The following is a 57,671-nucleotide window of genomic DNA, read 5'->3' as shown; positions in this document are numbered from 1 at the left end:
GGTATGTGGTTGAACCGTGGTATCTATGATTCTCCTTATGATGCTTTCACCAACTATATGAATATTTTGGGTGACTTTATCAAACGGGTAGATGCATTATATCCTGCCGATGTAGACAGTGAAGAACTAAATTCTTTGTTGACTACCATTAAGAATCAAGGGGATGAGATTACTGAATTGGAAAAGATATTGGCTAAATTACAGGCAAAAGTAGAAGCGGCAAAGAAAACGGCAGTCAAAAAGGCTACTAATGCTAAAGAGCCGGTAGTGAAAGAGGCCCCTGCTACTAAATCAAAACCTGCTGCAAAGAAAGCTGAAGTAAAGAAAGCAACAGCCGAGCCGAAGAAGGCTACGGGGAAAGCTAAGAAGGTTACAGCTAAATAAAAAGTATAAGGTTTATTATATGGAACCGTGAGTGAGATAAAATCAAACTCGCGGTTTTTTTATAGTAGGAATTGAGGATTGTAATGAATGTCTTTACAATATAAAGAGTGAAATTATCTTTGGAGGCTTCCTCTGAAGAATCTATAAAAAGAATGGCACAGATTACATTAGTAGAGTAATCTGTGCCATTCTTTTTATAGATTCTTTTATTTATCTTCTATTTCGATTTTGTTCCGAAGTTAGTAGAAACAACTTCAAGTTTTAGTAAATACTCTGGATATAAAGGGTTACCTTGAACATCTTGTATACTTCCTTTACTGCCTCCTTTTAAACGTGCATAACCAGGTTTTAAATCATGCTGTATACTAATAATATTATTGGAACCATAGTAACTATTATTTGAAGAGGAGTCTTTGGTCACAAGTACTGGGATAAGTACGAATTTATTCCATTCACTTAACTTTTCCCAATCTATAATATTATTAACAAGCTCATCTTTACTATTTCCTTCCGAGTCAGTTATTTTAATTGTTATAGATCCCTTTTCACGTATTTCCTTCTCTGCTTTTTCTCTATCTGATAAACAATCATTTATCATTTGAGTGATATTATTGAATGTATATTGAGTAAAGCTGGTTGTGGTAGGAGTAAATAGAGATGAAGTTATGCCATCACTTAGTTGGTTGTCTTTGAAGAAACTGTCTTTGTACTTTTTGCGTATCAATAAAACGTTACTAGGGGTAGACATTCCAACTTCTTATCATTGGTTTCGTTATAGATCGGTATTCCTAACTTTACAGCATTTAGTGTATCACCTTGGAGTTTTTCCGCTATTTGACTAACAGGAATGGTTACTTGAGTGAATATTCCTGCTGGACTCTTTAGATATGTCCAAGTATCTTCATCAATACATTTTTGAATAGCATCCTTGTCATTATCTAATTGATTGGCTTGGATAACTTCACGAGTAGTAGCAAAAGTCCGATAGCCATAATAAGTGGAGTCTTTATATTCTGTGTCTCCCTCTTCTAATACTTTCTTTTTCAATTTAACACCTGTAAGTGTGTCAACTGCATAGCATTTATACACTACATTCATTTGAGCTTGGTCTATGTAAAGTACTGTACCATCGCCGTAATCACTCTTTACATAAATTCCCTTAAAAATCTTTCTAAACTCCTTATTGTCAAAATTGACACCTAACTCGTTGGCTCTTTTAATAATTTCTTTTCCAATTTCTTTAGCAGCTTTATCTCTGAAAGAAACGTGTACGCTGGGAACATATGTACTAAGTTTACGAATGGAGTCTTTTACTGAAAGATCAACAGCTGTATAAGCTTTCGTTCCTAATAGACTGTTATCAGTATTTGCATCGTAATAATCCTCTGGAGTAATATCTGTATAATAGGCGTTCTTTGTATCTAAATTTTCATTTAATGCATAGACACTTAAACGGCAAGCTGTTAATGAGTCTCCAAAGTAACTGCTATACCATAGGTAAAGTTCAATTGTATGGATGTTACCAATGATTTTATCTTTATCATCACGTATGAAAGTGACATCTTTATTATCTTCATTATCGTCCCCTACCATTATTTGAGTAGCTTTCCCTTTGCTGTCTAAAGCTGTCCCATTGTATACTCCAGGGAATGTCATTCCTGACGGACAGTTGAGTTCTGCTAAGAAACCTGCCTGATAAGTTCCGAATGTTTCATCAGTGAACTTACCTACATACCCCACATTAGTCATTGCATATATCTTACCGGCATGAACGGATTCTGTAGTCACATCAAAGGTAGATAGCTTTCCATTGATATTCTGGTCGCTTCCCGGAAACATTCCCAATCCCAGTCCGGCAGTGTTATCATCACAACCCCAAAAAGTGATTGCCAGTAAAGCTATTAAGGCGTATTTTGCTTTCATGATCGTCGTATCTTGATTTTTTTTATTCTTCTTCGTTTGCAGTAGCATCCCATACCTGATCGTAGAACTCGTTGCAGGCATCTGCATAGTTTTCCGGGTTCTGGTAGTCAAGTACCAATTTGCCAGATTGGCGGGCATATTCAATAATAGACTCGTCTACTTTTTCGCTGTTTTGTATGACTCCATCCGAATAATCAACAGCGAGTTTGCACAGAGCAGCATAGTCTACCGGCTCTTTCAAATCACCTAAATCTTTTTTGGAAATACCTTTCAGCATCAATTTGGCTGCGAAATCATCGCTAAGTGTATTCTTGAAGTCATCTTCATAAACAGAGAATACCACTTTGGCATCGCGGAAAGAAGGTTCGTCTTTATAGGCTTTCTTTATATAAAGAGGAGCTAGAGCTGTCATCCAGCCATGACAGTGAATGACATCAGGACACCAGCGAAGTTTTTTCACTGTTTCCAATACGCCGCGTGCGTAGAAAACGGCACGACTATCATTATCTTCATATTCTACACCATTTTCGTCCGCTGTCTGCATACGATTCTGGAAATAATCATCGTTATCGATGAAATATACCTGCATGCGTGCGGATTGGATAGATGCAACTTTTATAATCAAGGGGTGGTCAGTATCGTCGATGATCAGGTTCATACCGGAGAGGCGGATCACTTCGTGCAGCTGGTTTCTGCGCTCATTGATATTTCCCCATTTAGGCATAAAGGTTCTGATTTCACGGCCTTTTTCTTGTATCGCCTGTGGAAGGTTTCTACCTATATTGGCCATTTCGGATTCTGAAACGTAAGGTGTAATCTCTTGAGTAATAAATAAAACTTTATTCGCCTTTGTCATAATAACAATAGTTCACTATAATATTCTGCAAAGATACGAAAAAAAAGACACATTAAATAAGATATTCTTTCTTTATGTGGCAAATATTAGTTTATTTTGCAGAGTTTTTGCAAACGAGTAAAACATAAACCAATTGACGAAAATGAAAGTAGTGCACACTATCAAGGACTTACAGGCAGAATTGACTGCCTTGAGAGCCCAAGGTAAAAAGGTGGGACTGGTTCCTACAATGGGTGCTTTACATGCGGGACATGCATCTCTGGTAAAGCGCAGCGTAAGTGAGAATGGTGTAACTGTTGTGAGTGTTTTTGTGAATCCCACACAGTTTAACGATAAAAACGATTTAGAGAAGTATCCGCGTACATTAGATGCAGATTGCCGTTTGTTGGAAGAATGCGGAGCAGATTTCGCTTTTGCTCCTTCGGTAAGCGAAATGTATCCGGAACCGGATACCCGTCAATTTAGCTATGCACCATTAGATACGGTGATGGAAGGTGCTTTCCGTCCGGGGCATTTTAACGGTGTTTGCCAGATTGTCAGTAAACTGTTTGATGCCGTACAGCCGGACCGCGCATATTTCGGAGAGAAGGATTTTCAGCAGTTAGCAATTATTCGTGAGATGGTTCGACAATTGAAATATAACCTTGAAATTGTGGGTTGTTCAATTGTGCGTGAGGAAGACGGACTGGCATTGAGTAGCCGGAATAAACGTTTATCGGCAGAAGAACGTGAAAATGCTTTAAATATTTCCCGGACCTTATTTAAAAGTCGTAACTTTGCAGCCACTCACACAGTGAGCGAGACGCAAAAGATGGTAGAAGATGCAATCGAAGCTGCTCCGGGTTTGCGCATGGAGTATTTTGAGATTGTAGACGGAAACACATTGCAGAAAATTAGTAATTGGGAAGATACTTCCTATGCAGTTGGATGCATCACAGTATTCTGTGGAGAAGTCCGGCTGATTGATAATATTAAATATAAAGAATAACTAAAAAGACGAAACCTTATGATGATTGAAGTGTTGAAGTCGAAAATTCATTGTGCACGTGTCACAGAGGCCAATCTGAACTACATGGGTAGTATCACGATTGATGAAGACCTGTTGGATGCTGCAAACATGATTGCGGGAGAGAAAGTGTATATCGCTGATAATAACAATGGTGAACGCTTTGAAACCTACATTATCAAAGGTGAACGCGGTTCGGGTAAAATTTGCCTGAATGGTGCTGCTGCCCGCAAGGTGCAACCGGATGATATTGTTATAATCATGTCCTATGCATTGATGGATTTTGAGGAAGCCAAGTCGTTTAAACCGGCTGTAATCTTCCCCGATCCTGCGACGAACAAAGTGGTAAAGTAGAAAGTATCTTTGATATTTGAAATAAGAAAAGCCCCGTTTACATTTTGTAGACGGGGCTTTTCTTATTTTATTTTTATGCCGGGGGACGAGTGATGTTCCGCCCACGTGTGAGTTGGTTTTAGCCCACCTGTTAATAAGCGGCAATTAGTTACCGGCGTTTGCCTTCAATTGTTCATTCATGGCGGCAGCGGCTTTACGGCCATCGCCCATTGCCAGAATAACAGTAGCTCCACCGCGAACGATATCGCCTCCTGCATAAATCATAGGGATGGAAGATTCCATGTTGTCATCCACAGTGATGGTTCCTTTTCGTCCTAATTCCAGTCCTTTGATGGAGCTTGGAACAATTGGGTTAGGGGATACTCCGACGCTGACAATTGCCAGGTCGATATCAATTGTTTCTGTTGCTCCCGGGATGGCTACAGGACTACGACGTCCGGAAGCATCCGGCTCGCCTAATTCCATCTTTTGCAAAATAACCTGTTTTACGCAACCTTGTTCATCAGCAATATATTCGATCGGATTATGTAGTGTAAGGAATTCAACTCCTTCTTCTTTAGCATGTTTTACTTCCTCGATACGTGCAGGCATTTCCTCTTCCGAACGGCGATAGATAATGATAGCGCGCTCTGCACCAAGACGTTTGGCAGTACGAACAGAGTCCATCGCTGTATTACCACCACCGATTACTGCTACGTTTTTACCGAAAGCTACCGGAGTGTCCGAATCTTCACTGGCAGCGTCCATCAGATTAACGCGAGTGAGGTATTCGTTGGACGACATGATATTGATGGAATTCTCTCCCGGGATATTCATAAAGTTAGGCAGCCCGGCGCCGGAAGCCACAAATATTCCTTTGAAACCTTCAGCTTTCAAGTCCTCTACGCCGATTGTTTTTCCTACGATACAGTCTTTGATGAAGTTAACCCCCATCTTGCTAAGGTTATCGATTTCTACGTCTACAATCTTGTTTGGCAAACGGAATTCTGGAATACCATATTTCAACACACCACCAATCTCATGCAATGCTTCGAATACAGTTACATCATATCCATATTTAGCCATATCTCCGGCAAATGCCAATCCTGCAGGTCCCGAACCGATCACAGCTATTTTGATGCCGTTCTTCTCTGCAATGACAGGTACGGAGATTTGCCCGCTTTCACGTTCGTAATCAGCTGCGAAACGTTCCAGATAACCGATAGCGACGGGCTTTTCATTCATTTTCAAATGAATACATTTTGATTCGCATTGTTTTTCTTGTGGACACACACGACCGCAAACAGCCGGAAGCGCACTTGTTTCTTTCAATGTTTTAGCAGCTTCAAGAAACTCTCCACGTTCGATATTCTTAATGAAGCGAGGAATATCAATACCTACCGGACAGCCTTCCATACATCCCGGATTAGCACAGTCGAGACAGCGTTTAGCTTCTGTAACAGCCTGTTCTGCTGTTAATCCTTGATTTACTTCCTCTTTACGGCTGTGTGAACGATATTCAGCGTCAAGCTCGTTCATTTCTACACGGGGAATGGCCGTACGTTCTTTCGGTTTCATTGATTTGCGTAATTCCTGTCTCCAGGCTGCATTACGGCTTTTCTCGTCGATTTCTTTGGTTGCTTCACATTCCGGTTGCAGTTTATGCATTTCTTCGCGCTCGATATTTTTGAACGCGCCCATACGTTTCAGCATTTCATCAAAATTCACTTGGTGACCGTCGAATTCAGGACCGTCTACACAAACGAATTTAGTTTTTCCTCCTACAGTGATACGGCAAGCACCACACATACCAGTTCCATCCACCATGATGGTGTTCAATGAAACATCAGTCGGAATTTCATATTTCTTAGTCAGCAAGCAAACGAACTTCATCATGATGGCAGGGCCGATAGCGAAGCATTTGTCCACTTTCTCGCGTTTGATAACTTCTTCTACGCCTTCTGTCACCAGACCTTTACGACCGTAAGAGCCGTCATCTGTCATGATAATTACTTCGTCAGAGCTTTCACGCATTTCTTTTTCTAAAATAATCAGGTCTTTGTTACGTCCGGCCAATACAGTGATAACACGGTTGCCGGCTGCTTTCAAAGCCTGTACGATAGGAAGCATCGGAGCTACGCCTACACCACCACCAGCGCAGACTACTGTTCCGAATTTCTCTATATGGGTAGCTTGTCCGAGCGGGCCTACTACGTCAGTGATGTAATCGCCTTCATTCAGTTCACAGAGACGGGTAGAAGAAAGCCCGACTTCCTGCACTACCAGAGTAATGGTACCTTTTTTGAGGTCAGAACCTGCGATAGTCAATGGCATACGTTCTCCTTTTTCACCTACACGCACGATGACAAAGTGTCCGGCCTTACGGGATTTAGCAATTAAAGGAGCTTCAATTTCAAATTTGAATACTTTTTCAGAAAAGCGTTCCTTGCTAATGATTTTGTTCATTATCTAATTAATTTGTTGTTTTTATTACGTAACTGCTATCAGAATGATATAAATTTTGGCAAAGATACAGCTAATTTACGAAATATAAAAGAAAAGCCACTCTTTTGATGAGTGGCTCTCTGTATATGGGTACTTTTATTAGTCTGTCATGCCAAGTCTTAGTCTATCATGTCAAAGCCGCAATACGGAACCAATGCTTTCGGAATTCTGATACCTTCCGGAGTCTGGTTGTTTTCGAGTAGGGCAGCAACGATGCGTGGTAATGCTAATGCTGAACCGTTCAGTGTGTGGCAGAGTTCGGTTTTCTTTTCTGCATTACGGTAACGGCATTTCAGGCGGTTGGCCTGGTAAGTGTCGAAATTGGATACGGAACTTACTTCCAACCAACGCTTCTGTGCTTCAGAATATACTTCGAAGTCGAAGCAAAGAGCAGCAGTGAAACTCATATCTCCACCGCAAAGACGGAGGATACGATAGGGGAGTTCCAGTTTTTGCAACAGTCCTTCTACATGGTTAAGCATTTCCTGATGAGATTGTTTAGAATGCTCCGGTTTGTCGATACGAACCAATTCTACTTTGGAGAACTCGTGCAGGCGATTCAGGCCACGTACATCTTTACCATAAGAACCTGCTTCGCGACGGAAACATTGTGTATACGCACAATTCATTATAGGCAATTGTTTCTCTTCCAGAATCACATCACGGTAGATATTAGTTACGGGAACTTCCGCTGTCGGGATCAGGTATAAATCATCTACTTCACAATGATACATCTGTCCTTCTTTGTCCGGAAGCTGTCCGGTGCCATAGCCGGAAGCAGCGTTGACTACTGTCGGCGGCATGATTTCGGTATATCCGGATTTGCGTGCTTCATCCAGGAAGAAGTTGATAAGGGCGCGTTGAAGTTGTGCTCCTTTACCTTTGTATACTGGGAAACCCGCACCTGTGATTTTTACGCCCAGGTCGAAGTCTATTAAATCATATTTCTTTGCCAGTTCCCAGTGGGGGAGTGCATCTTTAGGAAGTTCGGTTTCCATACCTCCCATTTTTTCTACGACGTTATCTTCGGCACCTACGCCTTCCGGTACGCTGTCATAAGGTATGTTTGGGATGGTATAAAGTACATTCTGCATATCAGTTGCAGCCTGTGTCATGGCAGCATCCAGCTCTTTGTTGCCTTCTTTTAGTTCGGCAACGCGGGCACGTGCAGTTTCAGCTTCCTCTTTTTTGCCTTCTTTCATCAGTTGACCGATGGTGCGCGAAAGTGAGTTAACCTCTGCCAGGTTTTTATCTAATTCATTTTGTGTGCTACGTCTCTTGTTGTTAAGAGCGATCACCTGATCGATCGTTTCCTTTGCATTCTTGAAATGCTTCTTTTCCAGTCCGCGGAGTACCGCCTCTGTGTTTTCTGTAATTTGTTTAATGGTAAGCATATCTATACTTTTTATGAAAAACCTTTTTTTAAGTCTACAAAGATAGATAAAAAAATAAACGATATTACACTTCTGTAATATTTTGGCAATAATAAGGATGGAAAAAATGAAAAATATCCATGAGGTGAATATTTGAATGTTAAAAAGGCGTATACTTATCAGGCGATAAAGTATGTTTTGATATAAAAAGAAAGGAGATACAATCTTATGGATTGCATCTCCTTGTCTTAACTATTTTCAGTCCGGATAATTATGCTTCTGTTGCAGGAACGATAGAAACATATCTTCTATCTTCTTTACCTACTTTGAAATTAACTGTTCCGTCTACTAAAGCGAAAAGAGTGTGGTCTTTACCCATTCCGATGTTTTCACCCGGGTGGAATTCAGTACCTCTTTGACGAACGATGATGTTACCTGCTTTGCAAGCTTCGCCACCAAATATCTTAACGCCTAATCTCTTGCTCTGTGATTCGCGGCCGTTCTTAGAACTACCGACACCTTTCTTATGTGCCATTTCTTCTTACTTTTTAATTGATTAAGCTACTACTTCTGTAATTGTTAATTCAGTGAACTGTTGACGGTGACCGTTCAGTTTTCTGTGTCCTTTTCTTCTTTTCTTGTGGAAAACAAGAACTTTGTCGCCTTTAACCAAGTTTGAAACAACCTGGCAAACAACTTTAGCGCCTTCTACGGTAGGAGCACCTACTGTAACGTTTCCGTCTTTGTCTACCAAAAGAACTTTTTCAAATTCTACTGTTGAACCGTTTTCTGCACCTTCGATGTGGTGAACGAACAACTTTTGACCAGCTTCTGCTTTAAACTGCTGACCGTTAATTTCTACAATTGCGTACATCTTATATATAATGTATAAGTTAGCTCCGGCGGGTGGTCTTTAATCACTTAAAGAGCTCTTTATCGAACCCGTTGCGGAATAATCGGGCACAAAAGTACTATTTTTATTCGTTCCCGACAAATATTTCTTTTATTTTTTGTAGGAGATAAAATGATTACAGCAAATAAATGAGCATTTTAACTCTCATTGCAGCCTATTGGACCAACTCTCCCAAATTCTGCATGATGATTTTGTGTGGATAAATGCGAAGCTCCTCGGCTGTTGTCATTCCATTCAATACGCCGGCAAAATCTACTCCTGCATTTCGGGCCGTTTCGGCATCTACCGTGCTATCTCCGATATACAAAGTTTCTTCGGGTGTACTTCCCAAATGTTCCAAAGCAAATAGTACCCCTTCCGGTGAAGGTTTCGGTGCTTTTACATCTTCTCCTCCCACAACTATATCGAGAAAATCCTTTGGCAGATATTCTTCCAGATAACTCAATATCCGGAAGCGATACTTGGTAGAGATAATTCCGACGCGGGCACCCCGTTTCTTCAATTCTTTCAGTGTAGATAATGTATCAGGGAAAAGACGGGTATTTACATTCATGTGTACATCAGCTTCCTGTCTGTATTCCTGCCGGAAAGATTCTAACTGTTCCGGGTCGGTAATTCCGGTAAGGATACTGAATGATTCTTCCAGTGTTTTGCCGATCGTGCGCTTGATAGCTTCATCGGTAACGGTTAAATACTGGTGCCGGGTGAGCACAATTCTGAAACATTTAACGATACCACGCGACGAATCGGCTAATGTGTAGTCGAAATCGAATAAATAGGTTTTGTAGTTCATTGGGGAAAACTTTTCCGCAAAAGTACTAAATACTTTTCTTATTTCACAGGTTCTACTGTGTATCCTTGGCTTTTTAGTAACTTTAATAATCCTTTTTCCCCGGGAAGGTGCAGGGCGCCTACCGCAACAAAAGTCGGAGCGGTTTTCATGATAGCCGGTAATTTTTCAGCCCATATTTTATTACGGTTGTAAATAAGGGCATCTTCTTCGCTGGGAAGTGCGTCGCATTGATTGCCTTTGCGCTCTTCGCTGATTTTGAACATAGTGTTCAAATCCTGTTTCATGTAAGCGTTCGTGAGCTTTTTCAGGTTTTCTACTTCTGCTTCTATATTATTAAGAGTGCACATGAGTAGCTGTGCTTGTCGTTGTAGTGACTACCGTTGAAAAGCAGGTTGAATTGGAATTCGGCAGTTTCCAGACCGTCCACCTTTTTTCCGTTTTGGGCGGCTTGGCTTTGAAAGAACGTGTCGAGTTGTTCTTGCGGGTTGAACTTTCCTACGTGTTTTATGTAAGCCATCACCACTACATTATTCAACAGGAAGGCAGGTTTTAGTTTTGGAGCCATATTTAAGTCTACCATCAGGTTTTCTTTGCAGAATTTGTTAGCAGTCTCAAAGTCTTCCGGAGAAAGGAGGGAGGTCAGTGTGGTATCACTTTCAATCATCATTGCTTTTTGCATCTTTCCCATGGTAGCGGGCGACTGCATTTCCGACATTTTCAGTTCTCCATACACTTGTTGCGTTTCATTCATCGCTTTTTGAAGTCCGGCAATGCTGTCCATGATGCTGAATGGTGCCAGGTGATGAGTGCCTATGATGTAGGAAGGTTGGGTCAGTCCGTTACCGGACACTTTCCATAAAAGTTGTGCATTGGCACTGAATGCCACACAGATAAATATAATTGCTCCGATGAATGATTTCATAATTTTATATCATTAGAAGTTGATAATTAACGTATTCTGCCTCCGCTTATCCAGTGTTTGGTATAATAACTCTCGTTCAAGTTGCTGACGATCACTCCTTTACTGGTACTGGAATGAATGAACTTTCCGTTTTTCAGATAAATACCCACATGAGCAACTTTCTTTTTTGAACGGCTACTGGTAAAGAATACCAAGTCTCCTTCCCGAAGGTTTCGCTTAGCGACCTTATTACTTTCTTTTTTCAAGTCCTCTGTATTGCGTGGCACTTGGGTGCGGTATACCTTTCGATACACTTGATAAACCAGCCCCGAACAATCTGTTCCTCGTTTAGAATCACCCCCACCACGATAAGGAACCCCTATCCAGTCGGCTGCTTCGAGATAGAGCTTATGATTATCTTCCAGATTGACATCTACACCTAATAAAATAGAAGCTCGTGCCAATGCTTGATAGTCCAGCCGGGGAGCGGAAGTGCGACAGGAACTAAATATAGCAGCCAGCCCAACTAATAGATAGATAAATCTTAATTTTGCCTTCATCAACTGTATCTCAATCATTAATTATCAACCCCGTCAATCATAACTCATAAATCATAATTCATAACTCATAAATCTCCCTCACTCTTCTTCTACATTAAAATAATCCTCCAGTTCTTTTTCTGCGGAGTTATCTTCGTTGATAATATCCCGGATGATGACCCCGTGTTCCAGTAAAGCGATCCGTGGACATACATCTACGGTATGATTGAGGTTGTGACTGGATATGATAACCGTAGCCTGATGCTCCTCGTTGTATTTCTTGAGCAGATGTTTAATGATAGACTGCGAACTTGGATCAAGGAAATTGAACGGTTCATCCAAGATTAATAATTGCGGATAATGAAGCATGGCGGAGATTATCCCGATCTTTTGCTTGTTACCGGCAGAGTAGTTGCGAATTAATTTTTTGTGTCCGATTACTTCTCCGCTCATAAAGCGTTCGAAAGGGACAAGTCGTTCGTCTACTTCTTCTTTTTTGAGTCCATACATTTTCCCGATGAAATAGAAATATTCTTCCGGAGTGAGATAATCGATCAGGAAGCCATCGTCAATGAAAGCACCGGTAATGCTTTTCCAGTCTTCACTCTGGCTGACATCAATATCATTTATAATCACTTTTCCATCGTCTGCTTTCAGCAGATCCAACATCAATCGGAAAAGAGTTGTTTTACCGGCACCGTTGTTACCCACCAATCCGAGCATGTCGCCTTGATTGATTTCGTAATGTTCTATGTCTACGGCAACCTTTTCACCGAAATTCTTTTTAAGTTTATCAATGGTAATCATGATCTTCAATGTTTATATAGTTAATGATTCATGAACGTTTATTGGCGGCTGTCTCTGAAGCCTTCCATATTTTCGTACCGCCGTTTCATGAAGCGATGATATACATTTTTTATCCATAAAGGAGAGGTCAGAGTAAATCCGAGACCAATCACTAACAGGATTGTGTAAGTGATTGTTTCTCCCAAAAGTGCATTTAACAGGCTATATAAGATAAGCGGTACGCCGAAAGCACCGAAATTGACCAACATCTGTATGGCGCTATTGTTTTGTCGGCTTGTTACTTTTTCGTTCAGAGGTACTGTCTGTTTGTTGTAAACAGTCAGTTGGAAGAAACAGAAATAAATAAAGCCAATGGTATAGAAAAACCAGGCAAAAGCACCCAGTAAGGTAAGTTTGTTCATGATGATAGCGGGGATCATCAGTATGAAAGGTATAATCTCACCAATACTGTATGTGTAATATTTAGCTTTCAGCAAACTCATAATCGATTCTTTGCGAGACATCAGACCATCAATGTAGTTGCCTTCAAATGACATTATCTGTGAAAGGATAATCATTCCGAATACGGCAAAGTTATACACACAAATAAAAGAGGTCATGAAATTACCGTCATAGACACTGGAAAAGCTAAGTGCAACGGAGAAAGCTACAATTACGATAGAGATATTGCGTAGTGCACCTTTGCAGCGGCGGTTGCGTAAGAGCATTTTCAGTTCCAGCCTCATATATTCGCCCACTTCTCCGTAACGTTCGAAGAATTTATATTCGGAGACGTGTTTTATTTGGGTATCATCCACTTTGGCTAGCTCTGCATAAATCAGCCCGGACATGATTTTGCGGTTAATCAGCCATAAAAGGGCAATCACAAGTATGGTGCCGAGAAAATAGAAAATGTTTCCTTGTATATATCCGTCTCCCAGATCCATGAAGAAATAGAAGAGGGGACTATCTTCGGGAATAAAAAGAAGGCAGCCTATTCCACCGTAGAAAGCGATAGGTAATAGAATCCACCAAATACGTTCGTTGATAAGAGTGCGGCAAAGCAAGTACCAGTAATTGTTGGCAATAATTAATAGCAGGATACCGATAAGATAGGTGATAACACCGGAGATACCGAAAAACTTGGTAATAGTGATGAAGGAAAAAGGGACAAACAGAAACAACCAGAACAGGTTGAACAGACTTAGTCCCGAGCGGATCAGTAAAAAGTCGATGACACGAATTCGTTTAACCGGCAACAGGAGGTAAGGTTTTACCTCCTGTGTCGGTGTTTTTTGTAACGGAACACGCAACAGGAAGTCCAGTGCCAGGATAAAGATCAGAACCACTGCGTCATTACATGATATGGTTCCCGGTTGGGAACCATATCTGAAAAACCGAACGCGAACGTCGTACCGAAAAATATCAGGTAACCGGCCCAAAATGCGCCCATGACATAACCGAGTATTTTAGCAACTTTGTTCTTTTCATACATCGGGTGCCGTTTGGCGGCGAGCCTTCCATGTTTACGTAATTCGTTGAATATCATCATTCAGTAGATATACTAGAGAAATATTTATTTGTTTTCTTCCGGTACAGTCATAATGACTTGAATTTCGTTGTTCTGTTTCAGCAACTTGGCAAGGAAGTCTTGTACTTCTTTTGCAGTGATGCTGTTGACCAACTTTTCATAGTCTTTTGTATTATCGACACCGGTGTAGAAGTATTCGTCCATGTTATTGAGCCAGTAGCCATTTTCTTTTTGGGCGTCTTTATACTTCTTCAGCATATATTCTCTGATCTTCTGCATGTGTTCGGCAGACGGACCTTCTTTGGCCATTTTGTGGAGTTGTTCCACAACGATAGCAGAAAGGTGGTCTTTCTTGGCAGGATCAGTCTGGAATACGATTTGAAGAACCAATTCTTCTTTCGGATATTTACCCAGGCTGCCGTTACAGCTTACGCCGTATGTACCACCTTCTTTTTCACGGATTTCTGCTGTGTAAACCAAATCCAAAGCCTGATCTAAGAAGCTAAGCAGGACGTTGTTGCGCAAGTCGTATTTGCAACTACCGCTATAAAGGAACATGATGGTAGCCATCGGAGTTTCCTGTGCTTTTGCGAATACATTCTTGATCTGTCCTTTACGGATATCCATGTGATTGTCCTTGAAAGTCTCTTTACGGTTGATAGATGGCAGGCTACCCAGATATTTGGCGATCAACGGTTTCATCGTTGCCAAGTCTACATTTCCCACCAGGTAGAAAGTAAAGTCGCTTGCGTCTTTGTAGCGGTCTTTGTACATTTCGAGAATACGGTCGTAGTTGATCTGGTCTACCATATATTCTTTCATTCGGATAGCACGCGGATGATGACCATATAATACACTTGTAATAGTGTCACTGAAAGCAGTCATCGGGTTGGCATCCGCATTTTGAAGTTCGGCTTTCAAGCGGTTCTTGTAAGATTCGAATGCTTCATTGTCCTTGCGTGGAGAAGTGAAAGTCAGATAAGTGAGTTGCATCATTGTCTCAAAATCTTTCGGTGCACAGCTACCGGAAACCGTTTCTGTTGTATTACCGATACCGGCAGCCACGTTTGCACGTTTACCGGCAAGAGCTTTGCCCAAGTCAACCTTGCTGAAATTACCGATACCACCCACCAGCTACTCCGTTTAATTGAGCAATATTGATGATCTCTTCGTTCGGGAATATGCTCGTACCACCGAAACTTACCCCTTTCATAACAATTTGGTCAGCTTTGAAATCAGTAGGCTTCACATATACAGTTACACCGTTGGAAAGCACTAACTTAGTCGTACCATAAATGTCTCCGGCTTTTTCAGAAACAATTTTGCCACCTTTCAGTTCTTCCGAGATCAGCGGTTCGTTAGAGACTTTGTCTTCATAAGGCTTCAAGTCAAATGACTTCATTTGTTTCAGCAGAGCGGCAATCTCTTCTTTAGTAGGATATTTCACTCCTTCTTTTTCCGGACCGGCCAACAGAACTACCTGGTTATTATCAGTAATCAGTTGTTGCATGATCTGGTTAACAGCTTCTACCGGAATATTCGGAGCCAGTTTGTTCAGGAGCGTATATTCAACTTCGATTCCCGGAATCGGTTCTTTATCAAGGAAGTTGTTAACGTATTCGTTGACATAAGAGCCGCTTTTGGTTTTTTCGCGTTCGTTGTAAGCAGATTCTACGGCTTGCAGATAGTTGGCGCGTGCGCGGTCATATTCTGTTGGTGTAAATCCGAAGCGGCGTGCGCGTTCTGCTTCTTCCAGAATAGTCTTCGTAGCTAAATCGATTCCGTCGATTTTGCTGCTTGCGCTGATACTGAATGCTTCTTTAGTTTTGGCAAGGAAATATTCTCCATATTCTGCACCGGCACTTGTGAAAGGAGGATTAGCAGTCTGGCGAAGTTCGTTCAAACGGTTGTTCAGCATATTCATAGCCATGCTGACCATATAGCTCGTTGCGTAATAAGCGATGGTATTTTTCAAAGAATCCGGAGTCGCATCTTGTTTGAAGAAGATGTTGACAGAAGGATTTTTCACTTCTTTGTCGGTGCCGATATAGATCAGCGGTTCCTGATTGTCTGCTACCGGATAGTAGATACGTTCGGCCGGATTTACCGGAGCTTTTACGTCTGCGAATACTTTTTTAAGTTTGGCTTCAATTTCATCTACGTTGATGTCACCTACAATAACGATACCTTGCAGGTCCGGACGATACCATTTGGCGTAATAATCGCGGATATCCTGATACGGGAAGTTGTTGATAACGTCAATGCTTCCGATAGGCATACAGTCTGAATATTTAGAATCCGGATACATCGTAGACTGTGCATTGGTCATGATACGGAGCATGCCGCTGTTACGACTTCTCCATTCTTCGCGGATTACGCCACGTTCTTTGTCTATTTCCTTGTCAGCAAGGTCGATGGCACTCGACCAGTCGTGAAGGATAAGCAAGCATGAATCTACTACATTAATGTTTTCAGTCGGCACGTTGCTGATATTATATACCGTCTGATCGACGCTGGTATATGCATTCAGGTTTGTACCGAATTTGATACCTTTCGTTTCGCACCAAGGTATAATGCCAAGACCTGTCTCATCACCCGGGAAGTTTTTGGTTCCATTGAAAGCCATGTGCTCCAGGAAGTGAGCCAAACCACGTTGTTGCGGTTCTTCAAGGATAGAACCTACTTTCTGTGCGATGTAGAATTCTACTCGTTTTTCAGGAAGTGCATTGTGTCGAATGTAATAGGTAAGCCCGTTGTCCAGTTTACCGATGCGGACATTTTTGTCCACAGGCAGTTCTTGCATGGGTTGTGCAAGTACGAGCTGGAAATTGCAGCATATAAAAAGGACTGCAATAAATAATCCACGTAATAAATGTTTCATGTTCTATTTAGTTTAAATAAATATTTCTTTGTTATTTGTCGTCTTGTTTGGTTGTAAATCACAAATAGACAGGGAAAAGAGTTATTTTATAGCTTCCCGTATCCTGACTAACTTCGTTAACAGCCCTTCCAGGAGGTCTAACTTTAGCATATTGGCACCGTCACTTTTAGCTACCGCAGGATTCTCATGTGTCTCAATGAATATCCCGTCAGCACCCACAGCGATACCTGCTTTAGCTACAGTCTCTATCAGTTGTGGCATTCCACCGGTTACTCCACTGGTCTGGTTGGGCTGCTGCAGGGAATGGGTAACATCCAGAATAACCGGATAACCGAATGATTGCATTTCAGGGATGCCGCGATAGTCTACAACAAGGTCCTGATAACCGAAAGTCGTTCCGCGTTCGGTAAGCATCACATTTTTATTTCCGGCTTCCACCACTTTATCGGCAGCAAACTGCATTGCCAGCGGAGAAAGGAACTGTCCTTTTTTGATGTTAATTGTTTTTCCGGTTTTCGCTGCTGCAACCAACAAATCGGTCTGGCGGCAAAGGAAAGCCGGGATCTGAAGTACATCTACATATTCGGCTGCCATAGCTGCTTCATCTGCACTGTGAATATCTGTCACAGTCGGAACTCCGAAAGTTTCATGTACCTTTCTTAATACTTTGAGTGCTTTTTCGTCACCGATACCTGTAAACGAATCCAGGCGTGAGCGGTTAGCCTTGCGGTAAGAGCCTTTGAATACGTATGGAATTTGTAGAGCTTCGGTGATTTTTACTACTTGTTCGGCAATGCGCATTGCCATCTCTTCACCTTCTATAACGCATGGACTGCCAACAGAAAGAAGTTACCGGCAGGATTGTTCTTAAGTTCTATCATTTTTCTTAATCTAATTATAAGTTTATGTTTCGGGCATGGATTACGCGAACTATACGGCTTTTGCAGAGGTCGATTTACTAAAAACCGTGTAATCTGCGTAATCCGTGCCTGAATTTATCAATTTGGAATAATAAGTGTTGTTTTTTCCGAAAGCACCCCTACTTCCAGCGGGAAATGTCTGGGCAACAACCGCCCGTCCAAATCCACAGCGGCGTTTTGTGCCCGTAGTACTTTTACTTTCTTCGTCCGGTAGCTTTTCACTACCTTATGATTCAGGATTCTTCCCTGAATCAGCATCCATAGTCCGGAAATGATTTGCAGGAATTCCGGGCGGTAGATAACGGAGACATCCAGCCATCCGTTATAAGGAACGGCGCTAGGCGTCTGTCCCCATCCCCAGGCACTGCCTATGCATACGGTCATGATGCGTCCGCGGATATGTTCGTCGTTGATGCGGAGGTGCATCCTATAGAGTTTCCGTTCAAATATAAGAGAAAACAGGGCGGCCACGTAGGAAAGGAATTTCACCCCCCAGAAGCGTTTGGTCTGATCGGTGATTTTAACGATTCGTGCCCCCAGTCCGATATTAACAGCATTGAGGAAGTAGCGGCGTTGGTGTTCTTTTCCATCGTAGAAATTGCAGTACCCCACATCTATTTTCTTCAGCCGGTGATTAATGATACAGTCGACAGCCGGTTTATATTCGGTACTAAGCCCCCAATATTTGGCGAAGTCGTTTCCGATACCATTGGGAATCATGCCGAGAGCGATGTTTTCTTTATCTTCGGCATCGGATAGCATAATGCCGTTGATGGCATCATTTAATGCCCCATCACCGCCCACAATGACAATCGTGCGATAACCATTGTTGGCCAAAATCTTGGCGAGACGTTCCACCGAACCGAAACCTTCGGATTGTACATAGTCATAGTCCACGCCTTTACTGTCCATGTACTCCTTAATTTCTTTCCAGCGCTTTTTTACCTTTCGGGTACCAGCTTTCGGGTTGTAAATCACTCCCCATTTCTTTGGTTCTACACTCATATTCGTATATCTATCCTATTGTGTATTAAAAATCACACTATATAACTGACAAAGATACTAAATCCCTTCCAGTTTCTCTTTTACAAAAGCTATCTTTTCTTCCATCGGCAGTTCCGCATTCATCCAATGGATGGTAAATCCTCTTCTTTCCATGCCGCGAAACCAGGTCATTTGTCGTTTGGCAAACTGATGGATCGCAATTTCCAGACCGTTGAACATCTCTTCATAGGTTAGTTTTCCAATAACATACAATGTCAGGTATTTATATTCCAACCCATAATAGATTAAATCATCCGGCGCAATTCCTTGCTCGATCAATTGCCGCACTTCATCTACCATTCCTTCGTCCAACCGTTGTTTCAATCGGCGGGTGATCTTTTCACGACGCAGTTCCCGGTCAATATCCACTCCGATAATGAGGCTGTTCAATTCAGGAAACTCCCGTTCGGGAACCGGATGGGCAGCATAATATTCTTCAATCTCTATCGCACGGATAGCACGTTTCACGGTATCTACATCGGTAGAATTGTGTAATGTTTTGTACCGGCCTAATATTTCCGTCAACTCTTCGAGCGAATGATTTGCCAAACGAATACGTAATTCAGGGTTTTCCGGCACGGGCATCAGCTTATATCCTTTCAATACGGATTCCAGATACATGCCTGTCCCTCCACATAAAACGGGGAGACAGCCTTTTTGTTTGATTGATTCGTAAGAAATCAGGAAATCGCGTTGATATTCGAATACATTATATTTATATCCGGGATCTGCAATGTCGATTAAGTGGTAGGGGATTGTACGTCCGTTTACTGTATAGTCTGCCAAGTCTTTTCCCGTACCGAGATCCATCCCTCTGTATATCTGACGAGAGTCGGCACTGATAATTTCTGTATTGAGTTCATAGGCCAAGGCCGCGGCAAAGGGAGTTTTACCCGAGGCTGTAGGTCCGAGTATGGCGATTAAATCATAGTCCGGCATAGCTTCATTCTTTTATATCTGCAAAATTACGAAATAATTTTAACCTGTTTGATATTCAATCACTTTTTTATCAAGATAAGGAGAGGGAGAAGGATTCTTTATGTTTTCGTTCTTGTACAAAATGAATTTCCACCTCCACGCCTGAAAAAGAATTTTTCATTTCATTTCTCATATTCTCATTGTTTTTGATAAACGAAAGATAATCAGATAGATATTTTATGAGAAATACTTTTTAAAACGGCATTTCTCATAAGTTTACCCGTATTTTGGCTCAAAATCGACCTTATTCTCATAGTGTTTCAGGGTATTTCTCATAGTCAAAAGCCATTCGTCCTTCCTTTTTTCTTTCGACTTACCTTATTTTTATCAGGAAATGAAGCTACTATTTAGATAAAATAGTGGCTTTTTGCTTGAAGATGCTCATTAGTTCCGATTGTCCCATATATTGTGGGAAAGTATTCCCATATATTGAAGGAAAACTTTCCCACAAAATGAGGGAATCCTTTCCCAAGCTGTTGGGAATCTTTTCCCACAATATATGGGACTAAGGCACTGTATATGGAAACAAGCAAAAGGAATACATCGTTCTATTTATTCAATGCCGGCTTCCGGCACATTACACTATGAGAAATACCTTGAAACACTATGAGAATAAGGTCTATTTAGAGCTAAAATACGGATAAACTTATGAGAAATGCCGTTTTAAAAAGTATTTCTCATAAGATATTAATCTGATTATCTTCCGTTTATCTAAAAACAATGAGAATATGAGAAATGAAAATGAAAAATCGTTTGCAGGGAGCACGGAATAGATTGTATTTAGTTCATTTTTTGTACCAATAATGAGTCTATTCATATCTCAAATTCAGTTTCATTTATTTTTTGTTGATCGTTTGTATCGTCCGGCATATCTTTCCGTTTTTATCCACGCCTTCTATGATGATATCTTCCGGTGCAGTGCTGTCCGGAGTATAATATTCTATAGTTGCTTTTCCGTCTGCATTCAGTTGTAAGGATGGATTCCAGTAGATAGTGCTTCGTAAATCCGAACGTTGGTCATTCTTTTTCTCGGGAGTGTCATAAGTCGGCTGATAGAACTCTACTGAATCGCTATATCCCAATGGAGTACATGTAATAATGCCCTGTGCCGGTCTTGCCGGAAGATCCTTGCCGTCTTTCAGGGTAATGACAATAGCGCCTGCCGAACCGCGGGAACCTAAAATTGCTGCATCAGCACCACGAAGAAGGCTCAAACTGGACATGTCGCTGGTTTGAATCATGGTCAGTATGTCGTTGTCGTCTTCATAGACAACATCATCAATGACGATAACGGGTTGTTCGGGATTGTTGCGGATATGTATTTCGTTTCCGTTTGTCACACTGACCCCCGGAAGCCTGCTGACTGCATCGAAGGCCGTCTGTGCACCGAATCCTTCAAGTCTGTCTCCTTCGATAGTGTAGGTGTTGATGCCTCCTGTATAAATACTTTCCGAACTGGCTTTCTTGCGGCTTCCTGTAACCACTACTTCTTTTAGGTTGTATACTCTCATTCCACCCTCCATATAATACTGGTCGCGGGTATTTAGCAAATAATCTTCCATAAAGGAGGTTGATGTTCCATCATGAAAAGGAGATTTAGGAGAAGCTACCGGGTATTGAGGAGCATCGATCACGATGTCTACTCCGGCGAATCCTCTTTTGGTACGTGCCTGAACGAGGAAAGTTGTGCTGTCTCTGAATGATGTATTGACGATGAATTCTCCTTTATCATCTGTGGTAGTAGTGGCAACGATGTTCTGTTTGGGAGCTAAAATACAAATAGGTCCTTTTTTGACGTTGCCGCCGAAGAAACCTTTGATACGTCCGCTGATCGTTTGTCCTTTTTCCATATAGTTGGTGAGGTTCAATGAAGGCGAAGTCAGTACATTTCGGATATGATGTCTACGCCATCCGTGCGTCATCATCAAGAAGTCTATCGTGCGGAGAGTCCGCAGGTCTTGCTGAAGAACATAATACCCCGGATTTTCTACATATCCTTTCAAGTCGGAAGTTAGTAGAAGATTCGATAAGATATTATCTGCAAGTGAGTCCGGCTGGATACTTCTTCTGTCTGTAATGCTGACGGAGAAACTACCTTCTACCAGAGTTCCGTTATCATCCTTTGCTGAAATTTGCAAGGAAACCTTTTCTCTTTTTCCGTATGTAGGCTTATCCGCAAGGATTTGCCATTGATGTGGATTCCGGTCGGGTACGAAAACTAAACGTTCGCTAAGTGCGTTTCCCTGTTGGTCGATTAACATAAAATGGGTGATACCTGCGTTGAATAAACTGTCATTCATTCTTCCAAAAGTCCTGTCGGCACTGACCGGTTGCAAGATTGCCAGCTTCCCACGAGTGTGTGCAATCAAGAATAACTTTTGAGGCCACTGGGTAGCTTCTGTTTTTTGGATTTCGTAGCGTATTTCTTTTTTGTAATGCGTCATGGAAAGAGCGATTCCTTTTTCTTCTGCGGCCGGAAGATCGAATCGCTTGGTAATGCCGTCACTAGACTTGGCAATCACATAATAGGAATTCCCTGCAATCGGGTTCAAGGTGAAAACTCCCATACCATCATGCTCCGAACGAAAAGCAGTTAATGTGTCTCCTTTTGCATCGAACAGAAATCCTTCTATTTCTGTGGAAAAACCATCCGATCCTTGAGCTTTGAAAGCTATGTTTTGATGAGCAACGGTCAAGAGAGCTCCACCTTCCGGGAAGAACTTAACGTCAAAGTCTTTTGTAAACGAAGGCAGATAGAACGTTCTCTTATAAATATATTGAGGATCGTCAAATTCTACTTCAATCTGGCGTGCGGCAATAGGCTTCAGATCCGGCAGAGAAATAGAAATCAAACCACTTTCGTCCGTCTTTCTTTTACCTTTATCTTTTATCTTTCCGTTTTCGATGGTGCGATAGCGGATGGTTGTATTTCCGAAAGCCTCTTGTGTGTTGCTGGTAAATCTGACCCTAGCTGTATAATGTGATTCGTCTTCTTGTTGATACTCAATGTTTGAAACAATCGTGTTATCAATCGAATTACCAATCTTCAGATTACGTGAATAAAAGAATTCCGGTTCCTGATTAAGCATCCAGTTGCTATATCCCCGCAAATAATAGTCACCTGCAGGGAGAGTGGGACGGAGCGTGAAAGCATTATGGAAACCTAACGAATCTCTGCGAATCTTCTTGCGTTCCACGATAGAGTCAGAACGATTGACAAGCTCCGTAATGATGAAGTTACTTTGCGTATTGTCTTGATGAGTGACAGAATTTACGAGATACCCCTTGAACCAGATTTTTTCTCCTGCTCCATAGAAAGGCTTATCTAAATGCAGATACAGTTTTTCTTGCGGAACTTTCTCCAGCAGATTGAAATACGCAAGAATTGTATCTTGTGTGTTTTGTCCGGATAATGAGGTAAAACAGAATAACATTCCGAAAAAGAAAGCCATTGAACCTCTATTCATTGAAAATGTAGTTTTGCTTTTCATACGATATATCTTTGAATACATTTATGATTTATGCATCCAGATAGAAAGTACTTTCCTCTTTACTGCCAGTATGTTAATCACCGATACGACAATGAATAACACAACACCCATGCTGATAGCTGCCCATAATGACCCGGTTTCCAGTTGTGGAAACAATAATCGGATGCTATCTATGTAATAACTGCGTAGCCAGGAGACTAATCCGATGGATAATACAAGTACGATAACATTCAGTCCTACCGTGAGTAACTGATAAGGCAATGCTACCTTGTTGGGACTGTACCCGATTAATAACAAACTCTCCAACTTAGTCGTATTTTTTTGCAAGAGCAAGAAAATGCTCAACATCAGGATATAGAATGAAAGAATACTAATAAATAAACCTACCCCCAATACAATGCCTACGATAAGACGGAGGAAATAAGTCGTTTTTCCGGCATCCAGTTTGCCGTCTTCCGTTTCATATCCTTTCTTTTGAAAATAGCTGGCGATAGCGGAATCCGCCGGATTGCTCACTTCGATAATCAATCGCGCCGGTTGTGCTTCTGCATTCGGTGCGAAATTCTCATTCGCCCATTTCATAAAAGACTGGGGAACAAGAATCGTATTCAGACGATTGGAGAAGCCGACAATGTTTCCTTTGTACTGTTCCACCCGTCCGTTTCCACGCATCATAATATCCATTTGAATTAGCCCCATCAATCCTTCCGAGAGCTTGGGAAGACTACGGCTCTGTGCAAAACCGAAGTTGTAAAGGTTCAGATAGTTGCGGGGAATGATAATGGGGATGGTATGCGTGCTTTCGTCGAAGTGCCACTTGTCGAGTTTGATGTCCACAAACTCATCAGGAACAGACTCAAAGAACATATCCGTGGAAAGATGAATACCAGCTTCCTGCATGCCCAATCCTGCCGATACTTTGAATTGAGAAGGAGTGAAAGCCCCTATTGTTTTGGTAAACGGTTGTTTCTTCAAATCCGCAATATCTTCGGCAGAGAACGTATTACTCTTTCCTGCAAAAGAACCGAGTGTGCTGATTTTCTTGGTAGCTATGATGAAATCCTTTTTCATAAAGCTGTCTCCCTCGGTGAATACCGGAATGACATCTTTATAAAACTGCACACTAAGCAATACAATCATCATGCCGAATAGATTGGCTAAAAAGAAACCGGCCAGTTGACCGATACTGATATGTTGGCGGAGGAGCTTCCAGACAAGGGTTGGCATTTTATTTATAATTTTACGATTTACGATTTGAAATGTTGCAGTGGAGGGAGACGGCTGATTTTCTCACTTACTATTTTCCACTCATTTTTTGTTATTTATTACTCGTTACAGTTGAAGTATATGGTTGTAAGGCAACTCGATATGCTTACCGATGGAGGTTGCGATTACACCGGCTCCTTGTGTCTTTGCCTCGGCAATGATAAGTTCACCCATGATGCGGCTGTTATCATCATCCAGATGGCTGATCGGTTCATCCAGAAATAAAAAGTCGAACGGCTGGCAGAGTGCCCGGATAAAGGCAACACGTTGCTGCTGTCCGAAAGATAGTTTGCCGGCTTTCACATTTATTTTATCTGCGATACCCAGTTGCTCGAAGAATGATAAGATTTCTTTTTTCTTTTTGCATCCGGTAAGGTTATTCTTCAATTGCACATTTTCAAGAGCGGTCAGTTCGGTGAAGATGCGTAAATCTTGAAAAAGCATACTTAGTGAATGCTTTCTTAGGTCGACCCATTGCTTCACGGAGTATGCTTTGATATTGATTTCATCGAAATTAATAATCCCCTGGTAGTCGTTGCGATAACCATAGATATAGCTGCACAACGAAGATTTGCCGGTGCCGGAAGCTGCTTCAATCAGATACATTTCTTCTTTCCGGAAGATCAGATCCTGGTGCCATACATCCGAAGTCACCGAATTACGGTCAGCAAACACTTGGGGAAGTGTTTGCTGCAGGTGAATACTATTCATACCGTTTGTTTACAAATTAATTACATGCCGGCAAATTGCTTGGCAAAGTCTACGATTTGTTTGAGAGCGTTGACGTCTTTGTCTTTCAGGCAAAGGTCGATCTCGCTGATTTCTCCTTCTGAACTCATTGACAGATAAGAAACCTTATTGGCTAACTCAATATATGTTTTAACTTCCTGTCCTCCGAAACCTGCTACCATTTTAACAACAGGCAAGTCCAGTATTGCTTCAGCGTTGATTGCTACAAAGATGGTTTTACCCTTCATATCCGATGCGTAAGGAGCATCTTTTATCGACTTGTCGGCAGCTTTGCCCACGTTCTTGTAGAGTAATTCATCATTGGTAGCATACATTTGTTTATCCTTGATACCGAAGAATATATTCATACCTTTTGTTTTGTAGACATATTCGTCCTTGCCAAGTTGCATGATATCTTCCCCTCTTTTCAGTCCCAATGATTGCTTGTTCTTATAAATTGTTTCGAGGGCATTACCATTCTTAACATCCGCATACATCATGAAAGTAGGAGCACTGTTCATCGTTACGTTGATTAATCCGGCAGAAATATCACCATTGAACGAGCCGAACAACTCTTTTACTTCGTCTGCTTTAGCAATAGATACTGTATTGCGGAATTCCTTATTCTCGCTCAACAAGTTGTAAAGCCCTTCTCCTTTCACACCTACATTGAAGAACATCAGTGTGGAAGACGGGAAGTATTTAACGAAAGTGTTGTTTGCTTTTCCAAATGACTCCATTTGTTTTTTTATAAGCGCTTTCACGGCTTCGTTTTCAGTATAGTTTTCTGTTTTGAGGGCAATCTTGCCTTTCTCAAAATTCAGTCCTCCTACAAGAGTGATGTCCTCTGCTTTCACCTCCGTTGGTAACCCCATGCTTATCTGGTTGCGATAGGTTGCAGGGATAGCTTCCATAGAAGCGAGGAAGTTGATATCGCTTTTCTGCTTTTCCATTTTTTGGAAAGCTCCTGATTTTACAATGCTGTTATCGGTCGTCTGTTTCAACAGATTAGTGATGGCTTCTTTGGCTTTTTCAGTTTGAGTGGTTCCGCTTACATTGACTATCAATACAGTAGAATTGTTGAAAGCGAGCAGGCCGCCATTCATTGTTGTAAAACTGTAGCCGTCAGCTTCGCTTATCGGCTGGCAGATTTGTTCTTTAGCCATCACGTCGAGTGAAGCATGAAGATTGTCCTCGTTGTTCACTTTACCTACAACAGTAGGGTAAGGGAAAGAAGAGGATGAGAATACATAGAATGGAGATTCGACATCGATTCCCGATTCACCCGGATTCTTCATGACCTTTTCCAGTTGTTGGAAGGTAGCGGCATTCATTCCGCTTTTCAGTGCTTCCAGTACTTTTTGTTTCGCAGCTTCATTCTCTTTATCATCCAATCCCGCTTTACTTGCAAGGGATTTGAGGTTGATAGAGGCAACTACCGAGGCGTCAGCCGGTATCACATTGGTATACTCCGATGTTTTGGAACATGCTGCCAGAAAAACAATCAGTACTGCCAGTACCGAGAGTCGTGAAATCGTTTTCTTTGCCATACTTATGTTATTTAAAAGTTGTATAATCATTGATTCAGAATTATTGATTTTGTAGATTCAGCGTATGGCAGGCCACCAGTGCCGCTGTTTCCGTACGGAGTCGTGATTTGCCCAAACTGATCGGAACAAATCCCTGTTCGATGGCTTTCTTGACTTCTTCTTCACTGAAATCTCCTTCGGGACCTATCAGGACAAGGGCGTCTTCTCCGGGTTTCAGGACATTCTTTAATAAAGGTTTTTCACCTTCATAACAGTGGGCGATAAACTTCTGTCCTTTGAACTCCTGTCTGATGAACGGATCGAATTCGATCATCTCATTCAATTTAGGCAACCGTGCCTTGAGAGATTGTTTGATTGCTGATACAAGAATCTTTTCAATCCGTTCGGTCTTGATGACTTTACGTTCCGAGAAACGGCAGTTGAGGAAAGTCAGTTCGTCAAATCCGATTTCGGTAGCTTTCTCTGCAAACCATTCGTTACGGTCCATGTTCTTCGTCGGTGCCATGGCAATGTGTAAATGGCACGGCCATAACGGTTCCTGAAAAATCGTTTCTTTGATCGTTACAAAACAACGTTTGTTGGTCGCAACAGTAATTTCAGCTTTGTAGAAGTTCCCCTTACCGTCCGTAAGAGTGATTTCATCTCCGATACCTAATCGCAGAACGCGGGTACAATGTTGTGCTTCCTCTTCGGGAAGTTCGTTGCTTTTCTGTATATCGGGAGTATAAAAAACGTGCATAATGTTACTTACTGGTTTTTATTTCTTGAGTTGATTTGGTCACGTATCCGGGCGGCTAATTCATAATTCTCATCTTTGATAGCCTGCTCCAGTGCTTCCTCAAGCGTTCTGGAAGTAGCATCCGGCAAATCATGTTCTTCTTCAGTCTCTTCGTCGTTGTCCGTTTCTTCAGAACGGGTTCTTTTTTCCGACGACATGTGAAGGCATTCCTGTTCAAGAATAGATTCATAAATAAGAATTGGACAGTCGGCACGCACTGCCAAGGCAATGGCGTCTGAAGTCCGTGCGTCAATACGTATAATCTCTTCGTCTTTCTTAAGGTAAATATAGGAGTAAAAAATACCATCCTTTGCTTTGTAAATTAACACACGTATCAGACTGGCTCCCAGTATGGTGAGGCTTGTTGTAAACAGATCGTGTGTCAATGGACGGGGTGTCTTTACTCCCTTCAGATATAAAGCGGTAGCCTGGCTTCCGCGGGACCGATGATGATAGGCAGTTGCCGTTCACCGTCCACTTCGCCTAATAGCATAGCAAACGCGCCTACTTGCGCCTGGCTGTTCGTGATATTTATAACTTGTAATTCTACCTTTTTGTCCATCGTTCTCTTTTACTTAATTTGTTTTACTCTCCTGCTGGTGTTTGTACTTGAATACCAAGGCAAACAGGATGCCGATCACCAGCGCGTATGCTGCGAATATCAGCCAGATATCCATCCATTCGCGACTCACCAGTCTGCCGTCAGCATACACAGAGAATGCATCTACTACCGCACCGCTGGCATATCCGCCAATGATGGCTCCCAGTCCGTTGGTCATCATAAAGAACAACCCCTGTGCACTGGCACGGATGGAAGAATTGGCTTCTTGTTCAACAAACAATGAACCGGAAATGTTGAAGAAATCAAAGGCCATACCATAAACGATCATGGAAAGGATCAGCATCCATAGTCCCGATCCCGGATCTCCGAAGCCGAACAGCCCAAACCGGAACACCCAGGCAAACATACTGATTAACATGACTTGCTTGATTCCGAAATGACGCAGGAAGAAAGGTATGGCAAGAATAAACAGAGTTTCCGACATCTGCGAGATGGACAGCAGGATTACCGAATGTTTCACTCCGAATGATTCTGCATATTCGGGGATGCTGGCAAAACTACTTAAGAAAAGATCACCGTAAGTATTTGTAATCTGCAATGCCGCACCTAAAAGCATGGAGAAAAGGAAGAAAATAGCCATCTTCTTTTTCTTGAATAACACCAGCGCATCCAGACCGAAAGCGGAGAGCCATGATTTGTTTTCTGATTTAGCCGGTCGGCAAGCAGGAAGGGTAAAAGAATAAAGCCCGAGCAGTAACGCGGAAGCACCGCCTACATAAAGCTGTGCACTTGAATTCTTAAACCCGGTAAGGTCGACCGCCCACATGGCACAGATAAAACCGATCGTTCCCCATACACGGATGGGAGGGAAGTCTTTAATCAGGTCACATTTATATTGTTCCAGTGCATTGTACGATACAGTGTTAGCGAGGGATAGCGTGGGCATGTATACCAACAAGTTGAGTAACATGGCCCAATACATCTGATCGTATCCTGTTGCGGTAGAAGCGTAGAAGAGGCATCCGGCTCCTGCGATATGGCAAAGCCGTATAAACGTTCTGCATTAAACCATTTATCGGCAATAATACCAATAATACCCGGCATTACCAAAGAGGCAATCCCCATAGTGGCGAAAATGGCTCCGATCTGCCCTCCTTCGAAATGGAGTTCTCTTCCCATATAACCACCTAATGATATTAACCAGGACCCCCATACAAAGAATTGCAGGAAGTTCATAATAATCAAACGAACTTTTATACTCATGACTTTTTTAATTTGTGTTTCTCTTCACGTTCATAAACCTTGCAAATATAATATTTTCATTGAATAGGTAGACTAGTAATTTGATAAAAAGGGGATAAAAATGGCATAAATGCGAAGAAAAGAAGAGATTTGGTCGTGAAAAAACAAATGAAGGGGGTATAAAAAAAAGAAGGCTATCTATCCCAGACAGCCAATCTTTGTTAACCTTAAATCTAATACCATGAAAAACACAGTGCAAAGATAGACGGTTTATGTTATACAACATAATGTTTTCTCGAAAATCTTCTATTTGTTAACTCTAATTAACTTTGAATCCTCCATTTTTCTGTTACTGCCCTTCTGTTTCACCACAGATTACACGGATTAACACAGATTTTTATCAATCAATCATCATATTCGGATTCTATGTTCTCATTTTAGAAAAGGAAAGGACTCCGTGAAACCCTGTGCCACCCTGTGGAACTCCTGCATGACTTTGTGATAAAAATCTGTGTTAATCCGTGTAATCCGTGGTGAATCCGGTTATTCTACATAGAGTACCAGGCCTTTCAGGTATTCTCCTTCAGGATGGTAGATGTTTACCGGATGGTCGGCGGGTTGAGTCAGTTGATGCAGGATGCGTACGCTACGTCCTGATATGGCTGCTGCGGTAAACACGGCAGTACGGAAATTGTCCTTGCTTACTACTTGCGAACAAGAGAAAGTAAACAGGATGCCGCCCGGTTTGATTTTCTCGAATGCTTTGGCATTCAGTTTGCGATAACCTTGTAAAGCATTCCGCAGGGCATCTTTGTGTTTGGCAAATGCGGGCGGGTCGAGAATGATTAAATCATACTGGTCGCCCATGCGGTCGAGATATTTGAAAGCGTCCTCGGCAAAAGCCTCGTGGCGGGAATCACCGGGGAAGTTCAGTTCTACATTTTTATTAGTCAGATCAATTGCTTTGGCAGAGCTGTCGACAGAGTGGACGAGCTTTGCACCTCCGCGCATGGCATAGAATGAGAATCCGCCGGTATAGCAGAACATATTCAGTACCGAGCGGTCTTTGGCATAACGTTCCAGTAAAGAACGATTTTCGCGCTGGTCTACAAAGAATCCGGTCTTTTGACCTTTCAGCCAGTCTACATGGAACTGCAAACCATATTCTTGCGCGATATTATCACTGCTTCCTCCTTTCAGGAAACCGTTTTCAGGGAAAAGATCTGCTTTAAAAGGAAGAGTTGTTTCTGATTTATAATAGATATTCTCGATCTTGTCGCCCATTACTTCGGATAAAGCTTCGGCAATTGTCATGCGGTCTACGTGCATTCCTGCAGAGTGTGCCTGCATGACTGCAGTTTTGGCATAAACGTCAATAACCAGTCCGGGGAGATTGTCTCCTTCACCATGAACAAGCCGGTAAGTGTTGTTGGTCGGATTGGTGGCGATGCCGATACTGCGACGCATATCGTATGCTATTTCCAGTTTGCGTTTCCAAAAACCGTGATCGATAGGTCCTGATGGAAAGACAGTACGCGCACAGCAATACTTCCGATCTGGAAATGTCCTCGGCAATAAATTCTTTTTTGGAGGTGTATACTTCTACAACTTCACCTTCATCGGGCTCTCCGTCAAAACGGGCGATAGCACCGGAAAAAATCCAGGGGTGGAATCTCTTAAGAGAATCTTCTTTACCGGGTTTGAGATATACTTTATGCATAATATAGCCTTTCCCTAACCTTCTCCCAGGGAGAGGAGGATTGAGATAGTTTTGTTATTGGTTATTAATTACTTATTTTATTATTTATCACTTATCATTTATCGTCTATGACTGCTGGTTGCTTATAGAAACGGTAGTGACTTCTTCCCTTTCCTTGGGAGCAGGTGGGAGAGCAGCTATTTCCCAATCTCCTGTCTGTTTCAGCTCTTGCAACAGATTATAGATGTTGAGGCAAGCCCATGCATCCGTGGCGGCATATTGTTTCTGCCCGTCGCTCAATACATCAGCTTCCCAGTTGGACAAGCGCTGTGATTTGGATATTTTTTCTTTGAATAAGATGGCATAAATCTTTTGCAGACTTTTGTCCTGTATACCGAATTGGCGCACATAGTCCTGCAACTCGATACAGCTTTGTTGAGCGAAAGGTGCGCGTTTGTGCAGCATCATAAAGTCATCTTTCAGTGAAAGGCCCACTTTGATTACAGCCGGGTTCTCTAATAAGTCAACCAATGGCTGGGTCAATCCCGTCATGTTGAGCCGGAATAGGAAACAACATTCTTCAGAAGAAATCTGGAGGAGTGCTACTTTGTGCGATTGCCCTTTGGTAAAGGAAGGACGCGTTTCACTGTCAATGCCTATCACAGATCTGGATTGGAGGTAAGCTACTGCTCTTTCCGTTTCAGCTTCCGACTGGATAACGTAAATTCGTCCCGGAAAAACAGTTTTCGGGAGTTCTTTTAGTTCATCTTTATCTATGGTTCTTCTTACAATCATTTCTATTTTTATTCATCATCGTGGCAATGGCAACCGTCTTCGTGACAGTGGCAATCATCGTCGTGGCAATGACAGCCTTCTTCTTCACAACAATCGTTGTCGTCGCTTGGTTCGTAAAATCCTTCTTCATTACCATTCTCTTCCTCTTCTTCTTGGTTGTATTTCACGTCATGAAGGGCGCGTAGCGTGTTTACCAGTTTCTGTCCCCACAGTGTACCGAAGTTTTCCTGGCAGATAGCCAATGAATCATTCATTGTTTCGTTCAGTCCCAGTTGGAAGACAAATATGAAATCTTTAATATCCTGATAAATGTCAGCCAGATCTTCCGATATTGATTTTTTGATAGGTTGGTCGCTATAAACCATATCTTGCACGAATACGTCCAGATAATCATCCTTGTCACCCATCAATCCTGAAAGATTAATACGCAGAATTTCGTAAATCTCTTCTGTGACATACGTTTCGGGTGCCTCGTCCCCGATCGTCTCACATTGGGGTAGCATAGATGCTTTGAGATAGAGCAGGGGGAGTATTTTTAATGATGTATCAACGAAAGTACTACGCTTCATGCGTTCGGCACGTTCGAGAAATGCACAAAATTCGGCGGCTACTGTAACGAACTCAATTACGTTCTTATCAAATATCGTTTGGCTTTCTTTTTCCATGATCTATATTGATTTGAAACGCAAAGGTAAGAAAAAGGATTGAATGAGCGTAGTGCTCGTTATTTTTTTATTATTTTTGCGGCTTAGAATCTCATTCCAGTTTTATAAAAATAGAATAAAAGACTCATGGCAAAGAAGAAATTAGATAAGGAGGCAGAAAGCACTCCCTCTTCCCCCAGTAAAATTGTGGCTGTATGTAAGAATGAAACTGTTCATTTTGTGATTGGATTGATGCTGGTCATCTTTTCCGTTTACTTGTTGTTGGCTTTTTCTTCCTTCTTCTTTACGGGGGCTGCCGATCAAAGTATTATCGATAGCGGTAGTTCGGCGGATTTGGCGGCTGTTAATAATCAGGTGAAGAATTATGCCGGTTCACGTGGAGCGCAGTTGGCAAGCTATCTGATAAACGACTGTTTCGGCATTTCCTCTTTCTTTATACTTGTTTTTCTGGCAGTGGCAGGATTGAAGTTGATGCGTGTACGTGTGGTCCGCTTGTGGAAGTGGTTTATTGGTTGCACGCTCTTATTAGTCTGGTTCTCCGTATTCTTCGGATTTGCTTTTATGGATCATTATCAGGATTCTTTCATTTATCTGGGCGGTATGCATGGATACAATGTCAGTCGTTGGTTAATCTCACAAGTAGGAGTACCTGGTGTATGGATGATCCTGTTGATAACTGCTATCTGTTTCTTCATATATATAAGTGCGCGTACTGTTATTTGGTTGCGTAAACTTTTTGCGTTGAGCTCCTAAAACGCGAAAAGAAAGAGAAGGAAGAAGTCACCCCGGAAGGAGAAGGCGATCAGGAATTCACGACTTCCCAACCGCAGGAAGTGGAGTTCAATTTGAAACGGACGTATAAACAGACACCTCCTCCGGCACCAGTGATGGATATACAGGCTGAAGAACCCGAAGATGAATTCCCAGTCAACCAGCCGGAGCCGGAAGAGTCTCCTTTGTCTGATGAAAGTGAAGGAGTGACGATGGTGTTTGAACCGACTGTTCCTAATCCTGTTCCCGCTGTGCAGGACGAACCTTTGGAAGAGGCGGAACCCGGGTTTGAAGTAGAACCTGCGACTTCTGAAGAAGAATATGAGGGACCGGAACTTGAACCTTATAATCCTACTAAGGATTTGGAAAACTACCGCTTCCCGACTATCGACCTGATGAAACATTTCGAAAATGATGATCCGACGATTGACATGGACGAACAAAATGCAAACAAAGATCGTATCATCAATACATTGCGCAGTTTCGGAATCGAAATCAGTACGATTAAAGCAACGGTAGGACCTACGGTAACTCTATACGAAATCACTCCGGAGCAAGGAGTACGTATTTCTAAAATCCGTGGTTTGGAGGATGATATTGCATTAAGCCTTTCTGCTGACGGTATCCGTATCATCGCTCCGATACCGGGTAAAGGAACAATCGGTATTGAAGTGCCGAACAAGAATCCGAAGATCGTTTCCGGACAAAGTGTGATCGGAAGTAAGAAATTCCAGGAATCCAAGTATGATCTGCCTATTGTATTGGGTAAGACCATCACGAATGAAGTCTTTATGTTCGACCTTTGCAAGATGCCGCACGTATTGGTGGCGGGTGCAACCGGTCAGGGTAAGTCAGTCGGTTTGAATGCTATTATTACTTCCTTATTATATAAGAAGCATCCGGCAGAATTGAAATTTGTACTGGTCGACCCGAAGAAAGTAGAATTCAGCATCTATTCGGTGATTGAAAATCATTTCCTGGCCAAACTTCCTGATGGAGGCGAACCGATTATTACAGACGTAACGAAGGTTGTGCAAACCCTGAACTCTGTTTGTGTAGAGATGGATACCCGTTATGACCTGCTGAAGATGGCGCATGTACGTAATGTCAGAGAATATAATGAAAAGTTTATCAACCGTCGTCTGAATCCGGAAAAGGGGCATAAGTTTATGCCGTATATCGTAGTGGTTATTGACGAGTTCGGAGATTTGATTATGACTGCCGGTAAGGAAGTGGAACTTCCGATTGCCCGTATTGCGCAGTTGGCACGTGCTGTCGGTATTCACATGATTATTGCTACACAGCGTCCGACTACCAATATCATTACGGGTACGATTAAAGCCAACTTCCCGGCACGTATCGCTTTCCGTGTATCTGCCATGATGGACTCTCGTACTATTCTTGACCGTCCGGGTGCTAACCGCCTGATTGGTAAAGGGGATATGCTCTTCTTGCAGGGAGCTGATCCGGTACGTGTACAGTGTGCCTTTATAGATACGCCGGAAGTAGAAGAGATTACAAAATTCATTGCCCGTCAGCAAGGTTATCCTACTCCGTTCTTCTTGCCCGAATATGTGAGTGAAGATAGTAATAGTGAAGTAGGGGATATTGATATGGGACGCCTTGATCCGTTGTTTGAAGATGCAGCCCGGTTGGTTGTTATTCATCAGCAAGGTTCCACTTCATTGATTCAGCGTAAATTTGCGATTGGCTATAATCGTGCCGGCCGTATAATGGATCAATTGGAGAAAGCCGGAATTGTAGGTCCTACACAAGGAAGTAAGGCGCGTGACGTATTGTGTATTGACGATAATGATCTTGAAATGCGATTGAACAATTTACAGTAATAGTTCGTTTATTAATCAAATGAGAAAGTACATTTTTAGTGTTTTAATAGCTTTACTGTCTTTGCCTGTGATTGCTCAACAACAGCAGTCACAGGCTAAAGTCATTCTTGACAAAACGGCAGAGGCGTTTCGCAAAGCTGGTGGCGTGAAGGCTGATTTTACTGTAAAGGCTGTGGCAAACGGCTTGGTAGAAGGTGCTGAAAACGGAACAATTCAGTTGAAAGGAGAGAAATTCGTACTGAAAACATCTGATATCATCACTTGGTTTGACGGAAAAACGCAATGGAGTTATGTGACAAAGAATGATGAAGTGAATGTCAGTAATCCGACGCAGGAAGAGTTGCAGCAGATAAATCCGTATACCTTTCTGTATATGTATCAGAAAGGATTCTCTTATAAGTTGGGGGCAACCAAAACGTTTCGTGGAAAATCCGTTTGGGAAGTCGTTCTGACTGCCAGGGATCAGAAACAGGAGTTGGAACGTATCACTCTTTTTGTGACGAAGGACACTTATGAACCTCTATATATTTTGCTTCAGCAGCGTGGACAGCAGACACGTAATGAGATAACCGTTACAAATTATCAGACCGGGCAGAATTATATGGATCGTGTTTTTACTTTTGATAAAAAACAATATCCCAATGCAGAGGTGATAGATTTGAGATAACATGTTTTATAACAAAACAATAAAGATAAATTAAAATGGCAGAAATAGAAAAAGTGAAATGCCTGATTATAGGTTCAGGACCTGCCGGATATACGGCAGCGATTTACGCAGGACGTGCAAATTTATGTCCGGTACTATATGAAGGATTGCAGCCGGGCGGCCAGTTGACTACTACGACAGATGTAGAAAACTTTCCCGGTTATCCGGAAGGTATCAGTGGCCCGCAGTTGATGGAAGATTTGCGTGCACAGGCAAGCCGTTTCGGAACAGATATTCGTTTTGGTATCGCTACGGCAGCAGATTTAAGCAAAGCTCCTTATAAAATAACAATTGACGGTGATAAAGTGATTGAAACGGAATCATTGATTATTGCTACCGGGGCAACTGCTAAATATCTGGGACTGGAGGATGAAAAGAAATATGCCGGAATGGGTGTAAGCGCTTGTGCTACTTGTGACGGATTTTTCTATCGTAAGAAAGTGGTTGCTGTAGTTGGTGGAGGTGATACTGCTTGTGAAGAAGCGGTTTATCTTGCCGGTCTTGCATCCAAGGTATATCTGATCGTTCGTAAACCTTTCTTGCGTGCATCGAAGATTATGCAGGAACGTGTCATGAACCATGAGAAGATTGAAGTTCTTTTTGAACACAATGCAGTTGGTTTGTTTGGTGACAATGGCGTAGAGGGTGTAAACCTGGTGAAACGTTGGGGTGAACCGGATGAAGAACGTTATAGTTTGCCTATCGACGGTTTCTTCCTGGCTATCGGACATCAACCAAATACTGAAATATTTAAGGAGTATATCGATACGGACGAAGTAGGTTATATTATTACAGACGGTGATAGCCCTCGTACGAAAGTGCCCGGAGTTTTTGCAGCAGGAGATGTGGCCGATCCGCATTATCGTCAGGCTATTACAGCTGCGGGAAGTGGATGTAAGGCTGCTTTGGAGGCAGAACGTTACCTTTCTTCCAAAGGACTTGTGTGATAAATATATCTTCGGTGTAAACGAATGATGATAATTATGCCTTTTAGGGTGTGATTGATTATAAATAAAACGGTGAACATTAGTATTAAACTAGCGTTCACCGTTCTGTTATTCAGGTCCGGAATAAATGATGCGGATTCCACGTCCTGTTGAGTCAGCACCGTGAAATCCGCATAAATATAGTTAGCTTTGTTTAATAAGCTTCTATTTCATCAATCCATAATTCGGCAGGAATTACTTCCGGGCCATTGTTCTTTTCAAAGTTAACCCCATTGCGCAGTGTGCCGCCATTCTTAATCTTAACTTTCAGGAAGGTAGCCTGTGTTGGCTCAAATTCAATGGAATCAGTGAATGCAATTCGTCCTGTTTCCGGATAATCGTGTTTCAAGGCTTTTTCAGCTACCGGAGTGTATTGTTTGCCATCTGCTGATACTTCTACGGCAACTCCTCCTGCAGGAAGAATTCTCATAGCCGGATTGAATAAAGAACCGAAAATTATTTTGCTGATTTGTGTCGGCTTATCCAAATTAACGATAAATTCCAAGTCTTTACCTTCAACAATACCAAAGCTGCACCACGGAGTATAAGAAGCGTTATTTCCTCGTTTACCGTTGGTCAGTCCGAAGGTTGTCTTGTCAGCTCCTAATACATCGTTTTCATCAAATATATCGCCTGTCCATCCCATTTTATAATTAACAGTATAGGGCTTTCCTGTCAATAAATTACCATATAATGGCTTGTGAGCTACTTTACCCAGCATTTTCCCATCTTTGAAAGCAGCGGCTTTCAGGTCGATATTACCTTCCAGAACGAAAGGCTTTTCGTACAGAGTGGATGCTTTGTTTGGTTCACTGCCATCCGTAGTATACCGTATTTCTGCATTCGGATAGAACTTTCCAGCAATACCATTAAAGGAGCGTTTTCATCCGCGTGCGTATTTACGTTTACGTCAAAGAAGTTGAGACAAGGTTTGGTGTTCATTACTTCCAAACGTTCAAATTCAGTTACCATTCGTTCGCAGAAATTCTTCCAGTCTTTGTTTGCGTTTTGTGTCCAGGCCGTTTCGGCAATAGCCATTGCACGCGGGAAAGCTTGATAGTCTGTACGTTCGGAAGTCTGCATATATTCTCTCCATATATTACCTTGTATTCCGATGATATGCTTCTTGGCAAGCTCGTCTGCATCATCCGGGACAGGGTTGTAACTATATGTTTTTTTCAGTGTGTTGTATCCGCCGATAGTAGTCGGGGCAATTTCCGGTTCTTCCTGGTAGTAGTCCAGATATACATAAGGGTTCGGAGTCATGATTGCATTATGTCCGGCTTTGGCAGCGTTCATTCCTCCTTCTACACCACGCCATGACATAACAGTCGCATTTGGAGCCAGACCACCTTCGAGGATTTCATCCCAACCAATGATGTTCCTGCCTTTGCCATTCAGATATTTCTCCATGCGGGTAACAAAATAGCTCTGCAACTTATCTTCTTTACTATGCTTTATTCCGTCCGTCTTGCTGGGAGTCGTATCATCCTTCAGTCCTAACTGGCGGATTAGCTGCTGGCAGAAAGCACTGTTCTTCCATGCTGTCTTGGGACATTCGTCGCCACCGATGTGAATGTATTCGCTAGGGAATAATTCAATTACTTCATCCATCACTCCTTCAAAGAATTTGAAAGTTGTTTCACTCGGACAGAACACCTGTTCGAATACACCCCATGTAGGAGATACTTTATAAGTCTGTGTAGAATCACATGACAGTTCCGGATAGGCAGCCAGTGCAGCCAACGCATGTCCCGGCATTTCTATTTCGGGAACAACGTTGATATATTTACTTGCAGCATAAGCTACTACATCTTTGATTTGTTCCTGTGTGTAATACCCTCCGTGTTCTTTTCCGTCGAATACTTGCGGATAATTTACATAGTAATAGTCTACCAATGTCTTTTCACGTTTAGAACCGATTTCTGTCAATTTAGGATATTTCTTGATTTCGATTCTCCATCCCTGATCGTCTGTCAAATGCCAATGGAAAACATTCATCTTGTTCATTGCCAGCAAGTCGATAAACTTGTAAATATAGTCAATCGGTACATAATGGCGGCAAACATCCAGCATCAGTCCGCGGTGAACAAAACGGGGCGAATCTTCTATTTCTACAGCAGGGACCGACCAGTTTGCTTTCTTATCCAACTGGTTTCCGTAAACCGCCGGAGGGAGTAACTGATAAAGTGTCTGTACGCCGTAGAAGAACCCGTTCGGTTGAGAAGCGGTAAGCGTGATGAGACTGGGAGTAACGGATAATTTATATCCTTCCTTCGGCATACCTTCTTGTACAACAAAACAGATTGCTGATTTTCCATCTGCACTTTCTGCCTCTTTCAACGAGATTCCTGCTGTCTGTTTTAAACGTTCGGCCAGGCTGTCGGCAATACCTTTAACTTCCGGAGCATCGGCAGGAATTACCAGACTGACTTTGCTGTTTAGTTCAAAACGTCCTTCTTGTGGGAGAATTTGATTGGGTTTGGGAACGATGTTGTACTCGTTCACCGCTTCTTTTGTCTTTTGGCAACTGGGGGCAATCATAAGCAGAGACAAAAGAAGAAGAGAAATACTTTTCTTCATGGTCAAAATGTGTGTTAAGTTATAAATAGATTTGACAGGGCAAATGTACTTGTTTTAATGATAAGTTCCAATGATATGGAAATAAAAAAGCCGGAACGGATTCCGGCTCTTAGCTAAAGTTTTAGATTTACATAGTTATATATTAAGAGAGATGTTTTATTTCAGAAGTTGTTCTTCAATGATTTGCACATACTTTTCCGGCGTAGCACCAACCTCGATTATCGGTTTGCCGCCTACCGGGATGAAGAATAACGTAGGTAATGCCTGTACACTAAAATGGCTACATAAATCTTTTTCTTTATCAGCATTTACCTTATAGAATATAACTTTTCCTTTATATTTTTCAGCTAGTTTCTCCATTTCCGGAAGTAGACGCATACATGGACCGCACCATGTAGCCCAAAAATCGATAACTATCGGTTTGTCTCCATTATAGATGAAATCATTTCCTTTCGGTAGTCGAAAATGTGTTCGAGGAAGAACTGGCGGGTAATTGGATTCAATTTACCATCTTCAACTTTTGTTTCCGTCACTTTAGCTTCCGCTTCCGGTATAGGAACCATATCGAATGGTTGAAAGTAAATTTTCTGATGAATATAGTCAATAGATATAATTCCGTAGTCCAATATCTTTTTGCCTAATACGGAACGTTTCAAGAATGGGTTTTTCACTGCTATGGCATCTTCAATCTTTGTTTTTACAAACATCGTTTCAGGTAGGATGAGGCTTTCCTCTTCTTTCCTTGTTTCTTTATATCCATTGGAGACTTTTTGGTTACTTCCTTTGGTATATTGTGTGTTCCATGTATTGAAATCTGCTTCAGTAAGATTCACCAATCCTTCACTCCATGTATCTAGGACAAGAGATATCGGCTTTCCCTGGATGTTTATCGGGCATACTATTCCTAATCCCGTTATCAGGTTGAAATTTTCCCGATAGTTAAGTTTCATATAAGAAGGGCGGTAGGGCTGTGTAATCGTAATTTTCTTCCGTTGCATGTCAATGGTTAATACAGAAGTGCGGAAAACAGCACCACTTAATACACCCATAACCCCTAGCTTGCGTAGATAAGGTTCGTCTTCTAATGTGAAAGCCGGAAGATCGTTTGCAAATGTATTTTTACCAATAGCTACTGTTCCCATTTCATATACCTTTCCAACAGGTACCTGTTTAAATACAAAATCTTGGTAAGAACTAAAAGTTCCTCTCTTTTCTGTATTGATGTGTAACTTTTTGAGAGCTTCAGGAAGTAGAGCGTTATGTCCCGATAAATCAAGGACAAAGTCAGCTGCTTCACCATTTATAGTGGCTTCCACGATAATTTTTCCATCAATAGTTTTGAATGGAATGACCTCTGTCATACTGTTTTGTGTTTGCGCACTGATGCCTCCTGTAATACAAAATGCAAGCAAACAGAGATACATTTTAGTTATTATTCGTTTCATATATTCTTTCTGTTTAAAGTTTATTTCTCTTTCCTGATTTCAATTCTTTTCTCTTGATTATCTTTTTTGATGATAATATAGCCGGTATCACCAGGTATAGCATTCATAATTTCTTCTACGGCCATCTGGCTCATGGGGCAATCTTTAAGAGAAGTTCCGTTGATATTAATCACTTCGTCGCCGAAAGCAACTGTATCTTTCATGCTATCCCATATAGTTGTAATTTCGAATCTTTCGTTGCGCGGTAATATGCTTACGTTCCAAAGAGCGGGAGCACCACCCATGTCGATTTTTCCTTCTTCAAATGGGAGGAAGTAAAAACGTCTCCGCATATAATCAATAATTACTTTACCATATTTCAGTAGATCCACCCCGATGATAGTTCCATTCATGACAGTTGTTGTACTACCTACGTTCGTGAATTCTTTTCCCATGATATTGATGGAAGGTACAGATACTTTTTTAATATCTACCGGCTTGCCCAACCCTGTTATTCCGGCAGCTACGATACCATATCCATGATTGGTAACTTGCGAAATGTCAGCCAACCTGTTGTAATCTTCCGTACAATAAAGCAGAAAGCCTCCTGCACCTGTGTCGAACAGAACTTTTAAATCATTGTTTCCTAAGCGAACGTTGACAATGGAATGATGTTCAGTTTCATCCAGCAGCGGAATTCCATCTGTAACCTTTAACTTTTCGGGACGATAAGGATAGTTGATTACCATTATTTTAGAACGGGAATCGAATGTTACTACCGACTGTGCAAAGGCATCTCCTCCCAGAATTCCGACAACTCCCAGTTCTGTGAAGAATGGATTCTTAGGTAGTACCATCGTTTTCAACTGTTTGATTTTGTAGTTCTTTCCGATGGAAATATTTTGTACGTGGGCTTCCTGATAGTTGGAGCCTTGTGCATTCACATCGGAAATGCGCATATATCCTGCGGCAGTAGCTTTCATTTCAGTTGCGGCGTCATACATAGTCCCGGTTCTTCCTCCTGTATCGACGATGTATTTTACATTTACACCATTAACAGTAACGGGTATAATGATTTTCTCCTGAATGAATTCATAAGGAATGGTATCGCAAACTTTATTCTGGATTTGCGCTATCGTTTCTTGTCCGCAGTTTAGAAATAATAGCAGCCATAAGCCGGTCAGTATTCCTATTCTTTTCATGTCATTCTTTTTTGTAGATAATATTCTTTATTCCGGAAGCAGTTTCAATCGTTAGCTTCGTCTGTTTTTTCTCTTTCAATTCTGGTATTCCGTTCAGAATACTTTCGCAGAAGTCATATTTTTTAGTAGGTTTGCCATTAATCTTAATCACTTTGTCTCCTACTTCTATCTTACCTTTCGTGCTGCTCCAGACAGTAGATACATATAAGTCTCCGTCTTTGACCGTCAAATCGAAGTTGTTGCATTGATTGTTGATTTCATTATCCGGTTGGAAAGCTTCAAAATAGAATCTTCCACGTGGATAGTCGATAGTCACTTTTCCGTATTGCAATAACTTTACACCTAGTAATGTGTAAGGGTGTTTATCTGTGTGGGTCGTTAAATTGCGGAATTTGGTGGCTCCTACTGACAATAAGGGAATATGTACTCTATATGAAGATGCTTTATCTGCTTGTCCGGCTACTCCGATGCTTCCTTCCCCATATCCTTCAGAAACGACTTCCATAGATGCCTCCGGTTTAATTCTCTCAAAATCACTTTCAATAAGAGATAACAGACTGGGACTGCCTGTATCAAATAATACGGTGATGTTGCTGATCGGAGCGATCTGTACATTGACAATTGGCATTCCTCCTTCTTTGGTGAAATTCAGCATTTTTCGTAAAGATACTGTAGAAGGCTTTTCGGCAGATGTGACTATGATATTTTTAGTCTGCGAATCAATGCTTACAATAGTACTTGCAAATAAATCGCTTCCGATGATACCATCTACTCCAAAACATTCCCAGCCTTTTACTTCATTGATGATTAGCGACGGGGCATTTTTAAAGTTAATAACATCATCGGGAGTCGTCAGATTTTCTATTCGCGTAGTTTTGTAATAGCTTTCCACGTTATTCACATCTGTCACCTTCATAGAGTCTGTTGCTGTTATTTGTAGTGCTTGACAGGCTTTAGTGGTAAGTGCGGTGCGCCCTCCGGTATCAAAGATAAAAGGGCGTGCATTGCCGTTTACCTTCATTTCGATAACCATTTTTTCGCCTACTATCCGATAAGGTATAGTTGCTTTATATTGTTGGGCGAATAAAGGGACCGCCATGCAAAAGGCAATGACGGTTCCTATTAGACGAGTATATTTCATAGACTAATCTTTATTTGCTGACTTTTTCTGCTTCCAAGATTGCTTGGTAAGCATTAACGATACCTCCGGAAATACATAGGTCATCAAAAAGGAATAAATCTTGTGAAGGGCTATCGTTCACGCGGATTCCTTTTTCTACTTCTACACCTTTGCGTGAAGTGACGCTTTTTAATAATATGTCACGGATTTGAGAGCCGGTCAGTTTAGGGAAATAAGACTTCACAAGAGCAGCTACGCCAGCTACAGTAGCCGAAGCCATTCCTTCTCCAGTTCCTTTTTGATAAGTGTCACCCATATAAGATGAATAAATGTCTGTTCCCGGAGCATAAATATCGAGAGCAGTTGCACCGTAATTGGTGTTCAATACCGGATTTCCATTCTTGTCTGAAGAAGCAACTACCATAAAATTAGTAAGTTCTCCCTCTTTATTCATCTTACGATTGGGAAAGAATTCGTCTTTATCCATATCCATTGATAGATCCCAAACCGGAACTATAACTAATGCCCCTTTCTTCTCTGCCTCTTTCAATGCTTCTGACACCCATTGTTTCTGCTCTTCCGGATATATGGAGTTTTGTTCCGGTAATACGATTACATCTGCACCGTGGTTTACTGCATAGCGGATGGCCAATGCCATATCTTTCAGGTACGGTTCTCCTTCTCCCGGGTGGATGCGTAAGGTCATGATTTCTGCATTGTCTGCAATACCGTTACTTCCGATACCGTTGTCACGTTTAGCTGCGATAACGCCGGCCTTCATTACGCCTGTTGCCGCATCAGATGTCAACAGTACATTATTACCATAATGCGTATCGTTAATATCCAGAGGATTATCACCTACAATTTCTTTTCGATTATCACTTCCGTATCTCTTTAAAGCCTCTTCATAAGACGCTTTACCTGTTTCTACACTTTTCTTTCCCATATTCTGATAAACAGGTTCCCATTTATCCGTATTATAGATGCTGAAATAGTAGGCAGTAAATACAAAAGCGACTTCAGAAAGACTGTCTCTTTCAGCTTTGGGATCATAACAACTTTGGAAGTCCTCAACAGTCAACTCTTTTCCGGGAAAACGTTTTTTCATGTCCTTATCGAACTTTTCAACATATTCTTCTATAACATAAGATAGTTGAAGACCGCCGTAAGCTCCACCGATTCTTGATTCCGGCATGACTTTATAGCGATAGTAATTATATTCTTCTATGTTTTCCGGTGCGGGGACTTCTTGGCGTTTTCCATTGACTATTTTATAATACTTTTTTCCGTCAAAGATATAATCAGCGTATTTATCTTTGAGACGGAAGAATTCACGTTCTCCTTCGCGTGTCAAAGCTTCCATTATTTGGCCGTCTTTACCACCGATGAAGTTCCAGCCATTGATGTCGTCAACAAACCCGTTTTTATCATCATCTTTCTGGTTTGACTTTTCTTTTGGGTTGATCCAGATTGCGTGTTTCAGGTCTTCGTGTTCTACGTCCATTCCGGTTCCGATCAGTGCAACAACCGGTCTTTTCTTTGCTTTCTTTTTGTTGGCTTTCAAGTAATCATAAGCTTTGTTTACTTCAGCTCCGTATACACTGTCCTGGTTGAAAGAACAGTTAAACCAGTCCAGTTCGGATTGTTTTTTTTGTGTTTCTGCCTTTGGTTTGATTAACTGGGCTGATACAGTAACGCTGATGAAACAGCATACGATTGGAAATATAAGTTTCTTCATTGTCAAAAGAGTTATAATTTATATAGTTTGTTTATTGTCTTATTTTTAAAATGGCTTCGCGTACTTGTTCACCCCGAACGTTGCGTGCAGCAAGTTTGCCTTCTTTGTCAATGACTACAAGGAAAGGGATGGAGTAGAAGCCGTAAGCAGTCTGGATAGCACTTGGAGTCTTGCTGTTTTTAGGGAATCCTGCCTTATCCCATAGCATCACCCACGGCAATTTTTCTTCATCCAGCATTTTTCTCCATTTTGCTTCGCTGTCATCCAGCGAGACACTGATGAATTCCAGATCGTCAGCCTTCAATTCATTGTATATGGTTAGCATACTACGCATCTCTTTACGACAAGGACCACACCAGGAGGCACAGAAGTCAAGTACGACAATTTTCCCACGGAAGTCTTTCAGACTTACGTTTTTTCCGTTGGCATCTGTGAAAGTAAAGTCGGGACATTCTGCACCAATGATTTGGTGGGAGAGGATTTCTACCCTGTTTACCAGCCATTTGGCAGATAAAGACTTTCTGTCTTGTTCCGGTATCATGTCCAATAGCATTTTGTTGGATTGGTAATCATTTACATCTGCCAGATAGGCTAATGCAGATGCCATGGAGGGAGTTAGTTTTCCTTTGACGGAAGTGGAAATCGTTGCTATATCCGGGTCTTTTTCTGCTGGCATATAGTTTTGTAAAGTCAGAAACGGATCGATGCCAGTGAATGAAAGCGAACTTTGTTCAGGGTTCTTTTCGTCGAAGTAGCCATTGATTGTTACCGGGTTATTTTCCAGATAAATATTCTGTTCGGTTTCTCCTAAATAGAGTTTGTAGACATCAGGAATGATGTTTATTTCATCGGTACTGAATGTGTTATTAGTACCGATGATGCAGCTTAATACAACGCCTTCATTCATATCTTTTATTTGTAAAGTCGTTGGCTTTAATACTTTTATTCTTCCTGATATTCTTAGCCCGTTATTTCCCCATACAGTGGTACCGCATAAGAGTAATATGGTTAATAATAGATTTTTTACTTTTGTCATTATTATGAGTTTATAGTTCATTATCAGAGTTGTTATTCTTCATCTGGAGTCTCCGGTATTGGAGGTAAAGGTAAATCCCAGTCTTCCGGTCCGTTGGCTATTGCTTCCAGATCGATCTGATATTTATCTTTTAAATATTTCTGTACGAAAGCAAACTTTTCGGTGAGAAAAGGATATTTATCAGCCGGATATACCTCTGCTAGTCGTGCTTGGTTATAGTACATGGAAAGATGCATATATCCTATAAAAGTCTCTTCATTGGTTGGAGGATAAGAGTTGTTGGCTGGTTCGCTGATACTATTGAATACATACGTGTTTACACTTCCCGGATATCCTCTGGTAAGATAATAGTTTGGGTCATCTTCCATTCCCAAGCCTGCTATCAGATTAGTGACATGGTCGAATCCCACTTCAAATTCTTCAGGTATAATGATGTTTCCGGCTTTTACTGCTTTTTCCAATACGGGAGCCAATATCATTTTCCGGCGTCTGTCAAGGAGTGCTCTGTCTGTGGGGATTAAATAAGGATCGCTGGGATTGTCTTCTCCAAACATACAAGTGCACCAATAATCCAGCCCATCGTAATTTTCGTGTATGGGTACAATCCAGCTTGCTAGGATTACGCCTCCAACTTCTAATACGCTTTTGCTATAGACATTGTATCCCAAATACCAATACATAGGCAGAACTTTAGATGTGATCGGCGGATTCAAGTATGCAAAGATATGCTTTTTCATAAATTCGACATAGTAATTGGTCATTTCGTCGTTTACACAGCCTTGGCCTTCGTAGCCACTACCATATGATATGCCTGTCCAGCTGCGATTAAAATCAGCCCTTTGCAGATCTTTATAAATAAGATATACATTATAGTCTTCGTATATTTGGGCGATGTCATCGTCCCAACTATTATTTCCTTGAGGTACTTTAAAGCGTAATTCAATGCCTCCTTCTGTAGGAGTCAGTGTGTCTTCTTCATAACATGAGGTGAATAATGCCATACAAGCAAGTAATCCCCATAATATATATATTTTTTTCATATTCATTTCTTTTGTTTAATTCATAAGATATATACTATTAACTTTCGCGTTTTGGAGCTAAAGGATTCTGCTCCAGTTTTTTATTTTTAATTAAGACGGCGTCTGGTATAGGCATGGTATAGGAAGGATCATTCTGTTTTAATGTATATACCTGTTCTCCCCATCTATGAATAATTTGTGGCATTCCGTAGCGTCGGAGATCAAACCATCGTTGCCCTTCAAAACAAAGTTCTTTTCTTCTTTCATTTTTGATGAAAGTTTTGAGCGCATCACCTGTTAATCCGGTAGGCTCAACAAATTTGTCGGGTTCATAACGTTTAGCCAGTAAGGTTTTTAAAGCAGATAGTGCTGTACTCTCGTCATTATTATGGGCAGCTGCTTCTGCTAGATTTAAATAAGCCTCACCTAGTCTGAAGGATAAAGCAAAGTTTTCCGAACCACTAGGTTCACCTGTAGCTGAAAGTTTGTATTTGCCGAAAGTAGTATAAGAGTCTTCATAGAAAACTTTATCATCTTTATTGAACTCTTTTGCTATATACTTTTCTTTTCTTAAATCTCCATCTTCAAAGCTTTCAATCAAGTTATCAGAAGCGATAAAAGCTTCTCGGTAATAGGTGGTGGTATTACCGAAGTAACCTTCTTCCTCATACTCTACCGACTCATCATTGAATACAGTTAAGTCTGAAACGCTTCCATATAACCAAATAACCTCAGATGATTTTAAAGATGTAAAATTGTAATAAGCTCTGCCACTGTTGGAGAAGGGAGGTTATTTAAGTCTACTAAAGCGAAGGACCAGTCTTTTATTACTTTGTTGGCGTATATGGCTGCATCTTTCCAGTTTTCCATATAGAGAAAGACGCGGGACTTCAGCAATTGTATCATTGGAAGGCTAACCAGATAATTCGGTTCATATTGTTTATCTTTGCTTAAAGTAAGGAATAAACGTTCAGCTTCATTCAGATCGTCCACAATTTGGTTGTATACTTCCTCAACGGTGTTTCGTGTCATTAATAGTTGGTCTTCAGGTAGCAGGTTGCTGTCTAGTTTGAGTGGAACTCCTAAAGCCTGTTTGTTATAGTTGTATGGTGCTCCAAAATGATTGACTAACATAAAATAATAGAAAGCTCTTAATCCGAGGGATTGGGCTATTACATAATTTTTTTCAGCCTCCGTACCATTTACGTCACCGATATAATCAAGAGCTGCATTTGCGCCTAAGATATAGTTATAGTATCCTTCCCAGATATTCTGAAGAGGATAACCATTTCTTTCCATAATGAAAAACATATCCGGTTGCCATGTATAAACAGCTTGTTTGGCTTCTATATTTTTTAGAGAGTTGATGCTAAATTCATAATCAGTTTTGTGGAACTGAATGTCATCGTCTAAGAAGCTAAGAAAGGGTAGTAGGAAATTGCTTTTATCCTGTTTGGGATAAGCAGAACCGATTAACATTTCTTGCAAAGCATTTGCATCTTTGGGAACGTACTCACTTTGAGATTTAGGCTCTAGAAAATCTGAGCAAGAGGATAGTGATAGTAAGACTATTCCTGTTAGTATATATATAATTCTTTTCATTGTCTATCTTTTTATTTTTTTAGAAACCAATGTTAATACCTAATGAATAATTCCGTGGAAGTACACTGTTGCTAACTTCCGGGTCGAAACCGTTGAAACGTTTGCTGGCGATAACAAAGATGTTATCCATGTTAAAGTTGAGTGATAGATTTTTCATATATATTTTTTCGCACCACTCACGTTTCATTTGCCAGGATAGGCCGATGTTACGGCAGCGTAAGAAAGAACCACTGACCACCATAGCGTCAGATTGTTCCCATAATGGAATGCTATAAACATTCTCATTGTTGGGCAATTCTATATAAGCCATTCCTGCTTTGGGTAAAGAAGGAATGATTGTATGGGCTTCGTCTCCCGGTTCTTTCCAACGGTTCAGTAAATCGCGGTTTATATTTGTATATGGATCCGGCATATAATAAGAACTAGCGAATTGGTTGTATGGTGATGGCAGACGCTTCTTGTTGCCGAGTAAAAGTGAAAAACTGGTGTTTAAAGTTAATGATTTATAGCGGAAACTTAAGCTCAATCCACCGGTGAAATAAGGCTCTTTCTGACCAGAATATACCAGATAAGTAGTCGGATCTATTTGTCTGCTACGTTCTTCTTCCGGAATATCCAAAAGATTGAATAAAGCTTCACCGGTTTTTCCGTCTAATCCTGCAAAAGAGTATGACCAGAAACTGCTGAGCGGATATCCTTCTTTTAATACAATATCTGAACGTCCACTTAAGAAGGAAGCTGCATTGACATCAATGTCTGTATGTCCGCCTTCATTCCAGTTCTTGGAAGCATTCAAACTGACACTTAATGCATAGTCCCGTTTCTGTATCGGGGTAAAAGTTAATGTGTATTCGATACCTCTGTTGTGGATAATACCACCGTTGCGTTTCATGGATGTTATTCCATATTCATAAGGTAATTCCAGTTCAACAATGGCATTGGAGCGTCTTGTATAATATTCCAAATTCATATAAAACATACTGAATAATTCCAGGTCTACACCGAAATTCCATGATTTGGTACGTTCCCATGATAGATTCGGATTTGGGATTTGGGAGATGGTAGACTGATATCTGTTGTATAGATTTGCCACTTTCCCCTGATTTAAAATCAAATCCGGACTAATGCGCGTTACTGCATTTCCTTGAATACCATAGGTGCCGCGGAAGTTTAAAGTTGTTATCCATTTTACATATTTCCTCATGAAGTCCTCTTCTGAAGCTCTCCAGGAGAAACCGAATGAATAGGTAGGATCAATACGGTGATTGGCATCCTGACCGAAACGGTTGGATGCATCATTACGTATATTTGCATTAACAACATATCGGTTTTTGAGTGAATATGCTAGTGTGGCGAATACGGAAAGATAATTGTCTGTAGTATTGACTTTTCTCCATCCACCATCATATATCTTTTTTAAAAGCCCCCATCCTTCGTCTTTAGAACCTGTAATAGGTGTAAAAGCTTGTGGAGTGGTTGGTAATGTTATTACTTCTCCTCTATCTGGGGCATATCCCCATACCGTATTGCTGACACCTTTATTAGTGGAAGAACGTAATTCCATACCTACTAAAGCATTAATTCGGTTCTCATTATTAAAGGCTTTACTGAATTGCAGTTTATTTTGGATGTTGTAAGAGTATTGCTGTGCGTTATTTGTGAATAATTCGCCTCCGAATGGGAGTAAGGCTGCTCCAAACTCTTTACTGTTTGGTGAGACAGAGTTGAAATCATAACCACGATATGTTTCAGCAATATAAAACGTTTGTTCAGTTTCCCAAGCTTCGTTTGTGCTGTTATTATTGGAATATCCACCAGTAAATTGGTAAGTTAACCAGTCCAATATATTCCATTTCAAGTCTAGCGAAGCTGACATGAAACTTGATTTTGATTTAGAACCACTATTATTCCGTTCATTTACGAAATTGTATGATAATGATTTGACTCCGCTATTGTATGGGTATGAGGCTTTCATTTGATAGTAAGCATCAGGGTCTATAGAACGATTGGTAGTAGTAGCATACCCCATAGGATTGACTCCTCCGGCAAAACCGTTATTCGTACTTACGCTACCGTTGATCGTTGCATTAATCGTTAGTTTTTGTACCGGGCGTATGGTGATGGCAACGCGTCCGGTCATACGTTCACTGTCGTTTCCTATTTCCTGCCCTTCGCTATTGGAATATCCCATAGAAGCTGCATAACTGTATTTATTTGTTCCGCCGGAAACACTTATATTATGGTTATGGCTAAAAGAACGGCGGGTTAGTAGTTTGAACCAGTCTGTATTTTGTGTTTCCAGAACATTGCGTTGTGCCAGAAATTCTTCAGAAGATATATCGTGCGATAGATACATATTCAATAATCCCTCATAAGTATATATTTGTTTGATTGGTTCTGCACCATAAGGTGTTCCCCAGTTAAACGCTTCTTGTGAGAATAGTACTCTTTCTTTGGAGTTCATATAATTAAACTGTCCATAGTTGGGACGCGTACCCATTACAAAATTAGAGGTGTAATTGACACTTAGACGATCAGTCGTATTCTTTTTGGTTGTGATCTCAATAACACCATTCGATGCTTTTGAACCATAAATAGCGGTCGCAGAAGCATCTTTTAAAATACTAATGCTTTCGATATCAGCAGGATTCAACCAAGAAATCTGATTACCGATAATGTTTTTCAAGTCCTCTGTCATGAGAGAAGATGCATTCAATTCCAGGGGGTCTTCCTGAATGATGCCGTCGACTACCCAAAGTGGGTCTTGATTACCCAGTAAGGTACTGGTACCACGGATTTGAATTTTCGGGGCAGTACCTACACGACTACTTGTATTGGTGACAATCATACCTGCCACACGTCCTTGCAACATTTGGTCAATAGTGGTATATGAAGGCATTAAAATATCTTTTGCTTTTACTGTGGTAATAGAACCTACTAGGTCACGGCGTTGAATATTCTGATAACCGGTTACAACCACTTCGTCGATTTCAGTACTGGAACTGTTTAGAGTGACATTAATCGTTTTCTTTCCTGTATATCTTACAGTCTTTTTCTCCATTCCGATGAATGAATAAGTTAATATTAACCCTTCTTGCGCAGGAATATTAAAAGTGTAATGTCCGTCTAGTCCGGCGATAGCTCCATGTTTTGAACCTCGGACAGTGACTGTAGCTCCGGGAAGTGCTTCACCGCTTGCATCACGTATCCATCCACTAATCGTGATTTTATTAGTCTTTCTTTTCTTAATAACGATGGCAGTGCCTGATACTTCATAAGTCAGGTTAGTTCCTTCCAGACATTCATCCAGAATTTCGGTGATCGTTTTGTTTTTTGCCCTTACGCTGATATCGGTTATGTTAGCGATATCTTCTGTTGCGTACATAAAGATGAATTTTGTACGGTTTTGCAAATACCAAAGCGTAGATTCCAGGCTTTCGCCTCTCAGATCAACGGAGATTCGCTGATTGTCTTGTGCTTGAATCATAAGTGAAGAAAGGGAGAATATCCATAAAAGGCAGAGCTTAACGAAATTTCTGCTTACATAAGATACTCCCTTTGAGGAGGATTGTGTTCGTTTTTTCATAATGCGTTAGTTATAATATGTATTAATAGTTATTGTTTATAAGAAATGTGCAGTATACCTTCTCTTTGTTTTATGTCTACCATATTTAATTCCATTATCATGTCGATAATTGGATTCATGTTTGCATAGCGGTTGAGATAAGCTCCGATTTGTACCTGTCTGGCTGCATCGTCTTCAAAAGTGTATGTGAATCCGTACCATTTGGAAAGATATGACATTACATTCTCAAGAGGAACGTTCATAAATATGAATGATCCGGACTCCCAGGAAGTGTATAATTCTGTATTTACGTTAGATACGGTACTTTCCCGACTATTTTTGTCATATACGAAATGTTGGTTTGGAATCAATTCATAATCTTCGTTTTCACTGCTAATCTCTATAGCTCCACTAATTAGTGTAGTACTTTCCACTTCTTCATCCGCATAAGCCCTTACATTGAAAGAAGTTCCTGTCACCCGAATAGAAGTGTGCGGTGTTTGCACGATAAAAGGATGTGCTTTATCTGGAGCAACATCAAAATAGGCTTCACCTTCAACCTGTACGATGCGTTCCTTATCGCTGAAACAAATCGGATAAGTCAGTTGTGATTCTGCGTTCAGATGTACTTTTGTTCCATCCGAAAGGACAATGTGACATTCCATACCATGCAGTGTACGAAGCGTATTTTTGATTTCTTTCACTTTGGGCTTGTTGGCAGGAGTTTGATAATTTATCCCTTTGGAGTCAATGATGAACACTTCAGTTGCACCCTCCGGAAGGACATTCTCAAAAAGGTTGAAGGTGTTGCCATTACTTAAAGTCAGTTCTCCGCCATGGGTTCCTGGAGTGATTTCACCGATTGGTTCTCCGGCTACCCAATTATAAATAAGGTATGAAATCGGTATTAACAATAGCAAAAGAAGAGCCGCATATTTCAGACTCCTTTTCCATGAAAGAAAACCGGATGTTTTTTCTCCTCCTAGTAGCGGATAGATTCTGTCCCATGCCTTTTGTGAAGAGAAGCTTTTTATTAACCGGCTGTTTTCTTCATACGTTTCCTTATTTAATATCCGGTCGGCTATTTTTTGATGCTCCGGATTTTCATCCAACCACGCATGATAGTTTTTTTTCTCTTCGGGAGTAGACGAATGAGTAAATAAGGAAGCTAAGATTTTTGCAATTTTAAATTTTTCTTTGAATGAATTCATCGTTTTTTCGATTTGTTATATAAGTAAAACAATCCAATCGAAAAAACGGGGTAATCAAAAAGTTACTTTATTTGCATAAAAATAGTAATAAGGTGTAATTTATGCCTTTGAGACTTTCGCGAAGTTTGCGATAGGCGAATTTCTTTAACGTATGGACAGTGCCTTCTGAAATTTGCAATTTGTCAGCAATCTCATGGTTTTTTAACCCTTTCATAGAGTATAAGATGATATTTCGCATTTGGGTAGGCAATTCTTCTACCGCTTTGCGAACCATGTGGAATGTTTCCTGTTCGATAATAGCAGCTTCAAAACCACTATCGAATTCTTCCTGTCCGGAAAAATTAGGAATATCTAATTGTTCATGTTTTAGGTGATTCAGACATTTATTTCGGGTGACGGTATAAAGGAAGCTTTTTACTTTCAAAATGTTGTCGAAATCTTCTTTCCGTTCCCAATAAGCTAACAATACATCTTGCGCAATGTCTTTGCAAACTTCTTTGTCTTCAATATAGTGGGATGCGAACACGCAAAGAATAGGATAGTAGTCATCAAATAGCTTTTTGAAAGCCTGTTTGTTACCACGTCTGATGTCTGCAATTATATTTTCTATATGTATGTTCACTATTTAGGGTGGAGCGACTGGTGCAGGAATTTTCTTATCCAATCTTACTTATTTTCTTCAGCTTTTCTTCTTCGATGATTTTGATCTTTCTTCCGTCGATTGTAATCAGTCGTTCCGTAGCGAACTGTGACAATGTGCGGATAGCATTCGAAGTAGTCATATTAGAGAGATTAGCTAAATCTTCGCGTGAAAGATAAATGCTCAAAGTAGATCCGTCTTCTTCCAAGCCGTAGCTTTCTTTCAGGAAGATGAGAGATTCGGCCAAGCGTCCGCGGATATGCTTTTGTGTCAGATTGACAGTGCGTTCGTCTGAGATGCCGAGATCAATAGAAAGCTGGCGGATAAAAAACATAGCCAGGTCATTATTCTGGGCAACTAAAGTTAAGATAGCATTCATAGGAATCAGACAAACAACAGAGGGTTCGAAAGCTGCTGCGGCAGTTACAAAATCTTGTTTGGCAAAATAAGCACGATAAGCAAAGTATTCGCGTGGTTTAATCATGCGAATAATCTGACTTCTACCTCCCACGCCATCTTTGAAGATTTTTACTTTCCCACTGATAAGACACATCAGATGAGAAGGTGTTTCCCCTTCGCAGTAGATGGTTTCATTTTTTTTGTAGGTTTGTATCGTATAATTGTTCATCAGAAACTCCTTTTGCTCGTTATTTAAAGGAGCTAACATATCGGATAACGGTTCCGAAATATCGATGTCTGACATATTCATTTTTACCATGAGTGCTACAAAACTGTGTTATACAGCACAAAAGTAAAAAGAAAAAATGAGAAAATGAACGAATCTATAAAAAGATTGCACAAAAGTGGGAGCTTTCGTGCAATCTTATAGGCATTTTATTTAGTAAATAACAGTTCCCTGTATTTGGGTAACGGCCATATTTCATCGTCCACTTCCATCTCCAAATGATCGATGTGATCGCGGATTTGATCGAGGTATGGACGTACTTTTTCTTCGTATGCAAATGCTCTTTCCTTGTAGTTCTCCATGTGGTTGGCAACTTTTCGTGCTTCGGTCATTTCGCGAACCAGTACTTTGATGGAAGTGACCCGGTGTGAAATTTCACGGATCAGCTCTTTGCGGTCGGCACTCAACACTTCGTACTCTTCAGCCGGGAATATTTCTTTCAGTCCGCGAAGATTTTCGAGCAATCGGTTCTGATAGGCAACGGCAGTCGGTACGATGTGATTGATGGCGAGGTCGCCCAATACACGGCCTCGATTTGCACCTTCATGGTATATTTCTCCAGTTCCACTTCCAGACGGCTGTTCAATTCGGTTTCGTTGAAGATACGTTCGCCAATCAGCACTGATTTGGATTGGTTGTCAATATAGTGCATCAGGGCTTCCGGTACGTGGCAGATGTTAGTCAGTCCGCGGCGTGCGGCTTCCTGTTTCCATTCTTCAGAATAACCGTCGCCCTCAAAACGAATCGGTTCGGAAGCGATAATCGTTTCTTTCAGTATGCGGAAGATGGCTTCATCTTTGCCTACTCCTTCTTCCATCAGTTTTTCTACTGATGCGCGGAATTCGTTCAACTGATTTGCCATGGCGGCATTGATTGCAATCATGGAGGCGGCACAGTTGGAAGACGAACCTGCGGCACGGAACTCGAAACGATTTCCGGTGAATGCGAAAGGAGAGGTGCGGTTACGGTCGGTAGTATCCAGTAGGATTTCGGGGATACGTCCGATACCTAATTTAAGAGTGGTTTTTTCTTCCGGTGTCATTTTCTCGTTTCCTACCTGGCGGACAATTTCGTCGAGAGTAGACGATAGTTGTGAACCCAGGAAGCAGGAGAGAATGGCGGGAGGAGCTTCGTTGGCTCCCAAACGGTAGCTGTTGCTGGCGCTCATGATGGAGGCACGCAGTAAATCCTGGTTTTTATAAACCATCATTAAGGCGTTTACCAGGAAAGTGAGGAATAGCATGTTCCTTTCGGATTCTTTCCGGGGGCGAACAAGTTGATGCCGGTGTCGGTGCAGAGCGACCAGTTGTTGTGCTTGCCCGAACCGTTTACTCCGCTGTATGGCTTTTCGTGTAGGAGTACATTGAAGTGATGTTTCCTTGCGATACGTTTCATCAAATCCATGACAAGCTGGTTGTGGTCGTTGGCAAGGTTGCAGTTTTCGAAGATAGGGGCCAACTCAAATTGGTTGGGGGCTACTTCGTTATGACGGGTTTTGGCGGGAATACCCAGTTTGTGACACTCAATTTCGAGTTCTTTCATAAATGCCGTGACACGTGGAGGGATGGAGCCGAAATAGTGGTCTTCCAACTGTTGGTCTTTGGCGGAAGAGTGTCCCATCAGTGTCCGTCCCGTCAGGCAGAGGTCGGGGCGTGCATTATATAAGGAAGAGTCAACTAGAAAATATTCCTGTTCCCATCCTAAATTGGTATATACGCGTGTGATGTTCTTGTCGAATAGTTGGCAGACTTCCGTTGCTGCTTTATCTACGGCGGCAAGTGCTTTCAATAATGGAGTTTTGTAATCCAGTGCTTCGCCTGTATAAGAAATGAAGATAGTTGGGATACAAAGAGTGGTGTCTACCACGAATGCCGGTGAAGAAACATCCCAGGCGGTATATCCTCGTGCTTCGAAAGTGTTGCGGATACCGCCGTTAGGGAAAGAAGAGGCATCCGGTTCTTGCTGGATCAGTAGTTTTCCGGAGAAGCGTTCGATTACTCCGCCGTCTTCGCCGAATTCGATAAAACCGTCATGTTTCTCGGCTGTTCCGTCTGTCAGAGGCTGGAACCAGTGTGTGTAGTGAGTGACGTTGAGTGACTTGGCCCAACTTTTCATGCCGTTAGCAATCAAATCTGCTATTTCGCGGCTGATAGGCGTACCTTTTTCGATAGCATCGGTTACAGCTTTGTAGGCTTCTTTGGGAAGATACTCCTGCATCTTCTTGCGGTCGAACACGTGGCTACCATAATAATCAGAGAGTTTGTTGGAAGGAGCAGTTACTTCCAGAGGTTTCCGGTTGGAAAGCTCTTGTAAGGCAAAAAAACGCATTTTTGACATAAATGGTCTACTTTTTATCGGTTGATGGTGCAAAATTATATGTTTTTTCTGAAAGTACCCCTATTTTAAAGGGGGTATTTTTAGAAATGAATGTATTTTTCTAAAGATACCCCCTCTGTTGATTCTCCAACTTCTGTTCTTATTGCTTCTGTTGGTCCATTTCTTTAGCCATCTGTTTAACCAAACTTTCCACTTGGATATAATGGTTGTGATAGTTCCTGAATAACTGTTTGAACACTGGACTGTCCATAGCCATTTGGGTGAGAAATTGTAGGTGTTTACCCGTAGAGGTGTTCATTTGCATACGTTTTTCTTTGCTCAAGTTATCTTGTAGGGAGTAAACACCGCATGAAATTTGGATTTCTGCGATGCCTTCATCCCAAGGATGGGTGTTGAGGTGAGTCAATGCTGCCAAGATTTTTTTCAGGTCTTTCAGCAGAATGTTTAATAGTTCGAATTCGGTGCGGTTTACGGAGCAGGAATCCGGGTTCAGGAGGAAAGCGAATTTAAGGTAGAAATCCTTTAATTCTTCTTTAGGAATAACAAATGAATCTTTGGAAGCCTTTATCATGCCTCCCACCGCTGGTTGAACGGTAACTAGTTTTGTTTCCATAATATAATTATGAATAAGGTGGTAGGCGAAGATTGGCTCAGTCTGAAACCTTGGGGGATTGCGTTAAAATTCTTATTTTTGCATCATGAAAACATCCTCTTCCCAAACGATTGATCCTGTTGCTTCTTTAAGCTTGTTCTTGC

At 41.4% G+C, this 57,671-nt stretch carries 32 protein-coding genes and 13 pseudogenes (1 of these 45 running past the window's edge); 6 read left to right on the top strand and 39 right to left on the bottom strand.

Going from position 1 to position 57,671, the window contains the following annotated elements:
- Positions 1–384: the 3' portion of a glycoside hydrolase family 57 protein gene (locus DXA05_RS16625; protein ID WP_128859400.1), read on the top strand. Its footprint begins 1,071 nt before the window's first position; only the last 384 of its 1,455 coding nucleotides appear in the window; its start codon lies beyond the left edge, outside the window; it ends in the stop codon at positions 382–384.
- Between the two features lie 217 nt (positions 385–601).
- Here the strand turns inward: DXA05_RS16625 and DXA05_RS16620 are convergent.
- Together DXA05_RS16620 and DXA05_RS16615 are read right to left on the bottom strand one after the other, a co-directional pair.
- A pseudogene (locus DXA05_RS16620) lies at positions 602–2,307 on the bottom strand (DUF4270 domain-containing protein).
- 22 nt (positions 2,308–2,329) lie between these two features.
- Complete coding sequence (locus DXA05_RS16615; RefSeq protein WP_008020874.1) at positions 2,330–3,163, bottom strand: glycogen/starch synthase; 834 nt, start codon at positions 3,161–3,163, stop codon at positions 2,330–2,332.
- Positions 3,164–3,305: 142 nt separating this feature from the next.
- On the opposite strand from DXA05_RS16615, the gene panC reads away from it, so the two are divergent.
- A complete protein-coding gene (panC, locus tag DXA05_RS16610) occupies positions 3,306–4,151 on the top strand; it encodes a pantoate--beta-alanine ligase (RefSeq protein WP_008020875.1) in 846 nt (281 codons plus the stop codon).
- A gap of 18 nt (positions 4,152–4,169) precedes the next feature.
- Positions 4,170–4,523 (top strand): aspartate 1-decarboxylase, encoded by a 354-nt coding sequence (panD, locus tag DXA05_RS16605; RefSeq protein ID WP_004316702.1) that lies wholly within the window; start codon positions 4,170–4,172, stop codon positions 4,521–4,523.
- Positions 4,524–4,667: 144 nt separating this feature from the next.
- Here the strand turns inward: panD and DXA05_RS16600 are convergent, their stop codons facing one another.
- The 23 genes and pseudogenes from DXA05_RS16600 to DXA05_RS16490 all read right to left on the bottom strand — a co-directional run bounded on the left by DXA05_RS16600 (position 4,668) and on the right by DXA05_RS16490 (position 32,443).
- Entirely contained in the window at positions 4,668–6,968 is a 2,301-nt protein-coding gene (locus tag DXA05_RS16600; RefSeq protein WP_009039679.1) for a bifunctional dihydroorotate dehydrogenase B NAD binding subunit/NADPH-dependent glutamate synthase, read from the bottom strand.
- A 158-nt stretch (positions 6,969–7,126) separates the two neighbouring features.
- A complete protein-coding gene (gene serS, locus DXA05_RS16595) occupies positions 7,127–8,401 on the bottom strand; it encodes a serine--tRNA ligase (RefSeq protein ID WP_128859399.1) in 1,275 nt (424 codons plus the stop codon).
- 250 nt (positions 8,402–8,651) lie between these two features.
- Entirely contained in the window at positions 8,652–8,915 is a 264-nt protein-coding gene (rpmA, locus tag DXA05_RS16590) for a 50S ribosomal protein L27 (RefSeq protein ID WP_004316697.1), read from the bottom strand.
- A gap of 21 nt (positions 8,916–8,936) precedes the next feature.
- Entirely contained in the window at positions 8,937–9,254 is a 318-nt protein-coding gene (rplU, locus tag DXA05_RS16585; protein ID WP_004316691.1) for a 50S ribosomal protein L21, read from the bottom strand.
- 193 nt (positions 9,255–9,447) lie between these two features.
- Entirely contained in the window at positions 9,448–10,086 is a 639-nt protein-coding gene (locus DXA05_RS16580; RefSeq protein WP_128859398.1) for an HAD-IA family hydrolase, read from the bottom strand.
- A gap of 38 nt (positions 10,087–10,124) precedes the next feature.
- Positions 10,125–11,008, bottom strand: a pseudogene (locus DXA05_RS16575) (TraB/GumN family protein).
- A gap of 26 nt (positions 11,009–11,034) precedes the next feature.
- The gene (locus DXA05_RS16570; RefSeq protein WP_008020893.1) at positions 11,035–11,565 is read right to left on the bottom strand and encodes an NlpC/P60 family protein; all 531 of its coding nucleotides are present in this window, start codon (positions 11,563–11,565) and stop codon (positions 11,035–11,037) included.
- A gap of 60 nt (positions 11,566–11,625) precedes the next feature.
- Positions 11,626–12,333: an ABC transporter ATP-binding protein gene (locus DXA05_RS16565; protein ID WP_009039683.1), complete on the bottom strand. Its 708-nt coding sequence runs from the start codon at positions 12,331–12,333 to the stop codon at positions 11,626–11,628.
- A 38-nt stretch (positions 12,334–12,371) separates the two neighbouring features.
- A pseudogene (locus DXA05_RS16560) lies at positions 12,372–13,864 on the bottom strand (DUF5687 family protein).
- Positions 13,865–13,888: 24 nt separating this feature from the next.
- Positions 13,889–16,724, bottom strand: a pseudogene (locus tag DXA05_RS16555) (insulinase family protein).
- Positions 16,725–16,805: 81 nt separating this feature from the next.
- A pseudogene (kdsA, locus tag DXA05_RS16550) lies at positions 16,806–17,605 on the bottom strand (3-deoxy-8-phosphooctulonate synthase).
- A gap of 117 nt (positions 17,606–17,722) precedes the next feature.
- Positions 17,723–18,649 (bottom strand): diacylglycerol kinase family protein, encoded by a 927-nt coding sequence (locus tag DXA05_RS16545; RefSeq protein WP_004316677.1) that lies wholly within the window; start codon positions 18,647–18,649, stop codon positions 17,723–17,725.
- Positions 18,650–18,706: 57 nt separating this feature from the next.
- Complete coding sequence (miaA, locus tag DXA05_RS16540; protein WP_008020907.1) at positions 18,707–19,627, bottom strand: tRNA (adenosine(37)-N6)-dimethylallyltransferase MiaA; 921 nt, start codon at positions 19,625–19,627, stop codon at positions 18,707–18,709.
- A gap of 875 nt (positions 19,628–20,502) precedes the next feature.
- Complete coding sequence (locus DXA05_RS16535) at positions 20,503–23,157, bottom strand: TonB-dependent receptor plug domain-containing protein (protein ID WP_128859397.1); 2,655 nt, start codon at positions 23,155–23,157, stop codon at positions 20,503–20,505.
- 21 nt (positions 23,158–23,178) lie between these two features.
- On the bottom strand, positions 23,179–24,384 hold the full coding sequence (locus tag DXA05_RS16530; RefSeq protein WP_004313013.1) for a hypothetical protein: 1,206 nt from the start codon (positions 24,382–24,384) through the stop codon (positions 23,179–23,181).
- A gap of 105 nt (positions 24,385–24,489) precedes the next feature.
- Positions 24,490–25,134 (bottom strand): ATP-binding cassette domain-containing protein, encoded by a 645-nt coding sequence (locus DXA05_RS16525; protein ID WP_004313014.1) that lies wholly within the window; start codon positions 25,132–25,134, stop codon positions 24,490–24,492.
- A 20-nt stretch (positions 25,135–25,154) separates the two neighbouring features.
- Positions 25,155–26,702, bottom strand: a complete 1,548-nt coding sequence (locus DXA05_RS16520) for a DUF4836 family protein (RefSeq protein ID WP_120067985.1) — start codon at positions 26,700–26,702, stop codon at positions 25,155–25,157.
- A gap of 40 nt (positions 26,703–26,742) precedes the next feature.
- A complete protein-coding gene (locus DXA05_RS16515) occupies positions 26,743–27,441 on the bottom strand; it encodes a 16S rRNA (uracil(1498)-N(3))-methyltransferase (RefSeq protein WP_004315426.1) in 699 nt (232 codons plus the stop codon).
- 8 nt (positions 27,442–27,449) lie between these two features.
- Positions 27,450–28,042 (bottom strand): annotated as a pseudogene (locus DXA05_RS16510) (bifunctional nuclease family protein).
- A gap of 13 nt (positions 28,043–28,055) precedes the next feature.
- Positions 28,056–29,305: pseudogene (locus DXA05_RS16505) on the bottom strand (nucleoside permease).
- A 522-nt stretch (positions 29,306–29,827) separates the two neighbouring features.
- Positions 29,828–31,004 (bottom strand): annotated as a pseudogene (locus DXA05_RS16500) (class I SAM-dependent rRNA methyltransferase).
- A gap of 105 nt (positions 31,005–31,109) precedes the next feature.
- Complete coding sequence (locus DXA05_RS16495; RefSeq protein ID WP_128859396.1) at positions 31,110–31,778, bottom strand: 3'-5' exonuclease; 669 nt, start codon at positions 31,776–31,778, stop codon at positions 31,110–31,112.
- A gap of 8 nt (positions 31,779–31,786) precedes the next feature.
- The gene (locus DXA05_RS16490) at positions 31,787–32,443 is read right to left on the bottom strand and encodes a DUF5063 domain-containing protein (RefSeq protein WP_128859395.1); all 657 of its coding nucleotides are present in this window, start codon (positions 32,441–32,443) and stop codon (positions 31,787–31,789) included.
- Between the two features lie 126 nt (positions 32,444–32,569).
- Between DXA05_RS16490 and DXA05_RS16485 the strand changes: the two are divergent.
- The 3 genes and pseudogenes from DXA05_RS16485 (at position 32,570) to trxB (ending at position 36,714) form a co-directional block, all read left to right on the top strand.
- Positions 32,570–35,061: pseudogene (locus DXA05_RS16485) on the top strand (DNA translocase FtsK).
- 19 nt (positions 35,062–35,080) lie between these two features.
- Positions 35,081–35,728: a LolA-like putative outer membrane lipoprotein chaperone gene (locus tag DXA05_RS16480; protein WP_128859394.1), complete on the top strand. Its 648-nt coding sequence runs from the start codon at positions 35,081–35,083 to the stop codon at positions 35,726–35,728.
- Between the two features lie 35 nt (positions 35,729–35,763).
- The gene (gene trxB / locus DXA05_RS16475; protein ID WP_004315443.1) at positions 35,764–36,714 is read left to right on the top strand and encodes a thioredoxin-disulfide reductase; all 951 of its coding nucleotides are present in this window, start codon (positions 35,764–35,766) and stop codon (positions 36,712–36,714) included.
- Between the two features lie 193 nt (positions 36,715–36,907).
- On the opposite strand, the pseudogene DXA05_RS16470 reads toward trxB, so the two are convergent.
- The 14 genes and pseudogenes from DXA05_RS16470 to DXA05_RS16405 all read right to left on the bottom strand — a co-directional run bounded on the left by DXA05_RS16470 (position 36,908) and on the right by DXA05_RS16405 (position 57,528).
- A pseudogene (locus DXA05_RS16470) lies at positions 36,908–39,336 on the bottom strand (glycoside hydrolase family 20 protein).
- A gap of 156 nt (positions 39,337–39,492) precedes the next feature.
- Positions 39,493–40,781 (bottom strand): annotated as a pseudogene (locus DXA05_RS16465) (thioredoxin domain-containing protein).
- A gap of 20 nt (positions 40,782–40,801) precedes the next feature.
- Entirely contained in the window at positions 40,802–41,962 is a 1,161-nt protein-coding gene (locus DXA05_RS16460) for an aspartyl protease family protein (protein ID WP_128859393.1), read from the bottom strand.
- A 1-nt stretch (position 41,963) separates the two neighbouring features.
- On the bottom strand, positions 41,964–43,103 hold the full coding sequence (locus DXA05_RS16455; protein WP_128859392.1) for an aspartyl protease family protein: 1,140 nt from the start codon (positions 43,101–43,103) through the stop codon (positions 41,964–41,966).
- A gap of 10 nt (positions 43,104–43,113) precedes the next feature.
- Positions 43,114–44,820 (bottom strand): S8 family serine peptidase, encoded by a 1,707-nt coding sequence (locus tag DXA05_RS16450; protein ID WP_008020929.1) that lies wholly within the window; start codon positions 44,818–44,820, stop codon positions 43,114–43,116.
- 31 nt (positions 44,821–44,851) lie between these two features.
- On the bottom strand, positions 44,852–45,856 hold the full coding sequence (locus tag DXA05_RS16445) for a TlpA disulfide reductase family protein (protein WP_032811708.1): 1,005 nt from the start codon (positions 45,854–45,856) through the stop codon (positions 44,852–44,854).
- A gap of 32 nt (positions 45,857–45,888) precedes the next feature.
- The gene (locus DXA05_RS16440) at positions 45,889–46,902 is read right to left on the bottom strand and encodes a hypothetical protein (protein ID WP_004315453.1); all 1,014 of its coding nucleotides are present in this window, start codon (positions 46,900–46,902) and stop codon (positions 45,889–45,891) included.
- Between the two features lie 31 nt (positions 46,903–46,933).
- A pseudogene (locus tag DXA05_RS16435) lies at positions 46,934–48,477 on the bottom strand (RagB/SusD family nutrient uptake outer membrane protein).
- A 19-nt stretch (positions 48,478–48,496) separates the two neighbouring features.
- Positions 48,497–52,063 carry a SusC/RagA family TonB-linked outer membrane protein gene (locus tag DXA05_RS16430; RefSeq protein WP_008645679.1) on the bottom strand — a complete coding sequence of 1,189 codons (3,567 nt, stop codon included), beginning with the start codon at positions 52,061–52,063 and terminating at the stop codon, positions 48,497–48,499.
- Between the two features lie 29 nt (positions 52,064–52,092).
- On the bottom strand, positions 52,093–53,253 hold the full coding sequence (locus tag DXA05_RS16425) for a FecR family protein (protein WP_008645680.1): 1,161 nt from the start codon (positions 53,251–53,253) through the stop codon (positions 52,093–52,095).
- 67 nt (positions 53,254–53,320) lie between these two features.
- Complete coding sequence (locus tag DXA05_RS16420; RefSeq protein WP_008645681.1) at positions 53,321–53,875, bottom strand: RNA polymerase sigma-70 factor; 555 nt, start codon at positions 53,873–53,875, stop codon at positions 53,321–53,323.
- A 34-nt stretch (positions 53,876–53,909) separates the two neighbouring features.
- Positions 53,910–54,611, bottom strand: coding sequence for a Crp/Fnr family transcriptional regulator (locus tag DXA05_RS16415; RefSeq protein ID WP_009039694.1), 702 nt, complete (start codon positions 54,609–54,611; stop codon positions 53,910–53,912).
- A gap of 116 nt (positions 54,612–54,727) precedes the next feature.
- Positions 54,728–56,915: pseudogene (locus DXA05_RS16410) on the bottom strand (glutamine synthetase III).
- A gap of 139 nt (positions 56,916–57,054) precedes the next feature.
- Positions 57,055–57,528, bottom strand: coding sequence for a hypothetical protein (locus DXA05_RS16405; RefSeq protein ID WP_128859391.1), 474 nt, complete (start codon positions 57,526–57,528; stop codon positions 57,055–57,057).
- Between the last annotated feature and the right edge of the window lie 143 nt (positions 57,529–57,671).

The sequence above is a fragment of the Bacteroides sp. AM54-2NS genome, from assembly GCF_003602935.1.
GTDB classification, from domain to species: Bacteria; Bacteroidota; Bacteroidia; order Bacteroidales; family Bacteroidaceae; genus Bacteroides; species Bacteroides xylanisolvens.
The sequence above is the reverse complement of the archived record's forward strand: the minus strand, read 5'-3'. Positions and strand labels throughout refer to the sequence as shown.

Excerpts from the sequence above, each read along its gene's own strand:
- DXA05_RS16615 (WP_008020874.1), bottom strand. The coding sequence starts at position 3,163 with ATGACAAAGGCGAATAAAGTTTTATTTATTACTCAAGAGATTACACCT.
- panC (WP_008020875.1), top strand. The coding sequence starts at position 3,306 with ATGAAAGTAGTGCACACTATCAAGGACTTACAGGCAGAATTGACTGCC.
- panD (WP_004316702.1), top strand. The coding sequence starts at position 4,170 with ATGATGATTGAAGTGTTGAAGTCGAAAATTCATTGTGCACGTGTCACA.
- DXA05_RS16600 (WP_009039679.1), bottom strand. The coding sequence starts at position 6,968 with ATGAACAAAATCATTAGCAAGGAACGCTTTTCTGAAAAAGTATTCAAA.
- serS (WP_128859399.1), bottom strand. The coding sequence starts at position 8,401 with ATGCTTACCATTAAACAAATTACAGAAAACACAGAGGCGGTACTCCGC.
- rpmA (WP_004316697.1), bottom strand. The coding sequence starts at position 8,915 with ATGGCACATAAGAAAGGTGTCGGTAGTTCTAAGAACGGCCGCGAATCA.
- rplU (WP_004316691.1), bottom strand. The coding sequence starts at position 9,254 with ATGTACGCAATTGTAGAAATTAACGGTCAGCAGTTTAAAGCAGAAGCT.
- DXA05_RS16580 (WP_128859398.1), bottom strand. The coding sequence starts at position 10,086 with ATGAACTACAAAACCTATTTATTCGATTTCGACTACACATTAGCCGAT.
- DXA05_RS16570 (WP_008020893.1), bottom strand. The coding sequence starts at position 11,565 with ATGATTGAGATACAGTTGATGAAGGCAAAATTAAGATTTATCTATCTA.
- DXA05_RS16565 (WP_009039683.1), bottom strand. The coding sequence starts at position 12,333 with ATGATTACCATTGATAAACTTAAAAAGAATTTCGGTGAAAAGGTTGCC.
- DXA05_RS16545 (WP_004316677.1), bottom strand. The coding sequence starts at position 18,649 with ATGAGTGTAGAACCAAAGAAATGGGGAGTGATTTACAACCCGAAAGCT.
- miaA (WP_008020907.1), bottom strand. The coding sequence starts at position 19,627 with ATGCCGGACTATGATTTAATCGCCATACTCGGACCTACAGCCTCGGGT.
- DXA05_RS16535 (WP_128859397.1), bottom strand. The coding sequence starts at position 23,157 with ATGAAAAGCAAAACTACATTTTCAATGAATAGAGGTTCAATGGCTTTC.
- DXA05_RS16530 (WP_004313013.1), bottom strand. The coding sequence starts at position 24,384 with ATGCCAACCCTTGTCTGGAAGCTCCTCCGCCAACATATCAGTATCGGT.
- DXA05_RS16525 (WP_004313014.1), bottom strand. The coding sequence starts at position 25,134 with ATGAATAGTATTCACCTGCAGCAAACACTTCCCCAAGTGTTTGCTGAC.
- DXA05_RS16520 (WP_120067985.1), bottom strand. The coding sequence starts at position 26,702 with ATGGCAAAGAAAACGATTTCACGACTCTCGGTACTGGCAGTACTGATT.
- DXA05_RS16515 (WP_004315426.1), bottom strand. The coding sequence starts at position 27,441 with ATGCACGTTTTTTATACTCCCGATATACAGAAAAGCAACGAACTTCCC.
- DXA05_RS16495 (WP_128859396.1), bottom strand. The coding sequence starts at position 31,778 with ATGATTGTAAGAAGAACCATAGATAAAGATGAACTAAAAGAACTCCCG.
- DXA05_RS16490 (WP_128859395.1), bottom strand. The coding sequence starts at position 32,443 with ATGGAAAAAGAAAGCCAAACGATATTTGATAAGAACGTAATTGAGTTC.
- DXA05_RS16480 (WP_128859394.1), top strand. The coding sequence starts at position 35,081 with ATGAGAAAGTACATTTTTAGTGTTTTAATAGCTTTACTGTCTTTGCCT.
- trxB (WP_004315443.1), top strand. The coding sequence starts at position 35,764 with ATGGCAGAAATAGAAAAAGTGAAATGCCTGATTATAGGTTCAGGACCT.
- DXA05_RS16460 (WP_128859393.1), bottom strand. The coding sequence starts at position 41,962 with ATGAAAAGAATAGGAATACTGACCGGCTTATGGCTGCTATTATTTCTA.
- DXA05_RS16455 (WP_128859392.1), bottom strand. The coding sequence starts at position 43,103 with ATGAAATATACTCGTCTAATAGGAACCGTCATTGCCTTTTGCATGGCG.
- DXA05_RS16450 (WP_008020929.1), bottom strand. The coding sequence starts at position 44,820 with ATGAAGAAACTTATATTTCCAATCGTATGCTGTTTCATCAGCGTTACT.
- DXA05_RS16445 (WP_032811708.1), bottom strand. The coding sequence starts at position 45,856 with ATGACAAAAGTAAAAAATCTATTATTAACCATATTACTCTTATGCGGT.
- DXA05_RS16440 (WP_004315453.1), bottom strand. The coding sequence starts at position 46,902 with ATGAATATGAAAAAAATATATATATTATGGGGATTACTTGCTTGTATG.
- DXA05_RS16430 (WP_008645679.1), bottom strand. The coding sequence starts at position 52,063 with ATGAAAAAACGAACACAATCCTCCTCAAAGGGAGTATCTTATGTAAGC.
- DXA05_RS16425 (WP_008645680.1), bottom strand. The coding sequence starts at position 53,253 with ATGAATTCATTCAAAGAAAAATTTAAAATTGCAAAAATCTTAGCTTCC.
- DXA05_RS16415 (WP_009039694.1), bottom strand. The coding sequence starts at position 54,611 with ATGGTAAAAATGAATATGTCAGACATCGATATTTCGGAACCGTTATCC.
- DXA05_RS16405 (WP_128859391.1), bottom strand. The coding sequence starts at position 57,528 with ATGGAAACAAAACTAGTTACCGTTCAACCAGCGGTGGGAGGCATGATA.